The sequence below is a fragment of the Candidatus Nomurabacteria bacterium genome (assembly GCA_016699365.1).
GTDB lineage: Bacteria > Patescibacteriota > Minisyncoccia > Phycocordibacterales > UBA9973 > CAZLWF01.
Map to the genome: position 1 here is coordinate 571,462 of CP064973.1, position 52,960 is coordinate 624,421.

The window sequence follows — 52,960 nt, forward strand, 5'->3', positions numbered from 1 at the left end:
CTCACCATTTACTACTTTCTGCACTTCAGGAAGTGTTAGGTAAAGAAGTAAAACAACGAGGTTCAAATATAACAGAGGAACGTCTTCGTATGGACTTTGCATTCGATAGAAAAATGACTGATGAAGAAAAAGTAAAAGTTGAAGAAATTGTGAACGAGTATATTTCTCGCGGATTGAACGTTCTTCGTTGCGAGATGCCACTTACAGAGGCTGAAAAGCTTGGAGCCGAGATGGAATTTGGTGCTAAGTATCCAGATATCGTATCTCTTTACTTTATCGAAGATGAAAACGGCAATGCAATATCAAAAGAATTTTGCGGTGGACCTCACGTAACAAATACAAAAGAGCTCGGAGTATTCAAAATCCAAAAAGAAGAAGCTTCTTCTGCAGGTATTCGACGCATAAAAGCAGTTTTAAATTAAATTATGATTCTTCAAATTTTTCACGTTCGAAAAACTATACGCGATATCAAAGAGGCTAGTGCAAATCCAAGTGGCTTCGCTGCTTCACAAGGCAAAGAGCTTTTTATTGGCGCAGTTCTACCGCTACTTTTGCCAGTGGTTATTTTGACTGCTGTGCTGGCTGTTTTTTCCTTTAGTTCGCTCTTAGGAGGTCCATACTTGCTTGCTAAAATACTTTTCTGGATTGTAATCTTTCCGGCCATTACATCTATCTTGGTAATTAAAAAATTATATTCGATTCTTTTTGCAAAAAAATCTGAATCAGTAAAACCCGAAGGGAAAGTAGCAGCTACTTATGACAGCGCTGGGAAGAGGTTGGATTAAACTTGCTTAAAACATAAAAGTATTGTATAGTTTGGGAAACCAAAACGTACATATATATGATCTCATTAAAAATTGAAGACATACCAGACTTTAACCCAAAATTTGCCGTTGCCGGCACTTTTCTTTTTGTAAGAGAGAAGATTCTCCTGTTACAGAGAGCAGCTCATAAACCGCAAGGTGAAACATGGGGAGTTCCGGCAGGTAAGATAAATCACCTTGAAGATCGTCAGGCAGGCGCAAGACGTGAACTTCTTGAAGAGACCGGTATAAGCTTATGGCCACATCTATTCGAACATAAGCACACTTTCTATGTAAGAAATGAAAAGAAACAATATGATTTCATTTATGAAGTTTTTATTGTTAGGATGTGCACCAAGCCTGCCGTAAATATCAACATCGAAGAACATGTTGATTATGAATGGAAGACTCCATCAGATGCACTTCTTGTGAATTTGATGGACGATGAATCTGAGGTCATAAAGCACGCATTCAATATCTAAATTTACAAAGAGCCTAAAAAGGCTCTTTTATTTTTTATATTTTGATATACTAGATATATGAATTTTTTTAGTAATAAAAATAGCGAAGATCTTGCTCTGGTATTAGATATCGGATCTGCTTCTGTTGGAGGATCATTGGTTAAATTTCCAAAAGGTAAAAATCCAGCAAAGCCTACTATTGTATATAGCGTACGCACTGATCTTATTTTTGAAGAAGATTTAAATTTTGAAAGTTTCTTGGCAAAGATGTTGCTCGCACTCGCTGACGTTGTAAAGAAAGTTCACGATGCGAGAATTGGTGCTCCAAAGTTTGCTTACTGTACTCTAGCTAGTCCTTGGTATGCTTCTCAAACTAGAATTATAAAGCTATCCAAAAATACTCCTTTTGTTTTTTCTCACAAACTTGCCGATGAGCTAATAGAAAAAGAGCGTAAAAATTTTGAGAACGAACACGCAGGAAGATATCGAGAGCTCGGTGAGAATGTCCGCATATTGGAAGCAAAGACAATCCGTGTTTCCTTGAATGGCTATAGAGTAAAAGATCCAATCGGTGTAAAAGCAACCGACTTAGATATGACTCTATACTTGTCTATGTCTCCTGAGGCAATCCTAGTGTCGATAGAAGAAGTTATAGAAAAAGTCTTTAGACTAAAGAAGATATCTTACTCATCTTTTGCTTTTGCTTCTTTTATTACCACTCGAGATCTTTTTGTACATGAAGATAACTTTATTCTTTTGGATATTGGAGGAGAGCTTACCGATATATCAATTATAAAAGATGGAATGTTGATAGAGAGCGTGTCTTTCCCTTATGGTAAGAATTTTCTCCTTCGAAAAGTCAGTCGCGCTCTAAAGAGAACTGGTGGGGAAGCATTGTCTTTGTATCGTATATATTCTGATCTAAAATTGGAGAAAAATCTGGCTGATAAATTTTCAGAAGTATTGAAGGAGGCTCAATCAGAGTGGCTTAGTAATTTTAGCAACGCACTTGCTGGTATTTCTGTAGAGTTAGGTATACCTGATACTGTTTTTTTGACTGCAGACAAAGACACGTCCAGTTGGTTTATTGCAACCCTAGAGAGTGAGGAGTTTCATAAATACACCACAACCGAACATCAGTTTAGAGTTATATCCCTTGGGTCTGTTGCTACTAGTGAGTATTTAAATTTTTCTGGTTCTGTGATTAGAGATCCATTTATAATGTTAGAAACTATTTTTATTACTAGAATTCGAGTATAATATATTTATGGCAAAAAATGTTGTAGAAGATATCATAAAGACACCAAAGCGTGAACCTTCTGTATTTTTTTCTGAGCTTGCAAAAGCTACTAACAAAACTCTATCCACACAAGAGGTTAAGCCGAAAAGTCCAAGAAGTACATCCAGAAGTACTTCTGCAAGACAATCTCCTCCGCCTAGAATTCCAAAGGATCCCATAAGTCCCGTTTTCACAGAAAGAAAATATCATAAACATGCACGTATATGGGTGTTTGCTGCTGTTTCAGTATTTATTTTATTTTTCGCTCTATCCTTTTTGTTTTCAGGTGCAAGCGTGTCAGTCTCACCAAAGACTGTTTCTGTAGACATTGCTACAGATTTTGCTTCAGAAAAAGATGCGATACTGCCTAGTCTACCGTTTCAGCTTATGGCTATAAGTGCTTCTGAAAAAGTTTCAAATCCTTCTACTGGTTCAAAAGTTGCTAGTAGTAAGGCAACAGGCACTGTTGTCTTATTCAACGAATACAGCACTACTCCACAGAATCTTCTTATAAATACTCGACTCGAGGCTCCAAATGGAAAAATTTACTATACCGATAAAGCAGTTTCAATACCAGGATATAAAAAGACTGGAACTACTATTACACCTGGATCAGTCGACGTGAAGGTTACAGCAGCCGAAGCAGGAGAAGAGTACAACAGTCCACTTACAGATTTCACAATTATTGGCTTTAAAACCAATGCCGACAAATATGCAAAGATGTATGGAAGAAGTAGAACTGAAATATCTGGAGGTGCTACTGGGAACATGTATACAGTCTCAGCAGAGGAAGCTAGTGCTTCATATGCAAAAGCTCGAGAAACATTGAATCAAACACTTATGACCCAAGCTCGCACTGAACTACCAGAAGGTTTTGTTCTCTTTGATAACGCATTATTTATATCTATAGATGAAGATAGTCCGATTACCGAATCAAAAGAAACTGAGATAACTCAAGTAGCTACAGGCACAGCCCAAGCTTTTATCTTTAAAAGATCTGACTTACACGAAGTTATTGCTCGTAAATTCATACAGGATTACGATGGTGATCTCGTGCATATCCCAGAGCTAGATAGCCTAGTATTTGAGCTTAGAAACAAAGACACAATAGTTCCCGCTACAGTTGAGGATATAACTATAAACTTAACTGGAAGTGCAAATATAATATGGGATGTAAATACAGAGGAAATCATATCTTCTTTGGTTGGCAAGCGTAAAAAAGATTTTCAATCCATCATGTCTATAAATCCAAACATTCAAAGTGCTGAAGTGGTTATAAAACCATTTTGGGAGAGAAAATTTCCAACCAAGCCAGAGTCAATTGAGGTTTTGGTAAAGGAAAGTTAATTTATACTCTTATAAATTTGACTAATACGTTTTCATTTGCTATTGTTATTTAGCTAACGCATGAGTGATAAAAAAGAAATTTCACGAATTGCTTCCGTCCAGGAAGCATTACCAAGTACTCTTTTTAGAGTTGCCTTTGAAGACGGTGAAGTTATTCTAGCTTACTTGTCAGGTAAAATGCGCATGCACCGTATAAAGGTTATGATCGGCGACAGAGTAGAGGTTGTGATAGACCCATACGGTGGAAAAGGACGTATTGTCAAAAGACTTTAAATAGAGTATTATATACAAGCATTTTATCAAATAACCCAAAAATGCTTGTAAACAAAGGGTTTTATACCCTTCATTTTCCATTATTTCATGAAAATCAGAGCAAGAGTAAAAAAGATGTGCGATAAATGCAAACTTGTTAAGCGCAAGGGTCATCTTCGCGTTATCTGTGATAATCCAAAGCATAAACAAAAACAATAAAATCAAATGAGAATACTAGGTATAACAATTCCAAACGAAAAGCGCATTGAGATAGGTCTTACATCCCTTTATGGTATTGGACTAACTAGATCAAGAAAGGTTCTTGATGAAGTTAAGGTCCCTTACAACAAAAAGGCAAGTGAACTTACTCCTGAAGAAGAAAATCAAATCCGTAAGCTTATCGAAGACTACAAGATCGAAGGAAATCTAAAGCGTGAAATTGCATCAAACATCAAACGCTTAAAAGATATCAAGGCTTACCGAGGAGTTCGCCACATGCGCAAACTTCCAGTACGGGGACAGAGAACAAAAACAAACTCTAGAACTGTTCGAGGAAACGTTCGAAAGACAATGGCAAGTGGACGCCGAAAACTTGAAAAGACTTAAGATTTAGATTTTATTTAACTTCCTAATTTATAAAAACCGTGGGTAAAAAGAAAATTACAACAAAAGAGGGTACAGAAGTAGAAGCTGAAGTAAAGGCTCCTGTTTCTGCTTCACCAAAAACTCCAAAGAAGAAGATCACTGCTGCGACAATGCACGTAGACGCTACTTTCAACAATACAAAGATAGTAATATCTGACAAAGCTGGTAATACACTTTTCTGGTCTTCAGCAGGAGCTATGGGATTCAAAGGTGCAAAGAAGGGAACTCCTTTCGCTGCTTCAAAAGTAGGTGAAATATTGGCTGACAAAGCTGGTGCACTAGGTATAAAAGAATTTGATGTAATTATCAGAGGTGTTGGTTCAGGTCGTGAGAGTGCTATTCGTACATTCATGGCAAGAGGATTTGATCTTACAGGTATTCGCGATATGACTCCTGTCCCACACAATGGTCCAAAACCAAAAAAACCACGAAGAGTTTAATTTTTAATAGTATTTAAAACGATTGAGTTATGATTACAGGTCCAAAATATAAAATGTGTCGAAGATTGGGTTCAGGTGTTTTTGAAAAATGCCAAACTCAAAAATACACTCTCTCTGAGGGTCGTAAATCTACATCTGGAAAAAGACCAAAACAACTTTCTGGATATGGAGAACAACTTCTAGAAAAGCAACGCATTCGCTTCAGTTATGGAGTTAGTGAAAAGCAATTTAAAAACTACGTTAAATACGCTAGTTCTATTAAGGGTGCAAACGCATCAGAAAAGCTATACGAATCTCTAGAAGCTCGTCTCGACAACATAACTTACAGACTTGGACTTGCTCATACACGAAATCTTTCACGACAGATGGTTTCCCATGGCCACATACTGGTAAACGGCAAACGCACAACAGTGCCTTCATTTAAAGTTAAGATTGGTGATGTTATTACAATACGCGAAGGGTCGAAAAAAAGCGTTTTGTTCGCAGAATTAGAGAAGAAGCAAAAAACTTATTCTATGCCAAACTGGTTGTCTTTTGACACAGCTCGCATGGAAGGCAAGGTTATCGGTGTTCCAAAAAATGCAGATGCGTTCCTCAATTTTAATGCAGTGCTTGAGTTTTATAGTCGTTAATCGTTATTAGTTAAACTAATCGAGATAATATATATGTTAGATCATTCAATTATGTTACCTTCAAAGCCTCGTGTTGTTTCAGAAGATGCAACTAAAGGTGTTTATGAAATCGACAATCTATATCCAGGCTACGGACACACACTCGGCAACTCTCTACGCCGCATAATCCTTTCTTCTCTACCAGGTGCAGCACTTACATCAATATCTATTGATGGTATTTCACATGAGTTTTCTACAATCGAAGGAGTAAAAGAGGATGTTATTATGATAATCCTTGCTCTTAAAAAAGTTCGTTTTAAAGTTAGTAGTGATGAACCTCAACAAGTAACACTAAAGGTTAAAGGACCAAAGGTTGTTACTGCTGGAGACATAGTATGTCCTGGACAAGTTGAAGTTATAAATACTGATGAATACATAACAGAAATCACAGGCAAAGGTAAAGAACTTTCAATAACTATGAACATCGAAACTGGTCTTGGTTTCGTGCAAAAAGATATGCACCAAAAGTCAAAGACAGATATCGGTACAATCGCTCTAGATGCACTATTTTCACCAATCCGCCGCGTAGCTTATGAAGTTGAAAACATGCGCGTGGGTGACAAAACAAACCACAATCGTCTACGTATGATCATAGAGACTGATGGTAGTGTTGATCCTCGTGAAGCTCTAAAGAGATCTATCGAAATCATGATCACTCAGCTCAAAGCTATTTTTGATTTCAAATTCGACGATGAAGCAAAGCCTGCTATCAAAGAGGAGTCTGCTGATGCATCTGTAGAAGAATCTGAAGGAGAAAAAGATTCAGGAGAAGATATGTCAGACATCCTAAAAACTCGTATTGATACTCTAGAGCTTTCTACTCGAACACTAAACGCTCTAAATTCTGCAAACATCCGAACAGTTGGAGGTATTGCTCGCAAGAAAAAAGAGGATTTACTCGAGCTTGAAGGTATCGGAGAGAAGGGTATTCAGGAAATCCGTCGTATGTTATCAAATTTTGGCATTACCCTAAAATAATCCCATTCGCTAATTACTAATCACTTTTACTACTATGAGACACGCAAACAACGTAAGAAAATTTGGCAGAACAGCAAACGCAAGAAGAGCACTTCTAAAGAGTCTTGCTCTTTCGCTTATCAAACACGAGCAAATCACAACAACTGAGGCAAAGGCAAAAGAATTGCGTCCTTATATCGAAAAGCTAATTACTCGTGCACAAAAAGGTGATCTAGCTACACGCCGTGCAATCGTTGCTCGTCTTATGAATAGAAAAACTGAGACAAAAAAGCTTTTTGATGAGATCGCTCCAAAGTATGCAAAGAGAAAAGGTGGATACACACGTGTGTTGAAACTTCCTCAGAGAAAAGGCGATGCAAGTAAAATGGCTATTATTGAATTTGTATAATATATAAAAATACGGTAGTATATCGAAACACAACTATGGAATACACACTTGATGCAAAAGGAATAACAGTAGGAAGAACTGCAACAAAAGCAGCGACTATTTTGATGGGCAAAAACAAGCCAGGAAGCAAGAAAAACGTTATAGCAGAAAACAAGGTTACAATCATAAATGCTTCACAGGCAAAGATAAGTGCAAAGAAAGCTCGCGAAACAGTACTTGAGCGTTACACTGGATATCCTAGTGGTCTTATACTACAAAATATTGATGAGGTTGTTTCAAAGAAGGGGCATTCAGAACTTTTCAAACTTGCAGTTTACGGAATGCTTCCAGGTAACAAACTTCGCGATAAGATTATGAAAAATCTAGTAATCACAGAATAATATGTCAGAAAAAACTACAACAAAAAGATATATTGAAACAATCGGACGTCGAAAGACAGCAAGTGCTCGCGTAAGACTTACTCCAAGTTCAAAGCTTTCAATAGAAGTAAATGGAAAAGAGCATTCAGCATATTTCCCTACAGACTCACACAGAGCAATAGTTATCGATCCTTTTGTAAAAGGCAAGATTGATTCAAAGTTTACAATCACAGCTCTCGTAACTGGAGGAGGAATCCACGCTCAAGCTGAAGCAATCCGTCACGGTATCGCTCGTGCGATCGTAGAGCTCGATGAAAATGAACACACAAATATCAAAAAACTTGGTTTCCTAAAACGTGATCCTAGAGCAAAAGAGCGCCGCAAGTTCGGTCTCAAGAAAGCTCGTAAGGCTCCACAATGGAGTAAACGTTAAAACAAAGAAGTCCCGAAAGGGATTTTTTTGTTTGACAAAATCCTATTTTACGGTATTATTTAAAAAAATGTACACACAATGAATAAAAAATTGAAAAACCAATTACGCCACAAAGCCGGGATATATTCTCTTTTTTCCAGAGGTAATATTTTCACAGCTATACTATTGGCGCTATGTATGAGTTTTGTATATGGGATTTTTACCTATGGTACGGTGGAAGATTATCCACTAAATCTTCTGGTGCCACTAATAGTCGCCCTTTTTATATCTATTGTTTTTGTATACCTACTTGGTAGGGTTACATATTCAGATATAGAATCGGCGTCTGATTCTATGCAGGTTAAAATAGGTGAAAAACTCCTCCTCATAGAGGTAGAGATCAAAGAGCTTAGCGATAAGATCGCAAAGAACCCAGCTCCAGCACGTTTTCTTGATGAACGTGAGGCAGACCTCTACGACCTACAAAAGGAGAAGGAAAAGCTCCTTGCGACGCTTGGGGAGCTTCAGAAAGTTCCATTCGAATTCAATTAAAAAATAAACCCTCAGTACGAGGGTTTTAATTTTGCCAATTTTTCAAATCCAAGTATAATCGTGTATATGAAAGACGAAGAAGACAAAAAAATAGATGAGACTGTGGTGGAGGATGCTGACACAGAAACTGACGAGGATGTAGTGGAATTTGTTTTCAATGATGATGGAGAAGAAGATATAAAAGCCACTTTAAAAAAGCTTAGAAAAGACTTAAAAGAAGCTCAAAAAGAAAAGACAGAGTATCTTACAAACTGGCAGAGAGAGCGCGCAGATTTTACAAACTACAAAAAAGATGAACAAGAAAGACGTGAGAGTACACTCGCTTATGCTCGGGAGAATTTTGCCGAAGAACTTCTACCAGTACTAGACGCATACGATATGGCTTTTTCAAACCGTGAGGCATGGGAGAAGGTAGATAAAAACTGGCGTATAGGTGTGGAATATATCCACGCACAGCTTTTGAAAGTTCTTGCTGACAACGGTGTGAATCCTATAAAGGTTTCTGTGGGGGACAAAGTTGACCCAAAACTTCATGAGGCAGTTGAAAATATTTCTACCGATGATGAAGCACAAGACCACTCTATAGCCGAAGTTACTCAGTCCGGATACATAATAGGCGAGCGAGTACTCAGAGCAGCGAGAGTAAAAGTGTTTGAATTCAAAAAATAAATAAAAAAAACGAGCATTGCTCGTTTTTTTTATTTATTTCCCAAATATTCCAAACAAAACTTTTCCAGTCTCTGAATCTATTGTATCAGTCGTAAAAATCATGATCTCTGTCGTAAGGCCGAGATCTTTTTTTATATTTTCAAACAAATGCTCAAGGGGGTAGGGAGATATCCAAGCACTATTTTTTAGACATACAAAACCTGCTTTCTTTAGCAGATAGCGCAAACTATCGCGTTCATTTTTTCTAGACTCAGGTAGATCCAGAAGTATAATTCTCCACTTACCATCCCATTTTGGGTCTAGGATTGCGCTGTCACTTTCTAGCTTTAGACTATTGGCCTTCTTTTTTCCTTCATTTGTTAGACGTGTGTATTTAGTTCTGTCTGAAGACAGATTCTCCACCAGACCTGCCTCTTTTAGGCCCTTCAGAGAGCGATTTATAGCGTATACAGGCACTTTTGTGGCAGGGCGAGGGGAAACACGCTCACTGAGCTCAGATAGCGAAATAACTGGCTTTTCAGACAGTATTTTGAGTATTTTCCTTGAGAAATCTGGCTTTTTTTGCATATCTAGATATTAACATACTTTTCACGAACGCAAAATACTTGTCAAAAAGTTATCCACATGTATAATAGGTCTATAGTTATTAAATTATCAGTAATGCTAATAAAAAATATGTCAAAAATCATTGGAATAGACTTGGGAACTACAAACAGTGCTGTATCTATCATCGAAGGTGGACAGCCAAAAATAATCGAAAACATTGAAGGTAATCGTACGACACCTTCTATTGTTGCTATGGCAAAGAACGGCGATCGTCTCGTCGGACTTTTAGCAAAGCGTCAGTCTGTTACAAATCCAGAAAATACAATTTACGGCATCAAGCGCTTCATGGGTCACAGATTTGATGATGCAGAAATTCAGAAAGACAGAGGTGTTGCTCCATACAAAATTGAAAAAGGCGAGAACGATGGAGTTGTTGTAAAAATGTCTGACAAGACTTATCGTCCAGAAGAAATTTCTTCTATGATACTTGCAAAGATCAAAGCTGATGTAGAAGCAAAGCTCGGAGAAAAAGTTACAGAAGCGGTTATCACAGTACCAGCGTATTTCAACGACTCACAACGCAAAGCAACAGTAGACGCCGGAGCTATCGCAGGCTTGGATGTAAAGCGTATTATCAACGAACCGACAGCAGCAGCTCTTGCATACGGATTCAATACTAAAAAAGATGAAAAGATTGTTGTGTACGACTTCGGAGGAGGAACTTTCGATGTGTCTGTACTAGAAGTTGGAAACGATGTTATCGAAGTAAAGTCTACTGACGGAGACTCTCACATGGGTGGAGAAGATATTGATCAGAAAATCATCAAATGGATCGCCGAAGAATTCAAAAAAGAATCCGGTGTAGATATAACAAAAGATGTTCTTGCTCTTCAGCGTTTGAAGGAAGCTGCTGAGAAGGCAAAGCATGAACTTTCTACTACAACAGAAACTGAAATCAATATTCCATTTATTACTTCTACGGCTTCAGGACCTCAACACTTACTGATCAAGATGAGTCGCGCGCAACTAGAAAGTTTGGCCGATGAATTCGTGTCTCGTTCTATCGAGATCACAAAACGTGCAATCGAAGCTTCACCATTTAAAATTGGTGATATAAACGAAATCATAATGGTTGGAGGTCAGACTCGTATGCCAAAGATTATTGAAGAGGTAAAGAAACTTTTTGGTAAAGAGCCAAATCGTTCTATCAACCCAGACGAAGTTGTAGCTCTCGGAGCTGCAGTGCAAGGTGGAGTTTTGAAAGGTGATGTACGAGATGTGCTACTTCTAGATGTTATCCCACTATCACTTGGAATTGAGACTTTGGGAGGTATCGCAACAAAGCTTGTTGAACGAAATACAACTATTCCGACATCTAAGTCACAGATATTCTCGACCGCAGCCGACAATCAAACATCTGTAGAAATTCATATTTCTCAGGGTGAACGTCAAATGGCTTCCGACAACAAATCTCTAGGAAGATTTATCTTGGACGGAATCCCGCCTGCACCTCGAGGTATGCCTCAGGTTGAAGTTACTTTTGATGTTGATGCAAACGGAATCCTTTCTGTAACTGCAAAAGACAAGACTTCTGGCAAGACTCAGTCTATCCGCATCGAAGCATCAAGTGGTCTTACAGACGAAGAGGTCAAGAAAATGCAAAAAGACGCAGAACTTCATGCAGAAGAAGATAAAAAGAAAAAAGACGCAGTTGATATAAAAAATACTACAGAGATGATTCTCTACACTGCTGAAAAAGCTCTCAAAGATAGCGAAGGTAAAGTATCTGATGAAATAAAGAACGGAGTTCAATCAAAGATCGATGCACTCAAGGCTGTAAAGGATGGAGACGACATGGAACAAATCAAAAAAGCTACAGAAGAACTTTCAAGCGAAATGAGTAAAATCGGTGAGGCTATGCAAAAGGCAAATGCTGAAGCTACTCCAAACACGGAGGCAGAATCTGAGCCAAAAACAGAGGAACCGATTCGTGATGCAGAGACAGGTGAGAGTGAAGTAAAATAATTATCAATCAAATATTAAAAATCCGCACAATCTGCGGATTTTTAATATGCTAAAATAAAAATATGTCTAAAAAAGAAGCAATATACGCAGGAGGATGTTTTTGGTGTACAGAGCAAGATTTGCGCAAAGTGAACGGTGTTATAGATATCATGCCTGGCTATACAGGTGGTAGTGAAAACGATGCAAACTACGATGATGTAGCCACACACAAAACTTCTCATCGTGAAGCGGTAAAAGTAGAGTACGATGATACGAAAACATCTTTCAAAAAGATCACACAGTTTTTTCTAGACCATATCGATCCGACAGATGCTGGTGGGCAGTTTTTTGACCGAGGAGAAAATTATAAAACTGCTATTTATTTTTCAAACGGAGATGAAGAGGGTATTGCTAAGTCACTTTTGGTAGAGCTTGGAGAAAGTGGAATCTATGACAAGCCGATTGCAGTTGGAATATTACCAACCCTGCCTTTTTATGTAGCCGAATCTGAACATCAAAATTATGCGGAAAAGAATCCGGTACGTTATAGTATATACAAGCAAGGTTCAGGCCGAGAAGATTTTGTAAACAATGTTTGTGCGATTAGAGATGAGAAAAAGATAAATTGGAAAGATTAAAAAATGAAACCAAAAAAAGTATTAGTAAATGACAAAATGCAAAAAGGGTATAGTTATATCCTAACTGAACCTATGGGCAAAAATTTTGCAAAAGATTTCAAGCCACAGCTTTCGCCCAAGCAGATGCTCGCGCTAGGAGTTTTTGGAGGTGTGTATATGCGTGATTGCACAAGAGAGTTTCCAAGTGATTGGTTTACGCGCGCCAAATTTGCAAAGGGTAAGCGTGATGCAAAAATAAATTATTTTAAAGTGAATGCCTCTCAGCCTCTGTCTGTTTGGAGAAAGAAAGGTTGGATATACAAAGAGGATCCACGCGGATGGTTCCAGTGGTATTGCAGATATTATATGGGACGAAGAATTCCGTCCGAAGATGCTATTCAGATAAAACGTTACCGTGCTATTCGTCGGCACGTCGGTCAGATTGTTGCCAATTGTAGGCCAGGGGATATAAACTGCCGACCTCGTCAGCGCCAAGCCCTGCTCCACTGGGCGTATGATTCTAGGAAAATCTAACTTTTACAAATTCTAAAAAATATGGTATAAAGTGCTAAATTTGTAAGAATATGGCATTTTATAAAAGAAAATATTTACCATCTCAGGCAGATATTGATCAGCTTGAAAGGGATCTAGAAGGACCCGATTTTAATTGTGTAAAGCTCTCTAATACTGATATTCGCAATTCACTAGCGAAGTACGAGAAAAAAGCACCTCGAAAAACCGAAGGTATTGAACGCGGGTTTGTGTTTATTCCAAAAGATCCGGACAATGATTATCGTGTAATCATCTGGGGTACTGCCAAGGAAGATGGCGGAGTGAAGCAATCCGATTATGGTTGGGTGCTAGTTTTAAAAGGAGACAAGCCAGTTTACTTTGCCAAACGCATGGAGCGGACAAAAAATTATATTATCAATATCAAGCGCAGAGCTTGGGTCACAATATACAAAGTTCGCAATCGTCCGCACTGCCCACATCCGGGCTGTGAGCGTTTTATGGAGATTTCGAAAACTTCTGTAATTGGTGCTGTGGTATGGAAATGTGAAAACAAAGCAGTTCACACTCGTCCATATTTTCGCAATTGGGATTATGGTTTGCCGAAAAAAGCCAAATCTTTTGTCGATGAAAATCGTAAATCTCGCAGGAGATACTATAAGAAATTGAAGAAGGAAAACAAGGTTGTAGAACCCGCCCAATTCAAAAGAAAAAAGCGAAAGCTAAAATAACAAAATCCACTTAATCCCCAAAAATTAGTTTGGGGATTTTATTATTTTCAAGTGTTATACTATCTCCACAAATGACTCAACGCGAAGCCCTAAACATACTAAAAACTGGTGCGAGTGTATTTCTAACTGGCGAACCCGGCGCTGGTAAGTCTTATGTTATTCGTGAATACGTAGATTATCTCCATGAGCACGGTATTGAGCCAGCTATTACAGCTTCGACCGGTATTGCTGCGACACATATACACGGGCAGACTATTCACTCATGGAGTGGTATTGGAATAAAAGATTTTTTGTCTCCATATGACTTGGAGGCATTGTCAGAAAAAGAATATCTAGTAAAACGCTTGAAGAACACAACTACACTTATAATCGATGAGATTTCTATGCTTTCTAGTTCTACTCTAGATTGTGTAGACAAAGTTTGTCGTAAACTTCGAGATACAGACGAACCTTTTGGTGGAGTTCAGGTTGTACTCGTAGGAGATTTTTTCCAACTTCCACCGATTTCAAACGCAAATAGTTTAAAAGATTTTGCTTATAATTCTAAGGCATGGACTGCTCTTGCTCCTGTAGTTTGTTATTTATCCGAACAACATCGCCAAGAAGATCCAGAGTTGCTGTCATTACTATCAGCAATCCGCAGAAACGAAGTCGAAGAAATGCATTTTGAATATATACAGTCTCGTATAAACACAGGTGAACAAATTTCAGAATCTATAACTCGTCTTTTACAAAAAATGTTTCTGTTGATGCATTGAATTCACAATCTCTAGGCAAGCTTACTGGTATGGATCACAAGTACAACATGGATTCAAAAGGCAAAGCTTCTATGGTCGAAGCTCTAAAAAAAGGATGTTTATCTCCGGAGGTTTTAGTACTAAAAAAAGATAGTGTGGTTATGTTCACAAAGAACAATCCACAAGCTGGTTTTGCAAACGGAACACTAGGCAAGGTTGTAGATTTCGATAGCTTGTCTCACTACCCAATAGTTCTAACTCGCAGTGGTAGACGGATCACTGTCGAACCTGCTGAATGGTTAATCGAAGAAGACGGTAAAGTGCGCGCGCGTATATCTCAGCTTCCACTCAGACTCGCTTGGGCGATCACTGTTCACAAGTCACAAGGTATGTCACTCGACGCAGCAGTGATGGACTTGCGTGATGTATTTGAATACGGCCAAGGCTACGTTGCGCTTTCTCGTGTGCGAACACTCGCTGGGATATATTTACACGGTATAAACCAGAAATCTCTCCAGGTTCATCCAGGGGTTCTAGAGACAGATGAATCTTTTCGCAACAAGTCCACAGACGCTGCATATTATTTTGAGTCACTTGATAGCTCTGCTATAAAAATCATGCATGATAACTTTATCAAAGCTTGTGGTGGTAGTGTTGAAAAGTTAGCAGCCGACAAGATGTCTAAAAAAACCAAAGATAAAACTGAAGAGAAAACTCTAGCGTTACTAGAAGAGGGTTGCTCTATTGAAGATATAAAAGAGCGAAGAGGTTTTACTGAAGGTACAATCATCGACCATATCGCCAACCTTGTAAAAAATGGAAAATTTGAAAAAGATCGAGTCCGAGAACTTTGTTCAAAAGATTTGCTTGATTGCCTACCTTCTATATTCAAGGCTTTCAAGACAGAAGGTTTTGAAAAGCTCGCACCCGTGCATGCATATCTAAAAGGTACATATACATACGACGAACTCAAGCTTGCGAGGATTCTATACTAGTGAAATCCTTCTACAAACAAATCATAATCGATTGGATTTAAACTTTTTATTTTAGCTACAAGTTCGTTGCAAGCCGATTCTTGGCCGCATATGTATATATCTGAATTATTGAAATCATATTTGCCTATATGATCTTGAATATAGCCTTTTGTGCAATTTGAATTTTCTTCAGGTCTTGAAACTGTAAAGTTGAATTCTATTTTGTTATTTTGGTGAGTTAGATTTTCGAAATAGTCTTTATACAAGACTTCGTTTTCAAATTTACTTCCAGTAAATATAGTGAGTTTTTCCAGATCGAGCATATCTTTGAAATATTCTACAAGTCCCTTTGTCACACCAGCACCAATACCAAATCCAAATAAATATACTTTTTTCCGATTCATTTTATCTACAGTGTTTAGTCCTAGTGGTCCCATTATTTCGAGTTCTTCTCCAGTCATATCCTTGGTCCAAAAGAGGGTAGACATCTTACCATTTGGAGTAAGTCGCATGGCTATTTTTATTATGTCTTTTTCTTCTGGACTAGAAGCTATCGAGTACGCTCTGCGAATTTTCTGGCCATCGATATTTATAAACAGATTTACAAAAGCTCCAGCCGAGAAATCTAGGGGTTCACTGAGCTTTATCTCAACTTCTTTTGCAGTCTTCGATAAGTCGACAATTTTATTTATTTTTCCTTTTATTATTTTTATTTTCATATAGTTTTTACTATTAGCGCTTTTCGCTCTCGATTTTTAAAGTAGGCCAGTGCAGTAAATATCGTTACGAGGATCATCGATACTGCTAGGTCTATGTGTCCATAAGTTAGAAATACATATAGCGAACTCGAGTAGAAGTATACATAAGAGAGCTTCTGAATTCTTTTCCAATTATCACCGAGTAACCTTTTAGAAAGACTATTTGATGTTATGAGCAAGATTATAGCGGTTATATCTCCCATATGAGCAAGTACAGCATAATTCACCATTGACCAATATTCTAGCGTAAAAAAGCTGTTTAGGTATCCGCCTGGGTCCATGATTATTTTAGCAAATATAAACGATACGATTATAGATGCAGACAGAACACCCGCCCCTTTTCGCAGTATCACAAGTGGTCTGATCCATTTATTTTCCATAAATATATCTGCCATTGGTCTCACAATCATCACGAAAAATAGAGCTACGTGTGAGATGTTGTATATATTTGTGATGTCGGTTGCGTTGAATGTATTTGGCGAAAACACCAAGACAAGTGGCAAGATCATCATCGCCAGTATAGATATCCCGAGTAATATTTCCTGTGTGTATTTTATTGTAGTTAAGTATTTTTTCATATATTTTTATTTACAACCCCAGATTCTGTTATGGTTATATATTTTATTTTTGATTCTGCAAATAGTACGTTCACATCTTTTATAGGTAAGCTCAAGAACACTTTTGCGAACGCTTCTGCGCTAGATCCACTTTCGTGTATTATGCTTGCTGAGATTGTTCCACTGTCAGTATTGCCGGTTCCAGACTTGTTTAGTATGTGATTTATTTTATTGCCAGATCTATCCCAAACCCTTTTGTATGTTCCACTTGTGGCTAGGCTTTGGTTGAATATTTCTACGGGTTCATTTTTATCTGGATTGACTGGATTGTAGATACTGAAGATAAATTTTCTATTGTGTTCGTCTAGACCTCGTGTGCATATATCTCCGCCTAGATTTACAATCACTCCACTTACACTTTCATTTTCAATTATATTTTGGGCTATTTTTTCGGCGAGATATCCCTTCAAGACTCCTCCGAAATCCAATTTTTGGCAATCAGCTAGAGTGATTTTATTATTCTCTATATCGATTTTTACACTATCAAAATCAATGTCATAACATAGATCTATCGGGGTGTCTTGTGGTGTAAGCTCTGTATATGTTTTGTCATACCCGAAACGCTCAATCTGTACGAGCGGATTAAATATTCCTTTCGTTTTTTTATAAAGCATAAATGCTTCACTTATAACTTCCATAAACTCTCTAGAAACATTCATCTCTTTTTTTTCATTCAGCTTTGATAGTTCACTGTCAGGTAGGAATCTAGAGAATTTTTTTTCATATTCTTTTATTGTGTTTAGCGCCTGCACTCCAAGTACACCTGCTTTTACCTCATCATTAGATATGATTGATATAAAGCACTCTGTGCCCATCGCTTTCATCTTAAATTCATATTCTTTATTCATAATGCAACTATAAAACAAAGAGATGAATAATAAATGAACGGGGTGTAGAATATAGATATGAGAATACTTTTAGTCGAAGACAACGAAAAATTGGCCAAATATACCAAGCAAATGCTCTACGAGGAGGGGTATTCTGTAGATGTGATTTCTGATGGTATTGCCGGTGAACGTATGGCAAGATCCGGTTCGCATGATCTCTTAATCCTCGATATTATGCTTCCGTCCAAGGATGGCATAGCAGTTTGCAAAAGTCTCCGCGAGAGTGATGTAAATTTGCCCATAATCATGATCACAGCAAGGGGAGAGGTAGATGACAGGGTCTTAGGTCTCGATAGTGGTGCCGATGACTATCTAGTGAAGCCGTTTGAGATGAAAGAGCTTTTAGCCAGAATTCGCGCACTACTCCGTAGGCCAGAATCAAAGATTAGTGAGACTCTCTCTATTCAAGATATAACCCTGGATAGTACAAAGCATCAGGTTTTCAAAAAAGGTGTTCTGATCCCTCTAACACTAAAAGAATATTCGATTCTCGAATATCTTATGCGCAATGTCGATACAGTAGTTTCGCGTGAGCAACTTCTCGAACATTGTTGGGATTTTGCATATAGTGCATTTAGTAACATAACAGATGTTTATATAAAAAGATTGCGTGAAAAATTTAAAGATACAGATGAAAAATATATTAAAACAATTCGAGGTGTCGGGTATGTCTTCAACTCCAAGTAATTTTAAAAAAGCCGTATTGAAACTGACTGTGTATTACACGTTGGGTGTTTTTGCTGTGATCCTAGTCTTTAACTTGATAGTTTATAGTCTTTTTTCTAATACTTTATATAAACAGTACGAAGAAGAGCGCGAGAATTCTTCTTATGAACACGAAGATGATTTTGAAGAGGGGGTTGAATCCAGAGTGGAAACAACCCAAGGCAACCTACTGGGTATATTTGTAGTTTCAGATGCAATCATACTTCTTTTGACAGTGTTGATTTCATATTTATTATCCAAACGCACACTTGCACCTCTGGAGATTGCATATAAAAAACAAGCACGCTTTGTTGCAGATGCAGCGCACGAACTTCGCACACCGCTTGCTGTTATGCGTGCCGGTGGAGAGGTTATATTGCGGAGCGACAGAAAAGTCTCTGAATATCAAAAATATATACAGGAGAATCTTGGCGAAGTAGAGAGACTGACAAATATTTCAAATGACCTTTTGATTTTGGCTCGTAGTGACAATCAAAACAAGAAACTTCTTGCAAAGATTAGCCTTTCAGATAATTTGAATGCCGTTATAAATATCATGGAGGTATATGCAAAAAGTAAAAACATAACGCTAAATTCAAAGATTGATGGAGATATCTTTATAAATGGCAAAAAAGACGACATCACAAGACTGGTTATGAACTTGGTCAAAAATGCTATTGATTACAATAAGATTGGTGGCTCTGTAGATATAGGGCTCAATAAAAGTCACAATACTGCACACATAATCGTCAAAGATAATGGAATAGGAATCAAAAAAGAAGCACTACCTTATATATTTGATCGTTTTTACAAGGCTGATAGCGCAAGATCAGAAGATTCTAATTCTGGGTCTGGGCTAGGGCTCGCTATAGCAAGAGATATAGTACTCTCTCACGGTGGTGAGATAAGAGTAGAAAGTATTTTCGGAGAAGGGACTACATTCTCCATAGATTTGCCTTGTGTATAAAAGGCATCCTCGTTCATTTTCTATTCATAATCTTTTTGTAGAGTATAAGCATTAGTAATAATTAACTAATAAATATATGGCACAATATGTATGTTTAGATTGCGGATGGATTTACTCTGAGGTAGACGGTGATCCATCTCGCGGAATAGCTCCAGGTACAAAATGGGAAGAGCTCCCAGATGATTTCAAATGCGCAGATTGCAGTGTACGAAAAAGCGATACACACATGTGGCAGAAAATTGATTAAAAAATATATGAAAAAAGATTTTAGAAATGTATTTATAACAACTTGCATGATAACCTGGACTTTGTTTTGGGGAGGTCTGTCATATCACAGGTATGTACTGGTGCAAGCTGAAGCACAGCATATAGCACAAGTTGCCGAAGACAATAGAATTGTCTTACTTGCAATACAACAAGAAAATATCCGTAAACAACAACTTGCCGCTGAGCAAAAAAGACTAGCGGCTGCGCAAGTTATCGCCAAGGCACAGACGGTTTCTGCCATACCTACACAAGTTTATATTCCTCCACAACCTCAAGTTGCCCAGGTGTCACAGCCAGTGTACACACCACCAACTCCAGTCCAAGTCGTAGTAACCAAACCTTCACGTCAGTCACGTGCAAGTTAATTAATCTAATAAATAATAATTATGAAAAAATACCTAATACCCACATTCGCATTTCTCTTGTTCTCAGGCTTTGTCGCATATGCGACAGTGAAAACACAATCAGTGCTTGATACAGTCGAGCCAGAGCAGGAGATTGCTCAAGTCGAGAAAGCTTTTGATGTTTCAGACACACTAGCTATCTCCGATGTATTTGAAGATCCAAAGCCGATTGCAGAAAACATTCCAGTTGTATCTGTTGTCACGCAGGCTCCAGCACAAAGTACAGAAACTATCAGTGATCCTGTACCAACAGAGTATGTGTATAGCTATGAAGATGGACATGATCAAGATGAGGATTATGGCGGAGATGACGAAGAAGACGAAGGCGATGATGATTAAAAATCTTCATTTGCTATAATATTCGCATGAATAAACAAACACAAAACATTATTGCGATTTTAGGTATTATTGTTTTTGGATTTTTAGCTTTTACATACACAGAAGACAGATCTGATGTTGGAGGTCGTGTTATGGCGCCAGTGGATTTGGTTTTGGGAGTTGGTGACAGTGGTGAGGCACTAGGACTTAGTGTTACTTTCAATGCACTTGTAAATGATTATCGTTGCCCAGTAGATGTACAGTGTATCGAAGGCGGGGCAGTAAATACAAACATAACCCTAAAAGACAGCGAAGGAGAAGTTACTGCAAACTATTCATCTGACGGAGTTCCTTATTCTTTCAACGGTTATGAAATTTCAATAGTCGGAGTATCTCCTGATATTTATTCAGAAAAGTTTATCGATCCAACTAGTTATGTAGTTACATTCAATATAAAAAGTGCTGCAACTGGTGCTGTAGACAATCCAGATTACAGTGGAGCAGCTGGCGGGACTGTTCCTGCAGGCGAGAATCCTTGTAGTGCAGTAGGTGGAACATGGGACGAAATGAACAGTGAGTGTCTCGAAGTAGACGCAAACATGTGTCAGGAAATTGGTGGAATGTTCAATGAGTGTGCAAGTGCTTGTCGAAACAACCCAGCGGCCGAAGTATGTACTATGCAGTGTGTACAGGTCTGCGAATTCAAATAATCTTTATGGAATTCATATCTACATTTATAACCCTCGCGGGGTTTGTCATCGGACTTGGAGCTGTGACTGTTATTGACTTGCATGGATTTCTTGGACGTAAATCTCCGTACTGGACAGAAGCAACTATTCGTACCCACAAAGTTACCAAGCCACTTATTTGGATCGGTATACTTCTCGTAGCAATCGGAACTTTCATATCTGGTGTAAACGAACTTATTTCATCTCTAGATTTTGCTTTTAGACTTGGAATTATATTTCTCATGATTTTAAATGGAAGCTTCTTGTCTTTTGTAATTTCTCCGGAGCTTTTGAAGAGAGAAAAAGATGGGAGAGCTAGTGAGATACTACCAAGTACAATGCAGAACAAAATTGTTGTTAGTTTTTTTGTATCTTTTATTCTCTGGTGGGGACTGTTGGCGTATGTTGTAAATAGCCTAATAAAATAAAATGCCCCAGAAACCAGCTGTTAAAAAAACTAAAAAAGTTACTGCAAAGCGTCTCGATGAAACTCTGTGGGAATATTGCAAAGAAGAAGCGATCACAAAGATGGGGAAGTTTTCTGCTCGTGCGATGCAATATGCTGTCTCCTTGTATAAGAAAAGAGGTGGACGATATGAAGGTAAGAAGTCGAAGGATAATTCTCTGGTGAAATGGACAAAAGAAGATTGGGGGTATGTTGCAGAACCCAAAAGGTCTAGATATCTACCCAAAAAGGCACGAGAGCATATGACTGTCGGAGAGAAGATTGCGACCGATAGAGCCAAGAATGCAGGAACAAAGGCTGGTTCGCAGTGGGTGAAGCAACCAAAAAAGATTGCCAAGAAAACTGCGAAGTATAGAATAAAATAATTCGTTTTAAAAAAGGTTTTGTTATAATAAAAGTATTAGAAAATTAATAAAAATTTCACATGTCTAAATCAAAAAAACTTTTGGCATTTGCAGCGTTCATATCTTTTGCGTTTGCTATCTACTTGTGGTTCATGGCGGATAGAGAATCTGCATTGTTTGTCGGACTCTGGGTTCCATCTATCCTATCTTTGTCCAACTTTTTCCGAAACTAAATGTCTGAGCTTGTGATATTTGTAGTCGGATTCATAGTGTCGGCAGTTGTCCTATCTGCCTTAGTTTACGAATACAAGAAATCCTAATTAATAAAATAAAAAGCCCTCCTATCCTGGAGGGCTTTTGTTTAATTTATATTTTCAATAATTATCTTGTGATTATCAAAGAAAATTGTATTTTTCTCGTACCACAACACACTTGGACAAGGTGATTTATTTACTTTTGATCTATATCCTGCGATCAGGTCTCTGCTTGTAACAACCTGATATCCATTTTCTATTGCGCTTTTTGCGGTTTCGTAAACACAAAAGCCTGCATTTACTCCCATGATTAGAATATTTTTAGTCTTGTGCGCTACGAGAATCTTATTCAATTCCGTCTTATAAAAAGCGTCATCGTATTTTTTATTTAGACAATACACACGAGCTTCTGGATTACCCTTCACAGCTTCCTGTATTTTTGGGGCTGTATTTCCATACCCTATGTATTCAAATATAACTATAGGAACTTTATTTGATATACAAAACTTTAAAACGGATACTTGAGGGGGGATTAGCTTGAGTTTGTTTGGTTTTTTGAATAGAAAATCTTTTTGCATATCTATCAACACAACACATATGTTGGCTAGATTAATTTTTTTACCCATTGGTACTTATTTCTAGGAACTCTATTACAGCTTTTATACGTTGTCAAATATATATTTTTTGGTGATTATTTAGTTGACTTATATGCTTTTATGTGATATAATACTAGGCATAAGTTCACTAAAACTAAATAAAAACGAATATGAATATAATTGTCGTGTTTGGCGGAGCTGACTTCGAAGAAGCAGCTGCAAGGTTGATTGCAAAAAAACATGGACTCGTACTTGCCACCGCGACGGTGGATGGAGTTCCTTGTCATGCAGGCAACGCATACAAAGCAAACGGCTTTGTAGTAGACGAAGGCAAGGAGAGCAACGAAGACATAGTTATAGTTTTCGAATGCTCAGAAAAGGTTGCAGGAAATCGCGAGATCATAATGGTCTGTGACCATCACAACCCTGGCGATCCCGGCTTCGGGTTTCCTCCGGAAAATTTCTGGAGAGGTAGTTCTATCGGCCAATTGTGCAAATATCTTAACGAAGAACCTACAGAGGAACTTCTTATGGTAGCTGCCTCTGATCACTGTTTTCCTGCTGCATATGCAGGAAAATGTCCGGGGATTAATCCGGAGGAGTTTGCGAAATTTCGAATCTCGCAGAAAGTTGCATTTTATGCAACAGATGTTCGTAATGCGCATAAATCAACTCCGTCGGAGCTGGAAGAAATTATCCAGATGACAATGCAGAAAATTTCTAAGGCTCCTATTATCGAACCTGGACTGGTTGATATGCGAGGACAGGGCTTCGTTGAAGAACTGCCTGAGTCGGCAGTGAGATTGGGACTGGCCTACATCTCGGAGATACAAGACCGTGATAGGAATCAGGTTCCTACAGGTAACATGAAAATTGTTATCGGCGGATGTACTGATCCTGAGATGGTCGTTTCCTTCATGGAATGGGCAAATGCTCTTCCTAACAAGGTCGGTAACGCATACGGAGATCCTATCCGTGGCTTTGCCGGAATTGTTGTGAAGCCTTAAATTTTTTCAAAACCCTCCGATTGCGGAGGGTTTTTAATATGCTTGTGTAGACAAATTATCTCCCAAAGAAAAAAGGCTGTTCCGTAGAACAGCCTTCTAAAACTCCTATTTATAAGTCTCCGGATGGTGCCGGCAGATTTCTGCGAAATCTTCTCCAATTCCGCATACTTGGGACACCCGATACGTATCCCGCAACCTCAAGCAAGTGAGGACTTGCTTGATTTAGACTATTTCTCCGTTCGCTCGCCACTACTGGGAGATAAAGAGCTTTTTGTAAAGATAACACATAAATCTGGATAGTCAAACAACCCTACCGCCTCGTATCCTCGAGGCGGTTTCTCCACCCAAAATACCATTGTTTTGAGAGGGGATTTGTGGGATGATAAATAAATATAATGGATAAATACATACAAAGCATATCTAAAAAATACTTAGATACTCAAACAAGTGAAATGGGATATCGTACGGATTTTGAAAATTTTCTCGAAACTATTTTTTCAAAAGAGCAAAAATACCATATTCATCATGATGCAAAAGCTGTGGGTGGAAATAAGCCTGATTTCGTTGTACTTAAAAACCAAATACCAGTTTTGTATATTGAAAATAAAGATATTGGTATTGATTTAGATAAAATAGAGAAGTCTAATCAGATGGATAGATATTTTGGATATGATAACCTTATTTTGACTGACCAAATAGAATTTAGATTTTATCGAAACGGAGAAAAATATGATGAATCAATTAAAATCGCAACATACGATAAATCAAATAGAACGATTAATCCTATCCCAGAAAATTTTACACTTCTAGAAAAAACTATTATAGATTTCACTCTTTCTCACAAAGAACCAATTAAACGAGGGAAGCGTCTTGCTCAAATTATGGGTGGAAAAGCTCAACGCATTCGTGACAATGTTTGTGACATGCTTACTTCTAATAATGAAAAATATGCAGAACTTTTAAATATAAAAAAAGTAGTTACTGAAAATCTTGTTTCGAATTTAAAAGATGAAGACTTTGCTGATATGTACGCGCAAACCCTTGTATATGGACTTTTTGCGGCTCGGTATAATGATAAGACAAATGATACTTTTTCTCGTGCTGAAGCTCGAGATTTGGTTCCAAAAACAAACCCATTCCTACATTCTTTTTTTGATCACATCGCAGGAGCGTCTTTTCCTGATAGATTGCGGTTTATTGTAGACGAACTTTGCGAAGTTTTTTCTCATGCAGATATTCAAAAAATTCTTCATGATTTTTATGGAAAAGAAAAAGATAATAAAGATCCAATAATTCATTTTTATGAAGATTTCTTGAAAGAATATGATTCAAAAAAGAAGATGGAAATGGGAGTTTTTTATACTCCTCGTCAAGTTGTGAAGTTTATTGTGCGTTCTGTTGATGAAATTTTGAAAAAAGAATTTGGTCTTGCTAAAGGTCTTGCTGACGCAGAGAAAATTAAAATAAATAAAAAAGAAATCTATCAAGCTCAAAAAAGAACAAAGGCTGAAGAAAAGAAAGATGGTTCAATAATAGAAGTTCAAAAAGAATATCACAAGGTACAGGTTTTGGATATAGCGACAGGAACAGGAACATTTTTAAACGAAGTTATTGAACATATTCACAAGAGCTTTATAGGTCAAGAAGGGCGTTGGGAGAGTTATGTTAAAGAAAACCTTTTACCTCGCCTTCACGGTTTTGAGCTTATGATGGCTTCATACACAATTGCGCATTTAAAGCTTGGGATGACTTTATTTGATTCTGGGGTTACTAATTTAAACCAACGTTTGGGTGTTTATTTGACAAATACACTCGATGAGCCAAAAGACTATTCAAATCAAGGTTCACTTTTTGGATTTATGGATGCTATTGCTGAAGAGTCAAAAAGTGCTTCAAGGGTAAAATCTGAATATCCAATAATGTGTGTAGTAGGAAATCCGCCGTATTCCATTAGTTCTAGCAACAAGGGTGAATATATTACTGACTTAATTAATGTATATAAAACAAAACTAAAAGAAAAAAATATACAACCAATTTCAGATGATTATATTAAATTTATTAGATTTGCTGAAAACCTAATAGAAAAAAATAACTCCGGAGTTGTTGCAATGATTACAAATAATTCTTTTATTGACGGGATTATTCATAGGCAAATGAGAAAACATTTACTCGAGACTTTTAATACCATTTACATACTTAATTTAAGTCCTAGGAATCATAAAGAAGATCAAAATGTTTTTGATATCAAACAAGGTGTTTCAATAAATATTTTTGTTAAAAACTCGAAAAAAGACAAAGTTTTAGGAGATGTTTTTTATGCAGAGATAGCTGCGAAAAGAGAAGAGAAGTTTCGGGTATTGGATGATAATAATATAAAGTATGAAAAGTTAGACTATTCAGATCCATATTATTTTTTTGTTCCAAAGGATTTCTCAAATATTAAGGAATACAGCAAAGGATTTATTTTATCGGACATTTTTATGCATCAAAATGCTGGATGTGCTACTGGTAAAGATGATCTATTGGTAAATTTTAACAAAAAGATTTAACCGATAAATTAAACAATAAAAATATTATATTTGATGAATCTGATATCGTTGAATATAATTATAGGATATTTGATAGAAGATACTTTGTGTATGATAATAAACTTATACAAAGGTTACGGGAAAAAATAATGAAGCATTTTAAAAATGATAATATTGGATTAATTTCAACAAAAATATTATCAAGTGACTCATACAAACACTCTTTCTTAACTAACCTTGTGGGAGATAGATGTCTTATATCAAATAAGGGTAAAGAGGCAAATTATTATTTTCCTTTATATCTTTACACAGATCAAAATGAAAAAATACCAAACTTGAATAAAGAAATTTGGAATAAGATAAATGAATTAGTGGGGGAAACTAAACCAGAAAATATTTTGGATTATATTTATGCTGTCTTACATTCGTCTACATATCGTAACGAGTATAAAGAATTCTTAAAAATTGATTTTCCTAGAATTCCATATCCAGAAAACAAAGAAGAATTTTGGAAACTTGTTCCACTTGGCACAAAACTGCGTGATTTGCATCTTATGACTGCTCCAGAATGCAATAAACTTATTACTACTTACGGTATTAAAGGCAGTGATACTGTTGAAAAAATTATATATAAAAATGAAAAGGTGTATATAAACGAAACTCAATACTTCGGGGGTGTCCCAGAAGTTGCATGGAATTTCTATATAGGAGGTTATCAACCCGCTCAAAAATGGTTAAAAGACCGAAAAGGACGAACTCTTACTAATTCTGATATTGAGCATTATCAGAAAATTATTGTAGTTTTGGTGGAGACAGATAAGATTATGAAGAAAATAGATCAGTTATTATAGAATATGTCTATGAATACTAAAGACAGTAAAATTGTATATGTGTTCATTGACGCATCCAATCTATGGCAGTCACAAAAAGTGAAAGGTAGGATGTTTGATTTTGAGAAATTAAAAATATTCTTAAAAGAAAAATTTAATGCTAAGGAGCTCCAGATATTTTACTATACCGCTTATCCGAAAGAAGGGACACGAGAACAAAGTCAAGATGGAAAACATAAATTTTACACATATCTTAAAAAGGGACTTGGTTTTATTGTGCGTAAAAAGGAATTAAAAAGAATTGTTCAGCATAGTGATTTGGGTGATTCAATACAGGAAAAAGGAAATATGGATGTTGAAATGACCATTGATGCGATTCATCATTGTAAAAAGTACGACTCCGCGGTTCTTTTTACGGGAGATTCTGATTTTCTCGCTTTAGTTAATTACTTGAGAAACGGTGATAAAAAAGTATATATTTTTTCTTCAAAAAACAATGTGTCTCAAGAATTAAGAACAGGGAGTGACGGTTATTTTGATGTTTTAAATATTAGTCAGGATATTTGGGGTAGAGATCTTAAATATAAGGAAAATAAGACCTAAAAAACAAAGTAGCCCTCCTTTCGGAGGGCTACCCTTGGATGTAATACCCTTAAAGTTTATGGTAAACCTTAAGACAAACTGAGTATATCAAATCTATTCAAAAAGTCAAAGTTTTCCACACCTTTACAAGAATGCCACTCGTGGCATTCTTGTAAAGGGCTAGTGCAAAATGGGCTATGCCCATTTTGCACTAGCGGAGTTGAGATTGTCAATATTGACAAAATAGTCAAATATCCACAAAATAATTTTGAAAAATTAAACTTGAACGATCTGTTAGAAGCTTTAGAGATTATCATTAGATATATTATATCACAGAATAAAAAATAAATATGCAAAAAGTAATTCAGAAAATAAATATTGATACTCGTAAATATAACAAAGCACTACCATTACGTGACAAAAGAATTTGTAATGTTTTAGCTTTAATCATAATGGCCAATTTACCTAAAGCCGAGAACAAGATATGGCATGGGGCGCCGGTATGGTTTCTCGATGGCAATCCTATTGTTGGATACGACAAGTTGAAAGATTGTGTGAGACTGCTTTTCTGGAGCGGACAGGGGTTTGGTGAGAAAGATTTGCAAAAAAGTGGAAGTTTCAAGGCTTCTGAAATCAGATATACAGATGTATCAGAGATCAATGAAAAAGATCTCAAGCGCTGGCTCAAAAAGGCCAAGGAGATACAGTGGGACTATAAAAACATTGTGAAAAGAAAAGGAGTTTTGAAGAAACTGAAATTTAAATAATAATTTATGAAATCATACAAAAATATAACTGAATATATAAAAGATATTCCAAAAGAGCACCGAGGCTATGTTAAAACCTTGCGGAAACTTGCAAAGAAGCTTGTGCCAAAAGGCGAGGAAGCTATCCGTTATGGTATGCCGACTATGCAGATCGATGGCAAGAATTTGCTCCACTACGCAGCCATGAAAGCCCACTTTGGGTTCTATCCTGCACCATCAGGGATCATCGCATTCAAAAGCGAGCTCGATAAAGCAGGTATAGAGTATTCCAAGGGTTGCATCAGATTCCCGTACAACAAACCACTGCCAGTCTCGCTCATAACCAAGATTATTAAGTTCCGCTTGAAAGAAGAGAAAAGTAGATAACAAAACCCCGGCGAGGATACGCCGGGTTTTTGTTTGCTTGATATCATTTTTAGGTATGCTAATATCACAAAAAACAAAAGTTCTTATGGGAATGAACATATTTTCATTTTTGAAAAATAAAACACAAAAAGCTCCAAAAGAAGTCGTTTGTGTAAGATGTAGTAAAAATATATCACCGTACAAAAACTGCTGTATCTTGGGATATGACAACAGGAGTAGTTCTGGTGTCTCGTCAAAAGATATTGAAGTCATATGCTATATGTGCACAAGTCACTTAGGCTTTGAGCCAAATGCCGTATCTGGGATAGGTGGCGTCGTTCCGACGATCTTCTGGACAACAGAAGAGGTCAATAAAATCAGAGAATTAGGAGCAAGGATTCATTTAGAAAATAAAACGAGAAAAGAGAGAAAAAGACAAAACAGAAGAAAAAATAAAATAAAAAGAAAACGCCGTGTATAGCGGTGTTTTATTTTTGTAAATGTTAAAATAGACACATGAAATACATAATCGACGTTCGCACAAAAGAAGAATTTGAAGAAGGAGCTGTCGCTGGAGCGATGAACTTTGACCTTGCAGATATGATGGAGGGTAAGATACCAGAATTACCGAAAGATGCAGAGATCGGACTGTATTGCCGTAGTGGTGGTAGATCAGGCAGAGCAAAGGACATACTCGAGCAAGAGGGCTTCACCAATGTTACAAATCTCGGCGGGCTAGAGGATGCAAAAGAATACTTGAGTCAAACTTTGGTATAATGCATATATGAAAAACTTCACATCGTATTCTGAGCTGTTGAAACCCTCTTGGGCACCGCCATCTTGGATATTTGGCCCTGTATGGACTTTTCTGTATGTATTGATCGCAATATCTTTTGGAAATGTGTTTTACAAGCTAGTAACCAAACAAATTCCTTTTATTGTGGCATTGCCTTTTATTTTGAACTTGGTTTTCAATTTTTCATTTACATATTTCCAATTTGGGCTCAAGAACAATACCCTCGCGGCGATAGACATATTGCTCGTGCTCGGAACGCTCGTATGGGCGATGGTTGCTATATTTCCGCACGCTCGCTGGATCACTTACATCCAGATCCCATATCTACTATGGGTTACTTTTGCAACAGTACTCCAGCTCACTATTACTTTTATAAACAGATAAATATTACTCGAGTATTTTGAATAAAATAAAATAACCCTTTCGGGTTATTGGTTATTGAAATAGTTCTCTGATCAAATTAAAGAAACCTTTTTTCTTTTGTTCTGATCCTGATTTCTTTTCCTTTGGTTTGAATTTACGCTCTTTAATAATCGAGTCGTGTACAAACTCTATTTCTTCGTCTGACAAGTATCCGTATCTCAGTGCGAGTCCTGGAAAAAGATTGCTATGATTTCTCCTTGCTCTTACAAAGTTGGCCGAGAAGCCAAGTGCCATAGCCGTGACATCCACAGCTTTCTCTATGTGTTTTATATCTTTGTAATTGTGATAGTACAAATATATATGAGAGAGCTCGTGGCTTATAGTAGTTACGAATACATCAAAGTCTAAAGTTATGGTATTGGATATCTCTATGATAAACACGTGATCAAGGAGCTTATTTTTTCCTTCAATAAATATTAAAGGTACGAGTACATGCGCCGGCTTGTTCAGGTCTTTTTTAGAGACAACCTTTATCTTGTGGGGGATTTGCATAACATTTTTGATCTCCTGTATTGCCCACGCATACTCCCTCTGTTTAAAGAAAATTTCGGCAGTTTTGAGACTTACGGGTTTCTTGGTTACGTTTTGTAAAGTATAAAGGTACTTCATGATTTCGTTCATGGAAAGAATATTTTTACTATTGTACAATAAATTATAAATATAGTCAATTATTAATAATAAACGGTAAGTTTCCTTGAGCCATATTATTTATGGGTGTAAAATATAGTTATATGAAAAACATTTTTACAAAAGTATTCTCTATTACTACTCTTCGTTTGTTGATGGGTTTTATTTTTCTTTGGGCTTTTTTAGACAAGACTTTCGGCCTAGGTTTTGCTACGACCGCTGACAAAGCTTGGATTTTAGGAGGAAGTCCGACAAGCGGATTCCTAACACATGCAGTTGTTGGTCCTTTCGCTACATTTTTCAATAGCCTAGCGGGAATTGCGCTAGTAGACTGGTTGTTCATGTTGGGACTTCTTTTTGTTGGAGTAACCCTTATCTTAAATAGATATGTTAAATGGGGAGCGCTTGCTGGTATAATGATGCTAATACTTATGTACTTAGCACTACTTTTCCCCGAGAACAATCCTTTTGTCGATGATCACATCGTATATGCTGTACTACTCGGGTATATTGCAATTCATTCAAGAAAATAGAAGTTCAACAAAAAACACATAAATAAAATTATGCGTTTTTTGTTGATTAGTTTTAAAATAAGGATATAGTGTTTTTATGAAAAAGAATTTTACAATCAAAACAAAAGTTTGGCGCTGGCCGGGTGACGGAGGGTGGCACTTTGTTACTTTGGATAAAAAACTATCTCAAGATATACGTAAAGTTTTTACAAAAGGATTCGTTAAAATCCGCGCAGAGATTGGCGACAGTGCTTGGGATACTTCGCTTTTTCCTCACAAAGAATCTGGATATTTACTTTGCATAAATAAGAAAATCCGCTCCAAGGAGGGGATTTTCGAAGGAGACGATGTGAATATAAAAGTAAAAATACTCTAAGCTTTTTTTAGAAATTCTGTTTTTAGAACAATACCTTTCATGCCGTCTACACTACACTCTATTTCGTTTGGTTCATCAGTTAGGCGAATACTTTTAACTTTTGTGCCTTTCTTTATGACAATCGAACTACCTTTTAATTTTAAGTCTTTGATCAAGATTACAGAATCTCCGTGTGCGAGAGTGTTTCCGTTGCTGTCTTTTGTCTCAACCAAATCTTCTATTTCATCTTCTTCTGTGTTGTTTGTGTTGTTCATAACAATGATTGTATACCGGATTTTGTAAAAATGGTAGAATGCGATATCTATGCAAGAACACCCAAACAATCCATTGCAAGGCAAGACGCTTGAGTTCATACTCACGTTTTTAGTTGAGCAATATGGCTGGGAAGAGCTCGGCAGCCAGATCAATATCAATTGTTTTATAAATGACCCAAGTATCAAGTCTAGTCTTACTTTTTTACGCAGAACTCCTTGGGCCAGAAAAAAGGTTGAGGATTTGTATATTTACACCGCGAAGAAAATGAACATAAAGTAAATCTGATTATGCCTACTATTTTGGACTCAAGAGAGAAAAAGTTTTTTGCTATTAGAAAAACACGCAATGGAAAAGGTGTTTTTACACGTATTGGTTTCGGAGAAGGAAAAAGATTGTTCGAAGTAAAAGGTAGATTTGTGACCTGCGATGAAGATGATGATATGGATGAAACAGAAAGGTCAAATGCATACCGATTCGACAGAGACCTTTTTATTAGCCCAAAAGACAGATTGGCTGATATGGTCAATCACTCGTGTACGCCAAACGCCAAAGTTGTTAAAGATAACGACAAGCTCTATGTATATTCAATCAGTGAGATATTAAAATGGAGTGAGGTTTTTATTGACTATTCGACGATCATAGCCAAGGATGATATTTGGACGATGAAATGTAACTGTGGAAGTGATAAATGCAGAAAGATTGTAAAGAATTTTGCAAAATTATCCAAAAAAACCCAAGATATATACAAGAAAAACAAAATTGTTCCGGATTTCATTTTAAAAATAAGAGGGTAGTATGCTGTACTATTTATCAAAATTAGTTTAATATTGGGGATATGGCAAAAAGAACAAGTCAGGATATCAAGCCTCAAAATCATCACCCTCGCAAGACAAAGAAGCGTCTTGCTGCAAAGAAGGCGATGCTTGCGGCTCGAAAGCCTAAGTTAAATCGAAAAAGCAAGAGAAGAAAGTAAATTCTCGCAAAAACCCTCATAACCGGAGCGGTTTTTTGTTTGATGGATTAGTAAAGCAAGATTGTTGTATAATAAGGATATGAAAGGATACAAAGACAATATAGAAAAATTAACACAAGAAAACGAAGCTTTTCGCAAGGTTTTATATACAGGCAAGCACTCACAGCTTGTATTGATGAGTCTTTTACCAGGTGAAGAGATTGGTCTTGAAGTGCACACTGAAAACGATCAATTTTTTAGATTTGAAAAGGGGAATGGTAAAGTGCTGATTGATGGCAATACTTATGATGTGACTGACGGTGATGCTGTTGTTGTTCCAAGTGGCGCAGAACACAATGTTATAAATACTTCTGATACTGAAAGTTTAAAGCTGTACACAATATATTCTCCAGCTCATCACAAAGACGGAATCATACGTGAGACAAAAGCTATCGCCATGGCCGAAGAAGCAGAATTTGATGGAGTAACTACTGAATAATCTAGATAGAGATGAAAAGTAGTGAAATATACGATTGTATAGTAGTTGGAGGTGGTGCAAGTGGCATGATGGCTGCTGGAGTTGCTGCAGAGAACGGCAAGAGGGTGTTGATACTTGAGAAGAATCAATCTCTCGGAGAAAAACTCAAGATTACTGGAGGCGGTAGATGTAACATAACAAATGCCGAAGAAGATCTGCGTACACTCCTAAAATCATATGACTCATCGGCGGATTTTTTATTTTCGCCATTTTCACAATTTAGCAACAAGGATACTTTTACTTTTTTTGAAAAACTGGGCCTACCTATAGTAGTCCAAGCCCGCAAACGTGCATTCCCCGAAAGCGAGAAGGCTTATGATGTGTATCAAACACTCAAAAAATATATTGATAGAGGCAAGGTAGAAGTCAGACTCGGTGAAGCAGTGTTAAAGATTGTGCGCGATGGTAGTGGTAAAAATATTGCTAGTGTAAAGACAAAAGATGGAATATACAAATCCAAATCTTTTATATTTGCTACAGGAGGAGTTTCGCATCCAGAAACTGGTTCTACTGGCGATGGTTTCAAGTGGCTTCGTGATCTCGGTCATGAAGTTGTAAATCCTACACCTACAATCGTACCACTTAAGGTTCCAGAGAAATGGGTACACGAACTCGCGGGGGTTTCTATGTCTTTTATGAAAATAATATTTTATCTGGACGGCAAGAAGCAATTTTCAAAAACTGGCAAAGTACTCTTCACACACTTTGGTTTATCTGGACCACTGATTTTAAATAGTTCAAAAAAAGTTTCCGATTTACTACACAGCGGTATTGTAACTGCAAAGATAGATGCATACCCAGATACAGAACTTGGTGATTTGGAAAAGAAAATAATTAAAGTCTTTGACGCAAACAAAAACAAAGCTCTTAAAAATGTTTTCAAGGATATAGTTCCACCAGGTATGACAAAGGGACTGGAAATGTTGTTCAAGGATATAGATTTTGATACAAAGGTTCACTCTATAACAAAAGAAGAACGTAAATACATAGTCCAGACTCTCAAAGCCCTACCTGTAACAATATCTGGCCTAATGGGCTATGACAGAGCTGTGGTGGCCGATGGAGGGGTTGTGTTGACCGAGATAGACACCAAGACTATGCGCTCCAAGCTTTACAACAATCTATATCTAACAGGAGACTTACTCCACATAAACAGGCCTTCGGGTGGCTTTTCACTACAGCTTTGTTGGACGACTGGATATGTCGCAGGTAAAAATGTATAAAGAAAAAGCCCTCGCATGCGCAAGGGCTTTTGTTTTTAGGCGACGCCTAGTTTGTACAATGTTTTGAAGTGTGACCGTATGGCGCCAAAAAAGGATATTTTGTTGTAGGTTATATTGTGTTTCTTGCAAACACTTTCTACTATTCCTGACATCTTTGGATAATGCACGTGAGATATGTTTGGAAATAGATGATGAACTGTTTGAAAATTCAAACCTCCTACTAACCAAGATATGACTTTGGAATTTACCGCAAAGTCTGAAGTTTCTCTAACTTGGCTCTCTGCCCAAGATACTTCAATCTTACCCGTTTCTTTATCTACCATAGGAAATGTGCTCGTCTCTACAACATGCGCTAGTTGAAATACTATTGATATTACAAATCCGCAAGTTACACCGCACACGCTAAAGCCGATTAACATAGGAACAAATCCAATCAATATCCAAGGTAAGATTAGAAAAATAAAAGCATAACTTATCTTACTAACCCAAAATAACACGTGATCGAGTTTGCTCATTTTTATACTATGACCGTGAACTTTTCCCGAAAAGTATTTTCTGAAATCCATGATTGCGACCCAGGATATATAGAGCAAGCAATACAAGAGTGGCGCATAAAATGCCTGGAAGCGATGAAAGAATAATTTTTTATGCTCATCTTTTAGTGTCCGAATCAGTGGATAGAAACTTATATCCTCATCGGCAACTGTATTTACATAAGAGTGATGCAGGACAACATGTTTCTTCTTCCATAGTGGACTTGAAGCACCTAGTAACTCAAGAGATCGGACCATGATTTCATTGACCCATCTCTTTTTTGAATATGCTCCATGTGATGCGTCGTGCATGATGTTGAATCCAACTCCTGCAAATACGAGTCCCAGTAGTGCACAAAGGAAAAGAGCAGCACCAGTACTATCAGGTGTATAGAAAACTATACATACATAGAGAACTGGTATTAGGATCAAGAAAAAAATAGTTTTAATACGCAGATTCCAATTCCCGTATTTTGAAATATTGTTTTTCTCAAAATAAGCATTGATTTCGCGAAGCAAATCATTTTTGAATGAATTGTCGGTGTTGTTGTATTTTATATTCATATTCGGTTGTTTTAGAACGTTTAGAATTAAGTATACATTCTAAATTAATATCAACAAATTATTTCAAAAATGTAATAATACTAAGTATGAAAACTAGTGAAAAGATTAAATCTTTACGCCTACCAATTGGGGGGTATGTTGTAATAGGAAGTGCTTTAATGGAGGAGCTTGGGATTAGAAAGGCTGTTGATATTGATATTTCAGTGACAGAAGAACTATTTAATTCACTTAGGTCTAGTAACGCATGGAGGGAGGAAACCAGATATGGAAAGATTTTTTTGAAAAAAGATAACGTAGAAATAAATTCAGAACTTTCGTGGCAAGAATATAAAACTACTACACTAGATGCTATACAATCAGCCACTTTTATTGACGGTGTCCCTTATATGAACATAGAGGAACTTAAAAAATTTAAAAAAGCACTTGGGCGTAAAAAAGATTTTAAAGACATAGAGTTGCTTATTAGTTATCAGGCAAAGGAGAATAATTGAGCGCTCTTTTTATACTTGAGACTATATAAGTAAAAAAATAAATCCCCGTAAAATACGGGGATTGTTTTTATATTTGCTTTAGAGCAAGCAACAATGCGCTCACCAAGGTTTCTTTTCGAGTTATTTTACCTTTAGAGAGTATTGAGTGCGGGTCCTGATGGTCTCCGCCAAGCTTTTCTGCAATAACTCTGCCTACGGTATTTTTCTCAAACCCACGGCTTTTTGCTTCACGAACATATTGTTCGGGAAAAACTATACCCGGAGAAGAAACTACTATCTCGCGATCTTCTGGTGTTAAGACCACAATCATAGCAAATTCGAGTGTAAGTGAATTGTGAGCAAGGCGGATAATTCCATTTTCAATACCAATTGCGATAGTATCATCCGCTTTTTCTTTGGCTAGCTGTGCTCTGTTCAAAGCGCCAGCATATATTTCAGTAAAACCTGCTGGCTGTTCGTTCTGGCCAGAAGGAACCTTGACTGCACTTAAGATCAGATCAAGACCAAGTGTTTTGCAAGCTTCCTCTACAGCGCTTCTTTTTAGAGTGCTGGTGGTACCGAGTGTTATCTTTATTCCATTCATATGTTTACAATTTCGTCCATACAGTAAAGTATTATTTGAATTTTGTCAAATAAAGAGTTATCCAGTTACATATATACAAACCCATACTAAATATTGTATAATTGTATTTGCTAGAGAACTTAATAATTAATTTAGTAAGCCAGCACATTAAAAGGTGTGTTTCGGCCAAAGTAAAATATGCCAGCAAAAAAAGCAAATTCTGCATTTATGAAACCTATGAATGTTAGTGAGGAACTAGCAGCTGTAGTAGGAAAGGGTCCAATGCCTCGTTCTGAGGTTGTAAAAGCTCTATGGGTATACATCAAGAAGAATGATCTTCAAGACCCAAAGAATAAGAGAAATATAATTGCAGATGCAAATCTAAAGGCTGTGTTTGGAGGGAAGGAAGTAGTGAACATGTTCGAAATGACAAAGCTCGTTTCAAAACACCTTTCATAATCACAATCTGTCTGTGCGAAATAAAAATAATCTCTTCTGGGGATTATTTTTATTTTATCTACATAAAAGTTATATTTAACATATGAAAGAAATTTTAGCGATCTTAGGAGGAGTGATTGCAGTAGTGGGAAATATTCCATACCTAATTGATGTGTTGAAGCACAGAATTCAACCGCATCCATATACGTGGCTTGTTTGGACAATTGTATCGGGGGTAATATTTTTTGGCCAGATTGCGGGTGGTGCAGGCGTCGGAGCTATTCCAACCGGGGCTGCCGAAATTTTTACATTAATTATATTTTTATTCTCATTAAGATATGGATTTAAAAATATCAAGAAAACAGACACATATTTTTTAATCGCTGCACTTTTAGGTTTAATTCCGTGGGTTTTAAGTAAAGACCCAACCATATCTGTGATTATTGTGGTTTGTATAGACTTGATTGCGTTTATTCCTACGCTTAGAAAAACATGGGAAAAGCCCAGCACAGAAACCCCAGTTTTATACAGCATGAATGTAGTAAGGCACATACTGACACTGTTTTCATTGCAGGCTTACAATATAGCAACAATGCTACATTCAATTTTTATGATAATTTTGAACACAATAATGGCAGGAATCATAATTGGAGGTAAATATAAGAAATAGTAAATATGCTATTATATATAGTATGAAGATTGAAAAGCTTGAACAATCAGGGTTTATTTTTGAAACGGAAAATGGTTTTAGATTAGCCTTGGATATAGGCAGATTTACACCAATCGAAAAACTTGAAGGTGTAGAAGTAGACGCCTTCCTAGTTTCCCATATTCACGGAGATCATTTTTCGATTGATCACATAAGAGCACTTGGTCCAAAGAAGGTTTATGTGAACAATGAGTGTGAGGAAGCGCTCGGGGAAGATGTTTTACCTTTTGAGATTGTTACTATAAAAGATGGGGACAATCTGAAGATAGGTGATATAGATCTAAAAGTTTTTAATGTGGATCATGGCCCAAATGTTTCTGCTCCACTAGAAGAGAACTTTGGATTTTTATTGGAAGTCGATTCAAAAAAAATATATTTTGCTGGAGATATGTTTTATGAATCAGGTATAGATGTTTCGAATTTAGAAGTTGACCTAGCACTTATTCCAGTTGGAGGATTTTATACTTTTGGACCAGAAGAGGCTTCTGTATTTATAAGAAAATTTAGCAAAATCAACGAAGTGGTATCTATGCATTATGACAAAACTCCTGAGACAAAAATTAAATTCCTAGAACTTGCTGAATCTGATTTTAAAATATCTTAAGTAAAATGAAAATTGTCGTAAAAGCCAAGACAGGTTCGAAGGTAGAAAAAGTAGAGCGTATAACCGAAGAGCCGTTGGATCTTCCGGGGTTGGTGCGGGAGAGTCCAATCTACAAAGTGCTTGTAAAAGATGTCCCTGTTGATGGAAAAGCTAATCGCGCAATCATAAAAGCACTGTCTAAATATTTTGATGTCCCTCAAGGCAGAGTAAACCTCATCAAAGGAGAATCTTCAAAAACTAAAATCTTTGAAATAAATTGATTTAAAAATTAGAATTAACAAAAAATAATTATGAATAAAAATAAAAAAATAATTTTAGCTGTTTGCGTGATTGTTGTTGCTGGGATACTAGGATATTTACTAATCAATAGACCTGCAAAAAACCAAGAGCCCGTGACAGACTCAAATGGTGGGATACAGCTTTGTTTTTACCGAGAAAATATAACATCAAGTAAGCTAATAGATAAGACTTGGCTAACAATGTATCTGAAGGGTACAGAAGTTACAGGTGAGCTTCACAATATCCCTGCCGAAAAAGATAGTAAAAGAGGGCCTTTTATTGGAAGTGTCGGGGATGTAGACAAGATGGCAATGGCACGCACAGCGGATGTATGGTGGGAAACAACAGGTGAGGGTATGACAAACAAGGAGCAACTATCTATAATATTTGGCGAAGGTGTTGCTAGTGTCGGTTTTGGGGAAATGGTAGATAGAGGTGATGGGATTTATGTATACAAAGATATAAATACAGTGGACTACAGCCTAGAACTAAATGATGTGTCTTGTGAAGACTTGTTTGAGAAGATTGTTGTAGAAGATTATATACGCAAGAACATATCTACAATATCTACAAAAGCACCAGTTTTAGGAGGATCCTGGTATGTTGTTAGTGTAGATATAAGTACATCCAAAGATACAGCAACAGTTGTGTACGAAGATGGACATGTTCAAGAATCAGAAAAATTCAAATATACACAGGAGGGCAATACTGTGAATATTGTTTATTAAAATAAGTGTTAATATATATATTGTATTTATAAATTTAATTTTTAGAACATGGCAAAAGGAAACGAATCAAGAAGAAAAGAAAAAAAGAAGCCAAAGAAAGACAAGAAATAATTTGGTAAAAAGAAAAACCACTCGTGAGAGCGGTTTTTCTTTTCTAATCGGAGGTATTATGCGCGTGCAACGTTTACAGCGCTTTTGCCTTTTGGTCCGTCTTCAACTTCGAATGACACAGTGTCACCTTGTCTTAGATCTGAGAAATCAACACCTGAAAGAGAGTTTGCGTGAAAGAAAAGATCTTTATCGAAACCTTCTGCAGTGATGAATCCAAAATTTTTACCATCTACGAGTGTTTTTATAGTACCAGTCATGAAAATTTTGCTAGCTAATAAAATTACAAATGAAAGGTATGTTTGAGAAATCGACTTATTTCGAACCACAACTTCTTTTGTATGTCAAGTATACAGGATAAAGCCTGTTCTGTCAAGGGGAAAACTACTTTTTATATCTAAAAGGGCATTATATGGTATAATTCTATGCACATTACAAGTAACAAAATCACATTTTATGGACACTATATTTCTAATCGGACGCATCATATTTGGAGGATATTTTATATATAACGGAGTAAATCACGTTTTTCACTACAAAAACCTTACTGGATACGCAAAGATGAAAGGCGTACCAGCAGCTAGTTTTAGTGTTGTTTTATCAGGAATTATAATGTTACTTGGAGGATTGTCTGTACTACTAAACATTAGAATGATACTTGGTTTTTGGTTGATAGTACTATTTTTGGTACCTACAACTTTTATTATGCATGCTTTTTGGAAAGAGAAAGATCCTAGTGCAAAAATGAATGAGACAATCGCTTTTACTAAAAATATGGCACTTATAGGAGCGAGCTTGATTATGATTGCTTCAGTTTTCGTTTCTTTCTAGGTTTTATATATAAAATCTGATATAAAATAAAAACTATGTCTAAAAAAGATTACTATGAGGTGCTTGGCGTATCAAAGACCGCCACAAAAGATGAGATCAAAAAAGCTTTTCACAAGCTAGCTCATAAATACCATCCTGATAAAAACAGTGGGGATGATTCGAAGTTCAAAGAAGCCAACGAAGCTTACCAGACACTTTCTGATGAAACAAAAAGAGCTCAGTACGACCAATTTGGTCAGAGTTTTCCAGGTGGCGGAGCAGGAGCTGGTGGATTTGGAGGTTTTGATTTCAATGGGGGTTTCCAAGGAGCCCAGGGTTTTGATATGGGAGATCTAAACGAAATATTCTCAGAATTCTTTGGAGGAGGAATGGGGCACGGTAGACAATCCAGAAGAGGTAGAGATATCTCCACAGAACTAAGTATATCTTTTTATGAATCTGTTTTTGGAGTAAATCGTAAAATACTAATTACAAAAGTTTCTTCATGTAATACTTGTGAAGGTAGTGGTGCAAAAAAGGGTACTAGTACTGAAACTTGTAAGACTTGTAATGGAAATGGTCAGATCAGAGAAATGAAAAGATCTTTCTTGGGAACTATTAGTACAAATAGAGTATGTGATGATTGTGGAGGTAGTGGAAAAGTGCCAAAAGAAAAATGCGCAGATTGCCGTGGTGCTGGTGTGCGACGCCGTGAGGAAGAGGTTTCTATAAAGATTCCTAGTGGTATCCAGAACGGAGAGATGATACGCATGACAGGTATGGGAGAAGCTATATCTCATGGAGCAACAGGAGACTTATATATAAAAATAAACGTAACACCACATGCGACCTTTACTCGAGAAGGGTCAAATCTAAACATGAGTCTGAGTATAAAGCTTACTGACGCCTTACTCGGAGCTGATTATAAAATTGAAACTTTAGACGGAGAGGTGACACTTAAAATACCCGAAGGGATTACTCATGGAGAGATTTTACGCATAAAAGAAAAAGGTGTACCAAAATCTCAAGGTAAAAGAGGGGATTTGCACATAAAAATTCTAATCAAATTCCCAAACAAATTAAATAAAAAAACACGTGAAAAAATAGAGGAATTAAGACAAGAGGGGTTATAAAATTAATTAATTAATAAATAAAAATATGCAAACTTGGTTTATATTAGCCGCAATCGTAGCACCGCTATGTTTTGCTCTTGTAAATATATCTGATTCATATCTTGTAAAGCACGTTGCTCCTATAAAAGCACTCTTCCTATTTTCTGGATTGTTTACTTTTGTGGTTGCAATAGTCTTTCTTGTAATTAGTCTGTCTACTGGAATAGAGATAATACTACCAACATCTACGATCTTAATTCTTCTAGTATCTGGATTTCTGGAGTTTGTGTGGCTATGGTTTTATCTCAAAGCCCTAGACAATGAAGACGTTCCAGTATCATCAATCATTCCATTCTTTCAGCTAATAGGAGTTTTCATATACATACTAGGAATAATATTTCTGGACGAAAGACTTGCATTAGACAACCTGTTCTACGCTTTCTTGGTACTTCTAGGTGGAGCCTTGCTAACAATAGACTTCAAGGAGTTTAAATTTAGAGCTCGTGAGGCAGGGCTTATGAGTATAGCAGCTCTCATAATTGCACTCGGTTCTGTGTTCTTCAAGACTCAGGCGATGGATGACCTATCTCTTTTCCCGAGTGCAATGTTTTGGATGAGCTTGGGTATGGCGATAACAGCTCTGGTTTGCTATATAGTTCTACCTAGTTTTAGAAAAGAACTCCATGATACTATGCGAGAAAATCGAAAGAGTAAAACTACAATCGCACTCAATATTTCAAATGAAGTATTTAATGCTATTGGTCTTGTGGCAGTAATGTACGCAAGCTTGAAAATTCAAATTGCACAAGTGTATGCTGTAGGATCTTTACAATTTCTATACGTATTTTTAATTGGAGTGATTGGAACATTGTTGTTGCCAAAAATTTTCAATGAAAACTTATCGAAAGCAAGTCTTATACCAAAAATAATTGCAATTGTACTTATGATTGTCGGAGGCGCAATGCTTGAGATGCGAAACTAAAACATAAAAAACCGCTCGTATGAGCGGTTTTTACTATAGATAACCCCAGTCACGAAGCCTCTTTTCATCTCGGTCCATAAAACGTCTACCAACGTCATTTCTATAAATCATCTTAGGAATGATAACTTTGTCTATGCGATTGTAGGTATCTTCTATGGCTAGAGGTAAGGTTTCTCCCATACCGGTGACGTAAAGCACATAACCACGATTGTCTGATATATAAAATTGATTCACGTTGTCTACATCTCTAGAAATTTCTTCAAAATGAATATGCTCAGGATCTTCACCTGTTAGATTGTGGAAAAATACATTCATCCCATAAAACTCACTTGAAGGTTCTTTTTTTGTATAAGGAAAAGGTGGAACAGCAATTAGTACGACCAATCCATAGCCTTTCTTGTATTTTAAATCATATTTTTCACCTCGAGCCACTGCGTATAAAAATTCTCCCCAAGGCGATACATGTATTTCATCGTGCAGGTGAATAATAGGTGATCCAAACCTAGGAGTAGCTTCAAGTGGCCACGCACCTTCTTCGTCTACAATACAGTTAATTTCAAAATCTCCTCTAAAATCAATCTCTCTCAGATAGGGAGCTAGGGGATTTAAAACTTCCTTGAATAGCTTGTTGTTTTCATCTTCGCTGTACCAAGCCAAGGTACCCATCTCACTGGTTGTTGGGCCAATATCTCCTGGGAAGAATTTTTTATGTTCTATATTGAATTCTATTGGTCCAACCCAATCAGTGCCATTGAAATATCTACCAACTCCAATCTCAATCCCGTTTATTTTTTCTTGTAGAGTTATCCTTTCTTTGTTTATTTTTGGATTGGTAAGATAATTTTTCAACACACTTAAAACATCTCTTCCGTCTTCAAAGAAACCCACGTAGTTTATACTTTTAGAAGCGTGGCCGTTTTGTTTAACAACCCAAGCTTTTGGATTTTTCTCGACATACTCAATAGCGTCATACATTGCTTCAAAATCTTTTGTCTCCTTTGTTTTAAGTCCGTATTTACTAAATATAATTTGAGCATATTCACGATCGGTCTCAAGCCTATCTCCTTCAACAGATCCACCAAAAACTGTATAGCCTTGTTTTCTAAGTTTTGATTGCTCTTTGCCCCAACCAACATCATCAAATACAATAAGTCCATTTTTCCCAACCCAAGGAAGCTCTGCTTTCCAGTTTGTTGTTTTGGGAACTATAAAGTCTAAGTTTCCGCGACGAGCGCGCTCATGAACATACAACTTTACCTCATGACCTTCATCTACAAGTCGACGGGCCAAGTTTCCAGCTATAAGGTCATTTGATATAAATAAAATTCTCATGATATAATATCGATTATACACTTGTATGGATAAAACGACAAAATATTTTATATTGCTCTTATTTATACTCATGGGTATATCAGTCGGATATACTTTTTATAGTTCAGTAGTTAGAGAAAATTTTTCTATTATTGTAACGGAGGAATAAATATGAACGAAGTACTACTTTGCCCAGACGCAATACCAAACGTACTAGGAATGTTTGATTTTTCAATAGCACCTAGACTACTGTTTTATTCTTATATCCCTATTGTTTTTATAAGTCTCATAATGGGATTTTTAATATTCTTTAAAGATAAATTTTCCCTTAGAGGATCTTTGTTTTTAACTCTTACAATATCTTTCGCTTTTTGGGTGCTAAGCATCTTGTTCCAATGGACTGCAGCTGGAGCTGGATTGGTACACTTTTCATGGCAGATATTGGCATTGTTTGAGGTTCTAGTATATATATCTTCATTTTATTTCGTATATGTATATGTATACAAAAAAGATTTAGGTCCTTTCTTGAAAATATTTTTCTTTTTGTTCTTGATAGTAGTTTCCTTGCTTTTACCTTCCGAATATATGATGCGAGAATTTGATCTAATAAACTGCCAATCAGTACTTGGTCTGTTTTGGGGTGCGATTTATGTTTTTGAATTTGCACTTCTGCCAATAATTTTATTCTTGGGTATAAGTAAAAGTCACAAGATCCCAGACCCTATAGAACGTAAACAATCTATGATAATTACGATTGGAAACGTTCTGTTTCTAGCTATATTTGCACTATCAAACATAGTGGGGGAAATAACTCAACAATATGAGTTCAATCTTTTTGGTCCTATTGGAATGGTTTTGTTTTTAGGATTAGTTACATATTCAATGGTTCGCTATAAAGCATTTAATATGCGATTGATTGGAGTGCAGGTACTAGTGTTAGCACTAGTCGCTCTAGTATTCTCTCTATTGTTTATAAATAGCCTAGATGTTATCCATGTAATCATAGTTATAACCCTAGGATTGTTATCTATTGTGGGATATTTCTTGATTCGAGGTGTTATGCGTGAAATAAGACAAAAAGAAAGACTTACAGTGCTATCAAATAGTCTTTCTGAAGCAAATGAGAAGTTAAAAGATTTGGATAAACTGAAAACTGAGTTTCTATCACTTGCATCGCATCAACTTAGAAGCCCACTAACAGCTATTACTGGGTACACTTCTATGCTCCTAGATGGATCTTTCGGAGAAGTTCAACCTAAACAAAAAGAAGCTATTGATCGCGTCTTTGAATCAAGTAGGCACCTAACAAAGGTTGTTGAAGATTTGTTAAACGTTTCAAAAATCGAACAAGGTGGAATGAAATATGAGATGAAGCCTTTTGATTTCACCGAAGCCGTTAGTACACTTTCTGCTGATTTATCTGTGACGGCCGAGAAAAAAGGATTGAAGCTTAAATTCAGTACTGATAGTAGTAATAATTACTTTGTAAACGGAGATATGGAGAAAATCTGCCAAGTTATAATAAACCTAATAGACAATTCAATTAAATACACAGAAACTGGTGGTTCAATAGATGTATCCGTAACATATTCTCCTCTTGATCGAGTCCTGCTTTCTATAAAAGACACTGGTATGGGAATCGAACCGAGTATTGCAAAAACTTTGTTTCAGAAATTTAGTCGTGGAGAAGGCGGTAAGGTAAATACTGGTGGATCAGGGCTGGGACTTTACTTGGCAAAAGAAATTATTGATGCACACAAAGGCAAGATTTGGCTTGAATCAAAAGGAAAAGGAAAGGGAACAGAGTTTTATGTTGAGCTTTCCGCGCTAGATAGATAAGTAATTAAAAAATCCAGAACATTCAATATGTTCTGGATTTTTTAATTGTTCTTTCGAATCATCTGATCACCGTTGGGTAGGTCTTTTACTTCATAACCCAATTTCTCTATATCCTGACGCAGAGAATCTGACAAGACCCAATCTTTATCCTCACGAGCAAGATGTCTTTTAGAAGCAAGGTCTTCAACTTCTTTTGGTAGTTGTTGATTTTTATTTTTGCGAGATGTTTCTATAAGATCAAGGCCAAGCACTTTGTCGAATTCGGCAACAGTAGCCAGCTTTACAGAGTCTTCAATAGAATCATCTTTCAATAAATCCCAAAGTAGAGCAAGTGCTCTTGAAACTTCAAGATCGTTGTCTATGAAGTCATTGAAAGATTTTAAATAGTTTGAATCAGCACTCCCAGATTCTTCTCCTAGATTCTCTATGTGAACAAGAAGTCTATTGTATGCATTTTGTGATGCCTCTAGAGCTTCCCAAGTAAAATTTAGAGATGAACGATAGTGACTAGAGAAATAAAAATATCTTAGAGCCATAGGTGAGAATCTTTTTTCCACTATGTCATGTAGAGAATACGCATTGCCGAGACTTTTTCCCATCTTACCTCCATCAACTTGTAAAAATGCACCATGCATCCAGCATTTTACAAAAGGGGATTTGTCAGTTGCTCCTTCGGATTGAGCTATTTCATTTGGATGATGAGTACTCTTCAGGTCTTCTCCTCCTACGTGTATATCAAATTGCTCACCTAGGTATTTCATACTCATAGCAGAGCACTCTATGTGCCAACCAGGGAAGCCAGTACCCCAAGGAGACTCCCATTCCATGTCACGTTTTTCATCCTTTGGACTAAATTTCCATAGAGCAAAATCGCGAGGATTCTTTTTCTGTTGATTGAATTCCACGCGAGCACCCGCTTTAATTTTATCTAAGTTTGAAAGCTCTCCATATTTATAACCCTTGGCTTCAAAAGCGATAGTGTCAAAATATACACCGTCGTCTATGTTGTAAGTTAGCCCTTTTTCTTCTAATTTTTTTATCAAGTCTATTTGTTCAGAAATATGTTCTGTTGCTCGCGCAAAAGTATTTGGTGGAAGTAAATTTAAATCTTTATAAGAAGATAGAAAATCATCTATGTAAAATTGAGCTATCTCAAAAGCTCCTTTTCCTTCACGTTTTTTAGCCTTCTCCATTCTGTCTTCGCCCGTGTCCGCGTCTCCCAGGTTATCTCCAGTTAAGTGACCTACGTCTGTTAGATTCATAACGTAATTGACCTCTAAGCCATTGTATTTCAGGGCGCGATAGACAATATCACCCAAAATATAAGTCCTCCAGTTACCTATAGTTACATAGTCATATACTGTAGGACCGCATGTATAAAGCCCCACGATTTGGCTAGCGGGCTTGAATTCATCGATCTCTTTAGTAAGTGAATTATATAGTCTCATTGAGTCGATTATAGCCTGATTATGTAATCTGACCAAATACTATTGACTTTTTTGGCTCTTTAGCATAATATGGTCTTGTTATATGGCAACGAAAAAAGCAACAAAAAAATCAGTGTCAAAGAGCGAAGAATTCGCTGTTATTTCTACTGGTGGAAAACAATACAAAGTAAGTGCTGGGGATGTCCTAGTAATCGAAAAACTACCTGGTACATACAGTGCAGGGGATGAAATAGTATTCGACAAGGTATTACTTGTAGATAACGGTAAAGATACAACTATCGGAACTCCTCACATATCTGGAGCGAAAGTCACAGCAAGTTTTATTGAAAACGGACGACATCAGAAAGTCATAGTGATGAAATACAAACCAAAGAGTCGCTACAAGAAAACAAACGGCCACAGACAAGAATTCACAAAAGTTAAAATCACAGTTATAAAATAAAAATATCCCGCAATTGCGGGATATTTTTATTTTATAATCAATCCTAATGTCTGTTACCCAAAGCACTCTTCAGAGTCTCACTGTCCGCATATTCTGGCTCACTTCCAGTAGACAGTCCACGACCAAGTGAAGTTATTTTAATATTATTTTCATCAGTAAGATCTTTTAAAGTATTTCGAATATAAGAATCTGTATGCTCACCATCTGGAGTAGCCGGAAATGCCAATATAATCTCTTTTAAACCTTCTGAAGTCCTATCCTTTATAATCTTTATCAATTCACGCTCTCTGATATGACTTTGTACATTTTTTTCAACCGGTGGAACAAGACTACCCAGAATAAAGTATTTACCTTTATGAGCATGTGTACGTTTGAAGCTTTCACAATCAGAATCTTTTTCAACAACAAGCAGGGAAGTAGTATCCAAAGTTTTTTTTCTGCAAATATCACAAAAATCTTCTTCGTTTCTAGCGAAATGAATAAAACAAGATGGACAGGTGGATATATTGGAATTTAGATTTGAAAGTTCTTTTATAAGTTCTTTTTTGTATTCGTCTGGAGCATTCAGTAGAAAGTACACGAAACGCCTTGCTTGGCGAACACCAATACCAGGGAATCTTTTAAAAATATTTGCGAGATTGTCTATTGGATCCATGTTTGTTGATTATATCTTAAAACATATCAGCATCATCTGCTTGTCTTGGTTTTTGTGGTGGCTTGAATCCTCCAAGGTCTCCTTTTTCAATCGGTAAGTAAGAACCAGTCTTATCATCGAAATACAAATCTACTTTACCAGTAGGACCATTTCTGTGTTTTTCTATCAATATTTCTGCTAAGTTTGTTCTCTCAGATTGATCTTTGTACTTATCTTCTCGGTGAATAAACATAACCACGTCAGCATCTTGCTCGATAGAACCTGAGTCACGAAGGTCAGATAGTCTAGGCTTGCCTCCACGAGACTCAACCGCACGAGAAAGCTGTGATAGGGCAAGTACTGGCACATCCAAATCACGAGCCAAACCTTTTAGAGATCGTGATATTTCGGTAACTTGGTTAACCATAGAATCATAGTTTTTTGAAGTTGTCATAAGCTGTAGGTAGTCGATTATGATCAAACCTAAACCATGCTCACTCTTCAATCTTCTAGCTGTAGCACGCATTCTCATTATTGAGTTTCCAGCTTGATCATCGATATATATAGGAGCCTTAGAAAGCTTGTCTAGAGCATCTCGCAAGTTTGAAAATTCTGAGTCCGCAGATAGTTTTCCAGTTCGAAGATTCCAAGCATCTACTCTGGATTCAGAAGCGAGCATTCTGTCTACCAACTGTTGAGCACTCATCTCAAGAGAGAAGATTCCAACTGGTATGTTTTCTCTTGTTGCAGCCATACGAGCAATATCAAGCGCAAGCGCAGTTTTACCCATAGAAGGTCGAGCCGCCAAGATAATCAAGTCAGAATTTTGCAATCCGGAAAGCATAGTATCAAGATCTTTAAATCCTGTAGGAACTCCACGAAGACCACCTTTTGTTTCGTGTAATTTTTCAATACGTTCCCAAGCTGTAGAGAGCGTTTGTCTAATACTTACAAATTTTTGACCCTTTGGACTAGATGTAATACTGAAAATTCTTTTTTCAGCAGTGTCCATAATATCTTCAATCGTGTCATCTGATTCACTAAAACCTAAATCTGAAACATAATCAGCTGCATCTATTAATTCACGTAGTATATATTTTTTTGAAACTATAGATGCATAGTGCATCGCATTTGTAGCAGAAGGAACAGAAGCCACCAGCTCAGACAGGTAACTTGCACCTCCGATATTGTCCAACTCTTTTCTCTCAGATAGTAAGTTTGTTACTGAGACAAGGTCTATAGGTTGGTTTTTTGAAGCAAGATCAAGCATAGCTTGAAATATAAGCTTATGTCTTGTGCTATAAAAGGCATCTGAAGCCAATGTCTCGGCAATATCAATAATCGCTCCAGGTCTAACCATAAGAGACCCTAGAACAGCCTTTTCACTCTCCATACTTTGTGGAGGAACGCGGATTTTGTTGTCTTGCATCTTTGCCATTGGGCTTGATTGTACCACATGAATCTTTTTGCAAAATATAAAAAGTGCATTAAGTGGTTGGTATCATGTGGATTGAGCAATACTTCATTAAAAATGATATTTTTGCTAGAATTACCTTATGCAAAAACCAGAATCAATTGTCTTAACAGGAGATAGACCAACAGGCAGACTTCACTTGGGTCACCTAGTTGGATCACTACAAAAAAGAATAGAATTAGCAGAGAACGCGAAGCATTCTTTTTACATGATTGCTGATATTCAAGCACTTACCGACAATGCCGACAACCCAGATAAAGTTCGAAACAATGTACTCGAAGTTGCTCTAGACAATCTTGCGTGTGGACTAAAACCAGAAAAAACAATCATGTATATTCAATCTGAAATTCCTGAGATTGCTGAGTTAACAGTTTTGTTTATGAACCTAGTTACAGTAGCAAGACTAAAGCGAAATCCTACAGTAAAAGCAGAGATGCAGCAAAAAGGTTATGGTGAAGATGTACCCGCTGGTTTCTTGGCTTATCCGATATCCCAGGCTGCAGATATTTTAGTCATGAAGTCAAACTTAATCCCAGTTGGAGAAGACCAATATCCGGTTATCGAACAAGCAAACGAAATAGTCGATACATTCAATCGATTGTATGGAAAAGTTTTTGACCGGATAGAACATGTTAGTGGAGGCACTGCGCGACTAGTCGGCACAGATGGAAACGCAAAGATGTCTAAATCTCTTGGTAATTGTATTTTCTTAGCAGATAGTGATGAAGCTATAGAAGAAAAGGTTATGAGTATGTACACAGACCCGAGTCATATTCGCGTGGAAGATCCAGGAAAAGTAGAAGGCAATGTTGTTTTCACATATCTAGATATTTTTGATCCAAACAAAGACGAGGTAGCTGAACTAAAGAAACAATATGAAAAGGGAGGACTTGGAGACGTAGTACTTAAAAAAAGACTTGCAGAAGTATTGAAAGAAATAATTTCTCCAATTCGCGAAAGACGTGAACAGCTTGCAAAGAATCCAAAGATGATTATGGATTTACTCGAAGAGGGAACTAAAGAAGCTCGCAAGGTCGCAGCTGAAACTATGCGCGAAGTACGAAGTGCGCTTAAAATTGATTATTTCTAAGGTTGACTTTACATAAAAAACCTGATATAATATAGACAAATAAAAGATATTTTACAATATGAATATAAAAGAAAATAAAGAAAAAAAGTTGGCATTGAAAGATTATGCACACGGAATCAAACTCATCTGGCAGCAAATTACTGTGAACCACAAAAGGGAAGTGCGTACATTGGTAATTCTGTCTTTTTTTATTGCCATACTAGACGGTATTGTTCCACTTATCTCAGGACATTTTTTTGATGCGATAACAAATATATCTACTGATATTGGGAGTGTCTGGTTTGCGCTAATTCTACTATTAGTCGTAACTGCATTCTCAGCTATAGGTCAAAAAATTAAAGTAACAAAGAGTGATTGGGTGAATTATAAAATAATCACGACTTATCATTCTGATGTTGCCGCAAAGTTTGTAAAACTTCCTGTGTCATACCTAAAGAATCACCCAATGTCTGAAATGGTTCAAAAGACCATGACAGCGGGTAATAACCTGCAGTCAATGTTTAGTGATGTGATTATGGAACTTTTACCAGCATTCTTGGGGATCATCGTTGCGTTTGTTACAGTTTTACGATAAACACAAATATGTCTCTAGTGCTTTTGGCTGGAGTTTTAACATATGTGCTGATTGTTCTAAGAACAGTTGGAGACGGTGCAAAATTCCAAAGAGAAAATCAAAAGCAATGGGTGCATGCATGGAGGGCAAGGTCCGATGGGTTGAACAATATTGCGACAGTAAAACAATTTGCCGCAGAAGAGTACGAAACTGAAAAGAATCGACAAAACTACACAGTTAAAGTACTAGGTGCCCAAAGAAGACTTTGGGAGTTGTGGAGTAAAATTAATATATCTCAAAAAATAATAGTCTTAGCAACTCAAGCAGTTATATTAATCTTGTCTATAAAAATGCTTCAAGTGAACTCACTAACACCAGGTCAGGTTATTGCATTCAATGCATACGTAGGCATGGTATTTAATCCATTCTTGCGACTTGGAAATATGTGGCGCACTATTCAGAATTCAATTATAAATGTTTCTGATGCTCATGAAATACTTTCTATTGAACCAGAAAATTATAACGAACCCGGTGCAGTAAAAAAGCAGATTAACGGAGATGTAGAATTCAAGAGCGTTGCATTCTTTCATGATGAGCGCAAGCTTGTGCTCGATGACCTATCGTTCTCTGCACCATCGGGATCTGTAATTGCGTTCGTAGGTAAAACTGGCTCTGGTAAGACATCGCTTACAGAATTGATATATCGATTCCATGACCCAAAGACTGGCGAGATACTCGTGGATGGAATTCCAATAGACAAATATGATCTCACAAGCTTGCGGTCACAGATTGGAATTGTCCCACAGGAACCAGTACTTTTTGACACTACAATCCGCGAGAACATAATGTATCCTCGCAAAGATGTAAATCAAAAAGTATTGAACGACGCAGCGAAAAAAGCTGACCTGCTTGAGTTTATAAAAGACCAACCTGATGGATGGGAGACAATCGTTGGAGACAGAGGGGTAAAGCTTTCTGGCGGACAGAAACAGAGAATCGCGATTGCACGAGCACTTGTGGCCAATCCAAAAATTCTAATCTTGGATGAATCAACTTCAGCGCTCGATGCAGAGACTCAGAGAACAATTGAAAATTCCCTCAAAGAACTAATGAAAGGTAAAACTACCTTCATAGTTGCTCATAGACTTAGTGCTGTGCGCAATGCAGATAAAATCTGTGTATTGCACAAAGGTAAAATTGTCGAAGAGGGAACTCACGACGAACTGATACAGATTGCAAATGGACGTTACAAAAAGCTCTATGACCTGCAGTTCAAGGAAGAGGAAATCCTCATTGCTGAGCATGAGCTTGAAGATTAAAGTCCTTTAGATTTCGTTTCGAAAAGGATGGCCAGAACTCGAATTCGTAAGTACGGCACGGGTATGCCCGTTATAGCTTAGTGAAACCGTAAGATCTAATCTTGCGGTTTTTTATATTTGATGTTATAAATATTTCAAATATTGTAACGTATGAATAAGTCAAAAACTGAAATCGCTAAAAAAGTTGAACTAATTAAATCAATCGATTTCACTCAATTAAAAGAAAAACTTATGGACCCCAATGAAGGCAAAGGCTGGTCCAAAGACGAGTGTAATGACCTAGAATTGCTCTATAAAGATTTTCTCGTCCTCATGCTGAAGTATCCAGAAAAATCTATTGTGCCCACTACGATGATAGATGAATTCTGGCATGCGCACATCCTTGATACCAGAAAGTACCATGAGGACTGTAAATTGATTTATGGAGAATATCTGCATCATTTTCCGTACTTTGGACTAAGAGGTGAGAGTGACAAAAAGGAT

76 protein-coding genes (2 of these 76 running past the window's edge) are annotated in these 52,960 nt (G+C 36.9%); 62 read left to right on the top strand and 14 right to left on the bottom strand.

All coding sequences use genetic code 11. The annotated features are described in order from the left end of the window. The 16 genes from IPJ63_03235 to IPJ63_03310 all read left to right on the top strand — a co-directional run. Positions 1–422, top strand: the end of a protein-coding gene (locus tag IPJ63_03235) for an alanine--tRNA ligase (protein QQR76484.1). It extends 1,321 nt beyond the left edge of the window; 422 of the gene's 1,743 nt are visible here — the last part of the coding sequence; its start codon lies off the left edge, out of view; it ends in the stop codon at positions 420–422. 3 nt (positions 423–425) lie between these two features. Then, on the top strand, positions 426–785 hold the full coding sequence (locus tag IPJ63_03240; protein QQR76485.1) for a hypothetical protein: 360 nt from the start codon (positions 426–428) through the stop codon (positions 783–785). Between the two features lie 56 nt (positions 786–841). Continuing rightward, positions 842–1,285, top strand: coding sequence for an NUDIX hydrolase (locus tag IPJ63_03245; GenBank protein ID QQR76486.1), 444 nt, complete (start codon positions 842–844; stop codon positions 1,283–1,285). A 57-nt stretch (positions 1,286–1,342) separates the two neighbouring features. Then, positions 1,343–2,524, top strand: a complete 1,182-nt coding sequence (locus IPJ63_03250) for a hypothetical protein (GenBank protein ID QQR76487.1) — start codon at positions 1,343–1,345, stop codon at positions 2,522–2,524. Positions 2,525–2,531: 7 nt separating this feature from the next. Further along, positions 2,532–3,890, top strand: coding sequence for a hypothetical protein (locus tag IPJ63_03255; protein QQR76488.1), 1,359 nt, complete (start codon positions 2,532–2,534; stop codon positions 3,888–3,890). Positions 3,891–3,950: 60 nt separating this feature from the next. Beyond that, the gene (infA, locus tag IPJ63_03260; protein ID QQR76489.1) at positions 3,951–4,163 is read left to right on the top strand and encodes a translation initiation factor IF-1; all 213 of its coding nucleotides are present in this window, start codon (positions 3,951–3,953) and stop codon (positions 4,161–4,163) included. Positions 4,164–4,250: 87 nt separating this feature from the next. Beyond that, entirely contained in the window at positions 4,251–4,361 is a 111-nt protein-coding gene (gene rpmJ, locus IPJ63_03265; protein QQR76490.1) for a 50S ribosomal protein L36, read from the top strand. 6 nt (positions 4,362–4,367) lie between these two features. Then, positions 4,368–4,748, top strand: a complete 381-nt coding sequence (rpsM, locus tag IPJ63_03270; protein QQR76491.1) for a 30S ribosomal protein S13 — start codon at positions 4,368–4,370, stop codon at positions 4,746–4,748. A 149-nt stretch (positions 4,749–4,897) separates the two neighbouring features. Then, positions 4,898–5,227 (top strand): 30S ribosomal protein S11, encoded by a 330-nt coding sequence (gene rpsK, locus IPJ63_03275; protein ID QQR77022.1) that lies wholly within the window; start codon positions 4,898–4,900, stop codon positions 5,225–5,227. A gap of 29 nt (positions 5,228–5,256) precedes the next feature. Further along, the gene (rpsD, locus tag IPJ63_03280; GenBank protein QQR76492.1) at positions 5,257–5,859 is read left to right on the top strand and encodes a 30S ribosomal protein S4; all 603 of its coding nucleotides are present in this window, start codon (positions 5,257–5,259) and stop codon (positions 5,857–5,859) included. Positions 5,860–5,892: 33 nt separating this feature from the next. Further along, positions 5,893–6,876, top strand: coding sequence for a DNA-directed RNA polymerase subunit alpha (locus IPJ63_03285; protein QQR76493.1), 984 nt, complete (start codon positions 5,893–5,895; stop codon positions 6,874–6,876). Between the two features lie 34 nt (positions 6,877–6,910). After that, complete coding sequence (gene rplQ / locus IPJ63_03290; GenBank protein QQR76494.1) at positions 6,911–7,264, top strand: 50S ribosomal protein L17; 354 nt, start codon at positions 6,911–6,913, stop codon at positions 7,262–7,264. Positions 7,265–7,299: 35 nt separating this feature from the next. Next, positions 7,300–7,644 (top strand): uL13 family ribosomal protein, encoded by a 345-nt coding sequence (locus IPJ63_03295; protein QQR76495.1) that lies wholly within the window; start codon positions 7,300–7,302, stop codon positions 7,642–7,644. A gap of 1 nt (position 7,645) precedes the next feature. Then, positions 7,646–8,056, top strand: a complete 411-nt coding sequence (gene rpsI, locus IPJ63_03300; GenBank protein ID QQR76496.1) for a 30S ribosomal protein S9 — start codon at positions 7,646–7,648, stop codon at positions 8,054–8,056. 177 nt (positions 8,057–8,233) lie between these two features. Next, entirely contained in the window at positions 8,234–8,587 is a 354-nt protein-coding gene (locus IPJ63_03305) for a hypothetical protein (GenBank protein QQR76497.1), read from the top strand. Between the two features lie 66 nt (positions 8,588–8,653). Beyond that, the gene (locus IPJ63_03310; protein ID QQR76498.1) at positions 8,654–9,256 is read left to right on the top strand and encodes a nucleotide exchange factor GrpE; all 603 of its coding nucleotides are present in this window, start codon (positions 8,654–8,656) and stop codon (positions 9,254–9,256) included. A 33-nt stretch (positions 9,257–9,289) separates the two neighbouring features. Here the strand turns inward: IPJ63_03310 and IPJ63_03315 are convergent, their stop codons facing one another. Next, positions 9,290–9,823, bottom strand: coding sequence for a hypothetical protein (locus IPJ63_03315; protein QQR76499.1), 534 nt, complete (start codon positions 9,821–9,823; stop codon positions 9,290–9,292). A 108-nt stretch (positions 9,824–9,931) separates the two neighbouring features. Here IPJ63_03315 and dnaK point away from each other — a divergent pair, with 108 nt between their 5' ends. The 6 genes from dnaK (at position 9,932) to IPJ63_03345 (ending at position 15,396) form a co-directional block, all read left to right on the top strand. After that, on the top strand, positions 9,932–11,827 hold the full coding sequence (dnaK, locus tag IPJ63_03320) for a molecular chaperone DnaK (GenBank protein ID QQR76500.1): 1,896 nt from the start codon (positions 9,932–9,934) through the stop codon (positions 11,825–11,827). Positions 11,828–11,889: 62 nt separating this feature from the next. Then, complete coding sequence (gene msrA, locus IPJ63_03325) at positions 11,890–12,444, top strand: peptide-methionine (S)-S-oxide reductase MsrA (GenBank protein ID QQR76501.1); 555 nt, start codon at positions 11,890–11,892, stop codon at positions 12,442–12,444. Between the two features lie 3 nt (positions 12,445–12,447). Beyond that, entirely contained in the window at positions 12,448–12,957 is a 510-nt protein-coding gene (locus tag IPJ63_03330; protein ID QQR76502.1) for a hypothetical protein, read from the top strand. Between the two features lie 50 nt (positions 12,958–13,007). Then, a complete protein-coding gene (locus tag IPJ63_03335; GenBank protein ID QQR76503.1) occupies positions 13,008–13,664 on the top strand; it encodes a hypothetical protein in 657 nt (218 codons plus the stop codon). Positions 13,665–13,735: 71 nt separating this feature from the next. Beyond that, the gene (locus IPJ63_03340) at positions 13,736–14,422 is read left to right on the top strand and encodes an AAA family ATPase (protein ID QQR76504.1); all 687 of its coding nucleotides are present in this window, start codon (positions 13,736–13,738) and stop codon (positions 14,420–14,422) included. Continuing rightward, positions 14,419–15,396 (top strand): helix-turn-helix domain-containing protein, encoded by a 978-nt coding sequence (locus tag IPJ63_03345; GenBank protein ID QQR76505.1) that lies wholly within the window; start codon positions 14,419–14,421, stop codon positions 15,394–15,396. Before IPJ63_03340 ends, IPJ63_03345 begins: the two co-directional genes overlap by 4 nt. Here the strand turns inward: IPJ63_03345 and IPJ63_03350 are convergent. From IPJ63_03350 to IPJ63_03360, 3 genes are read right to left on the bottom strand one after another with little or no spacing between them, the layout of a single operon-like run. Beyond that, entirely contained in the window at positions 15,393–16,094 is a 702-nt protein-coding gene (locus tag IPJ63_03350) for an FAD-dependent oxidoreductase (protein ID QQR76506.1), read from the bottom strand. The two genes, IPJ63_03345 and IPJ63_03350, sit on opposite strands and share 4 nt — an antisense overlap. Next, positions 16,091–16,711, bottom strand: coding sequence for a hypothetical protein (locus IPJ63_03355; protein ID QQR76507.1), 621 nt, complete (start codon positions 16,709–16,711; stop codon positions 16,091–16,093). Before IPJ63_03355 ends, IPJ63_03350 begins: the two co-directional genes overlap by 4 nt. Beyond that, positions 16,708–17,598 (bottom strand): FAD:protein FMN transferase, encoded by an 891-nt coding sequence (locus IPJ63_03360; GenBank protein QQR76508.1) that lies wholly within the window; start codon positions 17,596–17,598, stop codon positions 16,708–16,710. Before IPJ63_03360 ends, IPJ63_03355 begins: the two co-directional genes overlap by 4 nt. A gap of 57 nt (positions 17,599–17,655) precedes the next feature. On the opposite strand from IPJ63_03360, the gene IPJ63_03365 reads away from it, so the two are divergent. The 9 genes from IPJ63_03365 (at position 17,656) to IPJ63_03405 (ending at position 22,069) form a co-directional block, all read left to right on the top strand. Next, positions 17,656–18,324 carry a response regulator transcription factor gene (locus IPJ63_03365; GenBank protein QQR76509.1) on the top strand — a complete coding sequence of 223 codons (669 nt, stop codon included), beginning with the start codon at positions 17,656–17,658 and terminating at the stop codon, positions 18,322–18,324. Next, positions 18,269–19,309, top strand: coding sequence for a HAMP domain-containing histidine kinase (locus IPJ63_03370; GenBank protein ID QQR76510.1), 1,041 nt, complete (start codon positions 18,269–18,271; stop codon positions 19,307–19,309). The genes IPJ63_03365 and IPJ63_03370 overlap by 56 nt, the downstream gene beginning before the upstream one ends. Before the next feature lie 76 nt (positions 19,310–19,385). Further along, positions 19,386–19,556 carry a rubredoxin gene (locus IPJ63_03375; GenBank protein QQR76511.1) on the top strand — a complete coding sequence of 57 codons (171 nt, stop codon included), beginning with the start codon at positions 19,386–19,388 and terminating at the stop codon, positions 19,554–19,556. Positions 19,557–19,563: 7 nt separating this feature from the next. Then, positions 19,564–19,941 (top strand): hypothetical protein, encoded by a 378-nt coding sequence (locus tag IPJ63_03380; protein QQR76512.1) that lies wholly within the window; start codon positions 19,564–19,566, stop codon positions 19,939–19,941. Between the two features lie 21 nt (positions 19,942–19,962). Continuing rightward, on the top strand, positions 19,963–20,319 hold the full coding sequence (locus IPJ63_03385; protein QQR76513.1) for a hypothetical protein: 357 nt from the start codon (positions 19,963–19,965) through the stop codon (positions 20,317–20,319). Positions 20,320–20,345: 26 nt separating this feature from the next. After that, a complete protein-coding gene (locus IPJ63_03390; protein QQR76514.1) occupies positions 20,346–21,008 on the top strand; it encodes a hypothetical protein in 663 nt (220 codons plus the stop codon). A 5-nt stretch (positions 21,009–21,013) separates the two neighbouring features. Further along, positions 21,014–21,454 (top strand): hypothetical protein, encoded by a 441-nt coding sequence (locus tag IPJ63_03395; GenBank protein QQR76515.1) that lies wholly within the window; start codon positions 21,014–21,016, stop codon positions 21,452–21,454. A gap of 1 nt (position 21,455) precedes the next feature. Further along, a complete protein-coding gene (locus tag IPJ63_03400) occupies positions 21,456–21,857 on the top strand; it encodes a hypothetical protein (protein ID QQR76516.1) in 402 nt (133 codons plus the stop codon). Between the two features lie 59 nt (positions 21,858–21,916). Then, a complete protein-coding gene (locus tag IPJ63_03405; GenBank protein ID QQR76517.1) occupies positions 21,917–22,069 on the top strand; it encodes a hypothetical protein in 153 nt (50 codons plus the stop codon). A gap of 128 nt (positions 22,070–22,197) precedes the next feature. Here IPJ63_03405 and IPJ63_03410 read toward each other — a convergent pair whose 3' ends face one another. After that, the gene (locus IPJ63_03410) at positions 22,198–22,716 is read right to left on the bottom strand and encodes a cysteine hydrolase (GenBank protein ID QQR76518.1); all 519 of its coding nucleotides are present in this window, start codon (positions 22,714–22,716) and stop codon (positions 22,198–22,200) included. Positions 22,717–22,856: 140 nt separating this feature from the next. Here IPJ63_03410 and IPJ63_03415 point away from each other — a divergent pair, with 140 nt between their 5' ends. From IPJ63_03415 to IPJ63_03455, 9 genes are all read left to right on the top strand, one after another. Beyond that, positions 22,857–23,693: a hypothetical protein gene (locus IPJ63_03415; protein QQR76519.1), complete on the top strand. Its 837-nt coding sequence runs from the start codon at positions 22,857–22,859 to the stop codon at positions 23,691–23,693. 395 nt (positions 23,694–24,088) lie between these two features. Continuing rightward, the gene (locus IPJ63_03420) at positions 24,089–26,242 is read left to right on the top strand and encodes an N-6 DNA methylase (GenBank protein QQR76520.1); all 2,154 of its coding nucleotides are present in this window, start codon (positions 24,089–24,091) and stop codon (positions 26,240–26,242) included. A 23-nt stretch (positions 26,243–26,265) separates the two neighbouring features. Continuing rightward, entirely contained in the window at positions 26,266–27,072 is an 807-nt protein-coding gene (locus IPJ63_03425; GenBank protein QQR77023.1) for a hypothetical protein, read from the top strand. 9 nt (positions 27,073–27,081) lie between these two features. Then, positions 27,082–27,654, top strand: a complete 573-nt coding sequence (locus tag IPJ63_03430) for an NYN domain-containing protein (protein QQR76521.1) — start codon at positions 27,082–27,084, stop codon at positions 27,652–27,654. A gap of 329 nt (positions 27,655–27,983) precedes the next feature. Continuing rightward, on the top strand, positions 27,984–28,400 hold the full coding sequence (locus IPJ63_03435; protein ID QQR76522.1) for a DUF1801 domain-containing protein: 417 nt from the start codon (positions 27,984–27,986) through the stop codon (positions 28,398–28,400). Between the two features lie 6 nt (positions 28,401–28,406). Beyond that, positions 28,407–28,766: a DUF1801 domain-containing protein gene (locus IPJ63_03440; protein QQR76523.1), complete on the top strand. Its 360-nt coding sequence runs from the start codon at positions 28,407–28,409 to the stop codon at positions 28,764–28,766. Between the two features lie 55 nt (positions 28,767–28,821). Further along, a complete protein-coding gene (locus IPJ63_03445) occupies positions 28,822–29,226 on the top strand; it encodes a hypothetical protein (GenBank protein ID QQR76524.1) in 405 nt (134 codons plus the stop codon). A 35-nt stretch (positions 29,227–29,261) separates the two neighbouring features. Further along, complete coding sequence (locus IPJ63_03450; protein ID QQR76525.1) at positions 29,262–29,522, top strand: rhodanese-like domain-containing protein; 261 nt, start codon at positions 29,262–29,264, stop codon at positions 29,520–29,522. A gap of 7 nt (positions 29,523–29,529) precedes the next feature. Continuing rightward, a complete protein-coding gene (locus tag IPJ63_03455; protein QQR76526.1) occupies positions 29,530–29,925 on the top strand; it encodes a tryptophan-rich sensory protein in 396 nt (131 codons plus the stop codon). Positions 29,926–29,976: 51 nt separating this feature from the next. On the opposite strand, the gene IPJ63_03460 is transcribed toward IPJ63_03455, so the two are convergent. Then, positions 29,977–30,585 carry a hypothetical protein gene (locus tag IPJ63_03460; GenBank protein QQR76527.1) on the bottom strand — a complete coding sequence of 203 codons (609 nt, stop codon included), beginning with the start codon at positions 30,583–30,585 and terminating at the stop codon, positions 29,977–29,979. Between the two features lie 110 nt (positions 30,586–30,695). Between IPJ63_03460 and IPJ63_03465 the strand changes: the two genes are divergently transcribed. Together IPJ63_03465 and IPJ63_03470 are read left to right on the top strand one after the other, a co-directional pair. Beyond that, positions 30,696–31,124 carry a hypothetical protein gene (locus IPJ63_03465; protein ID QQR76528.1) on the top strand — a complete coding sequence of 143 codons (429 nt, stop codon included), beginning with the start codon at positions 30,696–30,698 and terminating at the stop codon, positions 31,122–31,124. 76 nt (positions 31,125–31,200) lie between these two features. Continuing rightward, positions 31,201–31,479 carry a DUF1905 domain-containing protein gene (locus IPJ63_03470; protein QQR76529.1) on the top strand — a complete coding sequence of 93 codons (279 nt, stop codon included), beginning with the start codon at positions 31,201–31,203 and terminating at the stop codon, positions 31,477–31,479. On the opposite strand, the gene IPJ63_03475 is transcribed toward IPJ63_03470, so the two are convergent. Then, the gene (locus IPJ63_03475) at positions 31,476–31,733 is read right to left on the bottom strand and encodes an alkylphosphonate utilization protein (GenBank protein QQR76530.1); all 258 of its coding nucleotides are present in this window, start codon (positions 31,731–31,733) and stop codon (positions 31,476–31,478) included. The genes IPJ63_03470 and IPJ63_03475 overlap by 4 nt on opposite strands. 49 nt (positions 31,734–31,782) lie before the next feature. Between IPJ63_03475 and IPJ63_03480 the strand changes: the two genes are divergently transcribed. The 5 genes from IPJ63_03480 to IPJ63_03500 all read left to right on the top strand — a co-directional run bounded on the left by IPJ63_03480 (position 31,783) and on the right by IPJ63_03500 (position 34,447). Further along, a complete protein-coding gene (locus tag IPJ63_03480) occupies positions 31,783–32,013 on the top strand; it encodes a DUF2132 domain-containing protein (GenBank protein QQR76531.1) in 231 nt (76 codons plus the stop codon). 8 nt (positions 32,014–32,021) lie between these two features. Next, on the top strand, positions 32,022–32,528 hold the full coding sequence (locus tag IPJ63_03485) for an SET domain-containing protein (protein ID QQR76532.1): 507 nt from the start codon (positions 32,022–32,024) through the stop codon (positions 32,526–32,528). A 41-nt stretch (positions 32,529–32,569) separates the two neighbouring features. Then, a complete protein-coding gene (locus tag IPJ63_03490) occupies positions 32,570–32,707 on the top strand; it encodes a hypothetical protein (GenBank protein ID QQR76533.1) in 138 nt (45 codons plus the stop codon). A gap of 79 nt (positions 32,708–32,786) precedes the next feature. Next, positions 32,787–33,185: a cupin domain-containing protein gene (locus IPJ63_03495; protein ID QQR76534.1), complete on the top strand. Its 399-nt coding sequence runs from the start codon at positions 32,787–32,789 to the stop codon at positions 33,183–33,185. 11 nt (positions 33,186–33,196) lie between these two features. Then, complete coding sequence (locus IPJ63_03500) at positions 33,197–34,447, top strand: NAD(P)/FAD-dependent oxidoreductase (protein ID QQR76535.1); 1,251 nt, start codon at positions 33,197–33,199, stop codon at positions 34,445–34,447. A 35-nt stretch (positions 34,448–34,482) separates the two neighbouring features. On the opposite strand, the gene IPJ63_03505 is transcribed toward IPJ63_03500, so the two are convergent. Continuing rightward, entirely contained in the window at positions 34,483–35,544 is a 1,062-nt protein-coding gene (locus IPJ63_03505; protein ID QQR76536.1) for an acyl-CoA desaturase, read from the bottom strand. A gap of 86 nt (positions 35,545–35,630) precedes the next feature. Between IPJ63_03505 and IPJ63_03510 the strand changes: the two genes are divergently transcribed. After that, the gene (locus tag IPJ63_03510; GenBank protein QQR76537.1) at positions 35,631–36,035 is read left to right on the top strand and encodes a hypothetical protein; all 405 of its coding nucleotides are present in this window, start codon (positions 35,631–35,633) and stop codon (positions 36,033–36,035) included. Between the two features lie 67 nt (positions 36,036–36,102). On the opposite strand, the gene IPJ63_03515 is transcribed toward IPJ63_03510, so the two are convergent. After that, positions 36,103–36,618: a DUF84 family protein gene (locus IPJ63_03515; GenBank protein QQR76538.1), complete on the bottom strand. Its 516-nt coding sequence runs from the start codon at positions 36,616–36,618 to the stop codon at positions 36,103–36,105. 177 nt (positions 36,619–36,795) lie between these two features. Between IPJ63_03515 and IPJ63_03520 the strand changes: the two genes are divergently transcribed. The 5 genes from IPJ63_03520 (at position 36,796) to IPJ63_03540 (ending at position 39,355) form a co-directional block, all read left to right on the top strand. Then, positions 36,796–37,056, top strand: coding sequence for an SWIB/MDM2 domain-containing protein (locus tag IPJ63_03520; GenBank protein ID QQR76539.1), 261 nt, complete (start codon positions 36,796–36,798; stop codon positions 37,054–37,056). A gap of 82 nt (positions 37,057–37,138) precedes the next feature. After that, positions 37,139–37,705: a hypothetical protein gene (locus IPJ63_03525; protein ID QQR76540.1), complete on the top strand. Its 567-nt coding sequence runs from the start codon at positions 37,139–37,141 to the stop codon at positions 37,703–37,705. Positions 37,706–37,727: 22 nt separating this feature from the next. Continuing rightward, a complete protein-coding gene (locus IPJ63_03530) occupies positions 37,728–38,348 on the top strand; it encodes an MBL fold metallo-hydrolase (GenBank protein QQR76541.1) in 621 nt (206 codons plus the stop codon). Positions 38,349–38,353: 5 nt separating this feature from the next. Next, the gene (locus tag IPJ63_03535) at positions 38,354–38,608 is read left to right on the top strand and encodes a DUF167 domain-containing protein (GenBank protein ID QQR76542.1); all 255 of its coding nucleotides are present in this window, start codon (positions 38,354–38,356) and stop codon (positions 38,606–38,608) included. Positions 38,609–38,638: 30 nt separating this feature from the next. Then, positions 38,639–39,355, top strand: a complete 717-nt coding sequence (locus IPJ63_03540) for a hypothetical protein (GenBank protein QQR76543.1) — start codon at positions 38,639–38,641, stop codon at positions 39,353–39,355. Between the two features lie 167 nt (positions 39,356–39,522). Here the strand turns inward: IPJ63_03540 and IPJ63_03545 are convergent, their stop codons facing one another. Next, the gene (locus IPJ63_03545; GenBank protein QQR76544.1) at positions 39,523–39,723 is read right to left on the bottom strand and encodes a cold shock domain-containing protein; all 201 of its coding nucleotides are present in this window, start codon (positions 39,721–39,723) and stop codon (positions 39,523–39,525) included. 196 nt (positions 39,724–39,919) lie between these two features. Between IPJ63_03545 and IPJ63_03550 the strand changes: the two genes are divergently transcribed. Genes IPJ63_03550 through IPJ63_03560 form a run of 3 tightly spaced genes read left to right on the top strand, consistent with a single transcriptional unit; the run spans position 39,920 to position 42,367 of the window. After that, positions 39,920–40,294 carry a DoxX family protein gene (locus tag IPJ63_03550; GenBank protein QQR76545.1) on the top strand — a complete coding sequence of 125 codons (375 nt, stop codon included), beginning with the start codon at positions 39,920–39,922 and terminating at the stop codon, positions 40,292–40,294. A gap of 35 nt (positions 40,295–40,329) precedes the next feature. Further along, positions 40,330–41,406 carry a molecular chaperone DnaJ gene (dnaJ, locus tag IPJ63_03555; GenBank protein ID QQR76546.1) on the top strand — a complete coding sequence of 359 codons (1,077 nt, stop codon included), beginning with the start codon at positions 40,330–40,332 and terminating at the stop codon, positions 41,404–41,406. Between the two features lie 25 nt (positions 41,407–41,431). Beyond that, positions 41,432–42,367, top strand: coding sequence for an EamA family transporter (locus tag IPJ63_03560; GenBank protein ID QQR76547.1), 936 nt, complete (start codon positions 41,432–41,434; stop codon positions 42,365–42,367). 33 nt (positions 42,368–42,400) lie between these two features. On the opposite strand, the gene IPJ63_03565 is transcribed toward IPJ63_03560, so the two are convergent. Then, positions 42,401–43,699, bottom strand: a complete 1,299-nt coding sequence (locus tag IPJ63_03565; GenBank protein QQR76548.1) for a hypothetical protein — start codon at positions 43,697–43,699, stop codon at positions 42,401–42,403. 150 nt (positions 43,700–43,849) lie between these two features. Between IPJ63_03565 and IPJ63_03570 the strand changes: the two genes are divergently transcribed. Further along, complete coding sequence (locus IPJ63_03570) at positions 43,850–45,517, top strand: hypothetical protein (GenBank protein QQR76549.1); 1,668 nt, start codon at positions 43,850–43,852, stop codon at positions 45,515–45,517. 41 nt (positions 45,518–45,558) lie between these two features. Here the strand turns inward: IPJ63_03570 and IPJ63_03575 are convergent, their stop codons facing one another. Beyond that, positions 45,559–46,965: a cysteine--tRNA ligase gene (locus tag IPJ63_03575; GenBank protein ID QQR76550.1), complete on the bottom strand. Its 1,407-nt coding sequence runs from the start codon at positions 46,963–46,965 to the stop codon at positions 45,559–45,561. Between the two features lie 82 nt (positions 46,966–47,047). On the opposite strand from IPJ63_03575, the gene rplU reads away from it, so the two are divergent. Further along, entirely contained in the window at positions 47,048–47,407 is a 360-nt protein-coding gene (gene rplU / locus IPJ63_03580) for a 50S ribosomal protein L21 (protein ID QQR76551.1), read from the top strand. A gap of 43 nt (positions 47,408–47,450) precedes the next feature. On the opposite strand, the gene recR is transcribed toward rplU, so the two are convergent. Together recR and dnaB are read right to left on the bottom strand one after the other, a co-directional pair. Continuing rightward, positions 47,451–48,062: a recombination protein RecR gene (gene recR / locus IPJ63_03585; protein ID QQR76552.1), complete on the bottom strand. Its 612-nt coding sequence runs from the start codon at positions 48,060–48,062 to the stop codon at positions 47,451–47,453. 16 nt (positions 48,063–48,078) lie between these two features. Then, entirely contained in the window at positions 48,079–49,470 is a 1,392-nt protein-coding gene (gene dnaB / locus IPJ63_03590; protein QQR77024.1) for a replicative DNA helicase, read from the bottom strand. Positions 49,471–49,597: 127 nt separating this feature from the next. Here dnaB and trpS point away from each other — a divergent pair, with 127 nt between their 5' ends. The 4 genes from trpS to IPJ63_03610 form a co-directional block, all read left to right on the top strand. Beyond that, a complete protein-coding gene (trpS, locus tag IPJ63_03595; protein ID QQR76553.1) occupies positions 49,598–50,605 on the top strand; it encodes a tryptophan--tRNA ligase in 1,008 nt (335 codons plus the stop codon). A gap of 58 nt (positions 50,606–50,663) precedes the next feature. Beyond that, positions 50,664–51,179, top strand: a complete 516-nt coding sequence (locus IPJ63_03600; GenBank protein ID QQR76554.1) for an ABC transporter ATP-binding protein — start codon at positions 50,664–50,666, stop codon at positions 51,177–51,179. Between the two features lie 8 nt (positions 51,180–51,187). Continuing rightward, positions 51,188–52,477 (top strand): ABC transporter ATP-binding protein, encoded by a 1,290-nt coding sequence (locus IPJ63_03605; GenBank protein QQR76555.1) that lies wholly within the window; start codon positions 51,188–51,190, stop codon positions 52,475–52,477. Between the two features lie 150 nt (positions 52,478–52,627). Further along, on the top strand, positions 52,628–52,960 hold the 5' portion of the coding sequence (locus IPJ63_03610; protein QQR76556.1) for a hypothetical protein. The gene runs 165 nt beyond the window's last position; the window shows 333 of its 498 coding nt (coding positions 1–333); the start codon lies at positions 52,628–52,630; the stop codon falls past the right edge of the window.

What these genes read in the sequence shown, in the direction of transcription:
- IPJ63_03240 (QQR76485.1), top strand. Translation starts at nt 426, where the DNA reads ATGATTCTTCAAATTTTTCACGTTCGAAAAACTATACGCGATATCAAA.
- IPJ63_03245 (QQR76486.1), top strand. Translation starts at nt 842, where the DNA reads ATGATCTCATTAAAAATTGAAGACATACCAGACTTTAACCCAAAATTT.
- IPJ63_03250 (QQR76487.1), top strand. Translation starts at nt 1,343, where the DNA reads ATGAATTTTTTTAGTAATAAAAATAGCGAAGATCTTGCTCTGGTATTA.
- IPJ63_03255 (QQR76488.1), top strand. Translation starts at nt 2,532, where the DNA reads ATGGCAAAAAATGTTGTAGAAGATATCATAAAGACACCAAAGCGTGAA.
- infA (QQR76489.1), top strand. Translation starts at nt 3,951, where the DNA reads ATGAGTGATAAAAAAGAAATTTCACGAATTGCTTCCGTCCAGGAAGCA.
- rpmJ (QQR76490.1), top strand. Translation starts at nt 4,251, where the DNA reads ATGAAAATCAGAGCAAGAGTAAAAAAGATGTGCGATAAATGCAAACTT.
- rpsM (QQR76491.1), top strand. Translation starts at nt 4,368, where the DNA reads ATGAGAATACTAGGTATAACAATTCCAAACGAAAAGCGCATTGAGATA.
- rpsK (QQR77022.1), top strand. Translation starts at nt 4,898, where the DNA reads ATGCACGTAGACGCTACTTTCAACAATACAAAGATAGTAATATCTGAC.
- rpsD (QQR76492.1), top strand. Translation starts at nt 5,257, where the DNA reads ATGATTACAGGTCCAAAATATAAAATGTGTCGAAGATTGGGTTCAGGT.
- IPJ63_03285 (QQR76493.1), top strand. Translation starts at nt 5,893, where the DNA reads ATGTTAGATCATTCAATTATGTTACCTTCAAAGCCTCGTGTTGTTTCA.
- rplQ (QQR76494.1), top strand. Translation starts at nt 6,911, where the DNA reads ATGAGACACGCAAACAACGTAAGAAAATTTGGCAGAACAGCAAACGCA.
- IPJ63_03295 (QQR76495.1), top strand. Translation starts at nt 7,300, where the DNA reads ATGGAATACACACTTGATGCAAAAGGAATAACAGTAGGAAGAACTGCA.
- rpsI (QQR76496.1), top strand. Translation starts at nt 7,646, where the DNA reads ATGTCAGAAAAAACTACAACAAAAAGATATATTGAAACAATCGGACGT.
- IPJ63_03305 (QQR76497.1), top strand. Translation starts at nt 8,234, where the DNA reads ATGAGTTTTGTATATGGGATTTTTACCTATGGTACGGTGGAAGATTAT.
- IPJ63_03310 (QQR76498.1), top strand. Translation starts at nt 8,654, where the DNA reads ATGAAAGACGAAGAAGACAAAAAAATAGATGAGACTGTGGTGGAGGAT.
- IPJ63_03315 (QQR76499.1), bottom strand. Translation starts at nt 9,823, where the DNA reads ATGCAAAAAAAGCCAGATTTCTCAAGGAAAATACTCAAAATACTGTCT.
- dnaK (QQR76500.1), top strand. Translation starts at nt 9,932, where the DNA reads ATGTCAAAAATCATTGGAATAGACTTGGGAACTACAAACAGTGCTGTA.
- msrA (QQR76501.1), top strand. Translation starts at nt 11,890, where the DNA reads ATGTCTAAAAAAGAAGCAATATACGCAGGAGGATGTTTTTGGTGTACA.
- IPJ63_03330 (QQR76502.1), top strand. Translation starts at nt 12,448, where the DNA reads ATGAAACCAAAAAAAGTATTAGTAAATGACAAAATGCAAAAAGGGTAT.
- IPJ63_03335 (QQR76503.1), top strand. Translation starts at nt 13,008, where the DNA reads ATGGCATTTTATAAAAGAAAATATTTACCATCTCAGGCAGATATTGAT.
- IPJ63_03340 (QQR76504.1), top strand. Translation starts at nt 13,736, where the DNA reads ATGACTCAACGCGAAGCCCTAAACATACTAAAAACTGGTGCGAGTGTA.
- IPJ63_03350 (QQR76506.1), bottom strand. Translation starts at nt 16,094, where the DNA reads ATGAAAATAAAAATAATAAAAGGAAAAATAAATAAAATTGTCGACTTA.
- IPJ63_03355 (QQR76507.1), bottom strand. Translation starts at nt 16,711, where the DNA reads ATGAAAAAATACTTAACTACAATAAAATACACACAGGAAATATTACTC.
- IPJ63_03360 (QQR76508.1), bottom strand. Translation starts at nt 17,598, where the DNA reads ATGAATAAAGAATATGAATTTAAGATGAAAGCGATGGGCACAGAGTGC.
- IPJ63_03365 (QQR76509.1), top strand. Translation starts at nt 17,656, where the DNA reads ATGAGAATACTTTTAGTCGAAGACAACGAAAAATTGGCCAAATATACC.
- IPJ63_03370 (QQR76510.1), top strand. Translation starts at nt 18,269, where the DNA reads ATGAAAAATATATTAAAACAATTCGAGGTGTCGGGTATGTCTTCAACT.
- IPJ63_03375 (QQR76511.1), top strand. Translation starts at nt 19,386, where the DNA reads ATGGCACAATATGTATGTTTAGATTGCGGATGGATTTACTCTGAGGTA.
- IPJ63_03380 (QQR76512.1), top strand. Translation starts at nt 19,564, where the DNA reads ATGAAAAAAGATTTTAGAAATGTATTTATAACAACTTGCATGATAACC.
- IPJ63_03385 (QQR76513.1), top strand. Translation starts at nt 19,963, where the DNA reads ATGAAAAAATACCTAATACCCACATTCGCATTTCTCTTGTTCTCAGGC.
- IPJ63_03390 (QQR76514.1), top strand. Translation starts at nt 20,346, where the DNA reads ATGAATAAACAAACACAAAACATTATTGCGATTTTAGGTATTATTGTT.
- IPJ63_03395 (QQR76515.1), top strand. Translation starts at nt 21,014, where the DNA reads ATGGAATTCATATCTACATTTATAACCCTCGCGGGGTTTGTCATCGGA.
- IPJ63_03400 (QQR76516.1), top strand. Translation starts at nt 21,456, where the DNA reads ATGCCCCAGAAACCAGCTGTTAAAAAAACTAAAAAAGTTACTGCAAAG.
- IPJ63_03405 (QQR76517.1), top strand. Translation starts at nt 21,917, where the DNA reads ATGTCTAAATCAAAAAAACTTTTGGCATTTGCAGCGTTCATATCTTTT.
- IPJ63_03410 (QQR76518.1), bottom strand. Translation starts at nt 22,716, where the DNA reads ATGGGTAAAAAAATTAATCTAGCCAACATATGTGTTGTGTTGATAGAT.
- IPJ63_03415 (QQR76519.1), top strand. Translation starts at nt 22,857, where the DNA reads ATGAATATAATTGTCGTGTTTGGCGGAGCTGACTTCGAAGAAGCAGCT.
- IPJ63_03420 (QQR76520.1), top strand. Translation starts at nt 24,089, where the DNA reads ATGGATAAATACATACAAAGCATATCTAAAAAATACTTAGATACTCAA.
- IPJ63_03430 (QQR76521.1), top strand. Translation starts at nt 27,082, where the DNA reads ATGAATACTAAAGACAGTAAAATTGTATATGTGTTCATTGACGCATCC.
- IPJ63_03435 (QQR76522.1), top strand. Translation starts at nt 27,984, where the DNA reads ATGCAAAAAGTAATTCAGAAAATAAATATTGATACTCGTAAATATAAC.
- IPJ63_03440 (QQR76523.1), top strand. Translation starts at nt 28,407, where the DNA reads ATGAAATCATACAAAAATATAACTGAATATATAAAAGATATTCCAAAA.
- IPJ63_03445 (QQR76524.1), top strand. Translation starts at nt 28,822, where the DNA reads ATGCTAATATCACAAAAAACAAAAGTTCTTATGGGAATGAACATATTT.
- IPJ63_03450 (QQR76525.1), top strand. Translation starts at nt 29,262, where the DNA reads ATGAAATACATAATCGACGTTCGCACAAAAGAAGAATTTGAAGAAGGA.
- IPJ63_03455 (QQR76526.1), top strand. Translation starts at nt 29,530, where the DNA reads ATGAAAAACTTCACATCGTATTCTGAGCTGTTGAAACCCTCTTGGGCA.
- IPJ63_03460 (QQR76527.1), bottom strand. Translation starts at nt 30,585, where the DNA reads ATGAACGAAATCATGAAGTACCTTTATACTTTACAAAACGTAACCAAG.
- IPJ63_03465 (QQR76528.1), top strand. Translation starts at nt 30,696, where the DNA reads ATGAAAAACATTTTTACAAAAGTATTCTCTATTACTACTCTTCGTTTG.
- IPJ63_03470 (QQR76529.1), top strand. Translation starts at nt 31,201, where the DNA reads ATGAAAAAGAATTTTACAATCAAAACAAAAGTTTGGCGCTGGCCGGGT.
- IPJ63_03475 (QQR76530.1), bottom strand. Translation starts at nt 31,733, where the DNA reads ATGAACAACACAAACAACACAGAAGAAGATGAAATAGAAGATTTGGTT.
- IPJ63_03480 (QQR76531.1), top strand. Translation starts at nt 31,783, where the DNA reads ATGCAAGAACACCCAAACAATCCATTGCAAGGCAAGACGCTTGAGTTC.
- IPJ63_03485 (QQR76532.1), top strand. Translation starts at nt 32,022, where the DNA reads ATGCCTACTATTTTGGACTCAAGAGAGAAAAAGTTTTTTGCTATTAGA.
- IPJ63_03490 (QQR76533.1), top strand. Translation starts at nt 32,570, where the DNA reads ATGGCAAAAAGAACAAGTCAGGATATCAAGCCTCAAAATCATCACCCT.
- IPJ63_03495 (QQR76534.1), top strand. Translation starts at nt 32,787, where the DNA reads ATGAAAGGATACAAAGACAATATAGAAAAATTAACACAAGAAAACGAA.
- IPJ63_03500 (QQR76535.1), top strand. Translation starts at nt 33,197, where the DNA reads ATGAAAAGTAGTGAAATATACGATTGTATAGTAGTTGGAGGTGGTGCA.
- IPJ63_03505 (QQR76536.1), bottom strand. Translation starts at nt 35,544, where the DNA reads ATGAATATAAAATACAACAACACCGACAATTCATTCAAAAATGATTTG.
- IPJ63_03510 (QQR76537.1), top strand. Translation starts at nt 35,631, where the DNA reads ATGAAAACTAGTGAAAAGATTAAATCTTTACGCCTACCAATTGGGGGG.
- IPJ63_03515 (QQR76538.1), bottom strand. Translation starts at nt 36,618, where the DNA reads ATGAATGGAATAAAGATAACACTCGGTACCACCAGCACTCTAAAAAGA.
- IPJ63_03520 (QQR76539.1), top strand. Translation starts at nt 36,796, where the DNA reads ATGCCAGCAAAAAAAGCAAATTCTGCATTTATGAAACCTATGAATGTT.
- IPJ63_03525 (QQR76540.1), top strand. Translation starts at nt 37,139, where the DNA reads ATGAAAGAAATTTTAGCGATCTTAGGAGGAGTGATTGCAGTAGTGGGA.
- IPJ63_03530 (QQR76541.1), top strand. Translation starts at nt 37,728, where the DNA reads ATGAAGATTGAAAAGCTTGAACAATCAGGGTTTATTTTTGAAACGGAA.
- IPJ63_03535 (QQR76542.1), top strand. Translation starts at nt 38,354, where the DNA reads ATGAAAATTGTCGTAAAAGCCAAGACAGGTTCGAAGGTAGAAAAAGTA.
- IPJ63_03540 (QQR76543.1), top strand. Translation starts at nt 38,639, where the DNA reads ATGAATAAAAATAAAAAAATAATTTTAGCTGTTTGCGTGATTGTTGTT.
- IPJ63_03545 (QQR76544.1), bottom strand. Translation starts at nt 39,723, where the DNA reads ATGACTGGTACTATAAAAACACTCGTAGATGGTAAAAATTTTGGATTC.
- IPJ63_03550 (QQR76545.1), top strand. Translation starts at nt 39,920, where the DNA reads ATGGACACTATATTTCTAATCGGACGCATCATATTTGGAGGATATTTT.
- dnaJ (QQR76546.1), top strand. Translation starts at nt 40,330, where the DNA reads ATGTCTAAAAAAGATTACTATGAGGTGCTTGGCGTATCAAAGACCGCC.
- IPJ63_03560 (QQR76547.1), top strand. Translation starts at nt 41,432, where the DNA reads ATGCAAACTTGGTTTATATTAGCCGCAATCGTAGCACCGCTATGTTTT.
- IPJ63_03565 (QQR76548.1), bottom strand. Translation starts at nt 43,699, where the DNA reads ATGAGAATTTTATTTATATCAAATGACCTTATAGCTGGAAACTTGGCC.
- IPJ63_03570 (QQR76549.1), top strand. Translation starts at nt 43,850, where the DNA reads ATGAACGAAGTACTACTTTGCCCAGACGCAATACCAAACGTACTAGGA.
- IPJ63_03575 (QQR76550.1), bottom strand. Translation starts at nt 46,965, where the DNA reads ATGAGACTATATAATTCACTTACTAAAGAGATCGATGAATTCAAGCCC.
- rplU (QQR76551.1), top strand. Translation starts at nt 47,048, where the DNA reads ATGGCAACGAAAAAAGCAACAAAAAAATCAGTGTCAAAGAGCGAAGAA.
- recR (QQR76552.1), bottom strand. Translation starts at nt 48,062, where the DNA reads ATGGATCCAATAGACAATCTCGCAAATATTTTTAAAAGATTCCCTGGT.
- dnaB (QQR77024.1), bottom strand. Translation starts at nt 49,470, where the DNA reads ATGCAAGACAACAAAATCCGCGTTCCTCCACAAAGTATGGAGAGTGAA.
- trpS (QQR76553.1), top strand. Translation starts at nt 49,598, where the DNA reads ATGCAAAAACCAGAATCAATTGTCTTAACAGGAGATAGACCAACAGGC.
- IPJ63_03600 (QQR76554.1), top strand. Translation starts at nt 50,664, where the DNA reads ATGAATATAAAAGAAAATAAAGAAAAAAAGTTGGCATTGAAAGATTAT.
- IPJ63_03605 (QQR76555.1), top strand. Translation starts at nt 51,188, where the DNA reads ATGTCTCTAGTGCTTTTGGCTGGAGTTTTAACATATGTGCTGATTGTT.